A 51824-nucleotide genomic window follows, 5' to 3' on the forward strand; every position below is an offset into this window, starting at 1 on the left:
CTGCGCACCCCTCCCCCTCCCCCTCCCCTACCGCCGGCGGCGCCGCCGGGCCGGCCGACGGGCGCTCCTGGCCCGCCGCGGCCTCTGCGGCCTCGGGTGGCGCGTCGGGAGCCTCGAACCCGATCCTGTGCCAGAACCTCGCCGCCCAGGTGGACAAGGACGCCGCCGCCCTGGCCCAGGCGCAGGCCCAGCTGAGCGCCGTCCAGTCCAGCACCCGGACCCAGGAGCAGAACGACCAGAAGGCCCTGGCTCAGGGGCAGTCCGTGCTCCAGGCGGCGCAGGCCCAGCTCGCCGCCCAGGGCAGCCCGCTCACCCCGGCGACCATCGCCCAGGCGCGCTCCCAACTCGCCACCGCTCAGGCGCAACTGGCCGCCGACGAGCTCGCGCTCCAACAGACCACGATCCTCGCCCCCTCCGACGGCGTCGTCGCGGACATCGCGGGCGCGGTGGGCGACGTCGTCGGCCCCCAGGGCGTGCACGCCTACGCCGGCCCCGCCGCCCAGTCCGGCACGCTGGTGGACCAGCAACCGGGTGTCCAGCTGTTCGTCCCCACCCCCGCGACCGGCGGCGGCTCCGCCTCCGCGGCGGAGAACCCGGGCTACTCGGCCCTGGTCACCGTCTACTCCGGCGCGTTGGAGGTGACCGCCCAACTGCCCGAGTCCCAGATGGCCAGCGCCCATCTGGGCCAGCAGACCAGCCTCTCGGTCTCCGCGTCGGGGAAGACGCTCACCGGCCATATCAGCCAGATCCGGCTCGACCCGGCCCGGGTGCCCGGCGCCACCTACTACGACGTCACCATCGCCATCGACAACGCCCCGCCGGACGTGCTGGCGGGCATGTCCGTCGACGTGACCCTGGAGTGACGGCGCGGCGCTCCACCGCGACTCGCCGCCCGCGCGCCTGCCCGTGTGTCGGCGCACACGTCCGTCCGTCCGCACGGCATGAGGAGGATCGTTGACCGACCACCCCTTGGCCCGTATCCCGGCCGCCCCGCGGTCCTGGCGGCCGGGCGCCGCCGCCGATCCCGTCACCGCGCGCGCCGACAGACCCCTCGCCGCAGCCGGCAAGGGGACCGGCATCGGTCTCGGCACCGGCCCTGCCCCCGGCCCGGCGGACGCGACGGACCTCCTCGGCAGCTGCGCCCCGCTGCGGGGGCTCACCCGGCTGATCCTCGAAGCGGCCCTGGAGGTGGAACTCGACCACCACCTCGGCGCCGAGCGCTCCAGGAACCGGGACGACGTCAACTCCCACAACGGACACCGGCCCAAGACCGTGCTGACCTCGTTCGGACCGGTCGAGGTGCTCATGCCCAGGGACCGGAACGGCAGCTTCTCCCCTGCCATCCTCCCCAAGTACCGGCGCGACCTCACCGGCCGCGAGCCGTTGCTGCTCTCACTCGCCGCCCGCGGGCTCCCCCGCCCCGACTTCGAGTCCCGGCTCGCCGAGCTCTACGGCGACAGCCCGCCGGCGGCGCCCCTGCCTCGCGTCGCCGACCGCATCGCCAGGCGCCTGTCGCTGTGGCAGCGACGCCTGCTCGCGCCCCGCTACCTGGTGCTCTTCGCCGACACCGCCTCGGTGCCGGGCAGCCGCGGGCTCGTCGACCTCGCCCTCGCCGTCACCGGCGACGGAAAGCGCGAACTGCTCGGATTGTGGTGGGCCGGCGGCCGCCGCCCGGGCGATCCCGGCGACACCTCCTGGGACACCGTCTTCCGCGACCTGCGCGGCCGCGGCCTCCAGCACGTCTCCATCGTGGCCGGCGCGGGGGCTGCGACACACGCCGCGGCGCGGAGGGTCTGGCCCCACGCCTCCCTCCACGCGCCGAGCCCCTACGCCCTCCAGCGGCCCCGCCCCCGCGCCGCTCCTCCGGGTCCGACGCCGGGCTGACGACGTGCTGAAGTGCTGCCAGTTCCCCAGCACGTCAGGCCGTGATCAGCCTCAGGCCGAGCTCCGCCGCGTCGAGGGCGAAGAGGTCGCGGTTGCGCTCCGCCCATCGGCCCGAGGAGAGCTCGTCGCGGAGCATCCCGACGGCGCGCCGCTCGGCCTCCGGTCCGACCCTGGTCCACACCGACACCGCGCGGCGCACCTGTTCGTCGAGGTACGCCTCCGGGCGACGCCAGTAGGCCTCGAGCGGCGGCTGCGCGGTGGGCTGCGCCGTCGCGCTCGCGGGTCTGGTCGCGGGCGGGCCTTGCGGTGCAGGCGACGGGCACCCGCCTGATGGCAGGCGCCTGGACGTACTGCTACGACGTCCCCTGGCCCGAGGCCGCGGATCTGGCGGACTCCCCTCGATTGTTCATCTTCGAGGACCTGGGCGGGCTGCTGCTCTACTGGCTCTGTCTGCCGGCCGGCGTCCTCCTCGCGCGGCGGCTCCTGCGCGGCCGCGGCAGCCTGCTGCGGCTCGGCGCATCGCTTCTGGCCCCCTCGGTGCTGCTCGCGGGCGTGCTCACCACGGATCTGATGCTCAACGTCTCCGCCTGGGGCGGGATGTACGAGCAGGCACGCTGCCAGCAGGGCCTGCCGCCGTGGTGGCCCGGATGGCTGCCGGCCCGCCCGGCGGCGAACCCCTGCGGCAGCGGCCCGTGCCTGGGAGCGGGCCCGTGACGTTTCGTGGGCGCAAGGGGGGCAGCAGATGCAACTCATGCCTCCCGTAGGGTGGAACTGAGTACGCGCACTCATGACCGGGCGCGGGTGGTTGCGGCACACTGCCCGTGGGAACCGGGTCGGCTTCGGCATTTCCGCTCACGGAGTGAATGAAGTGACGAAGATGGGGTACACGCGGCCTCGTTCTGTGCCATCCCTCATGGAGGAACCGCCTCGTGCCGGTCGAAGCCGCCCTGCCGTCCGCCGCGGCGTCGGTTCCTGACGGTACGTCCGCGGAGCAGGTGTGCACGAGGACCCCGAACTCGAAGACGTCTGGAGTGTGCATGGACCTGGAATGCCGCGTGGCGGTCACGTTGGTGAGCACGATGCTCACCGACTCGACGGTGGAGTGCAGCCTGCTCTACACCACCGAGGACCCCTACGCCGTGCACATGCGCTTTCCCCCGGTGGACTCCTTCACCAAGCCCGTCGTCTGGTCGTTCTCCCGCGAGCTCCTGAACCTCGGCCTGGACGAGCCCTCCGGCCTCGGGGACGTGCGCCTGCGGCCCTGCGTGGGCGACCGGCTGGTCGTCAGCCTGCGCGGGTCGACCGGCGACGCCACGCTGGCGCTGCGCACCTCCCGGCTGCGGCGCTTCCTGGAGGACTCCGAGCTGCTGGTTCCGAGCGGCTCGGAAGCCGAGTTCATCGACTGGGACCACGTCGCCCATCAGTTGACCAGCCCCACGCCCTGAGCGCCCGGCCGCACGGGAAGCGCCCGCTCAGTGGGTGCCGGCCGTTTCGAAGGCGATCAACACGAGGTCCAGATCGAAGACCGGGACGGCCAAGGTCCACGGCTCACCGTCGGCATGGGCCTCAACGATGCAGTTCATCCAGCTCTTCACCCGCCGCGCGTCGGCCCCGGTCACCTCGTTCACCGAGTCGACCTGGATCGGCACCCGCACGGGGACACCGATCCGCGCCGGCCGGGAGAGGACTCCGCGGTGCCACATCACGGGATTCTCGGCCTTCATGTTCAGGATGAGCGTCCCCGGTGTCAGCCGCGAGTCCAGTCGACGCCAGGCCGACACCGCCATGGGGTCGCCCTCAGCCAGGTACTCGAGGTCCAACGCCGGGTCTGTCGCGGGCAGTCCGCGGGCGACTCTTCTGTTCTGGTCGAAGTTCCGCAGCAGGTCCAGCACCGTTTTGGTGCCCGCTGCCCTACGCGGGCGTACTCGTCTCTCCCCCACCGCATCCTCCAGCTGACGTCCGTCAGGTCCGCGCGCAGGGAGCCTAGTCCTGTTGGTCGCGGGCGCTGAATCAGGTCACTCGCCGTCCGGATCGCGTGCCGCATCGCCTGCCGGGTCCCCTGCCGGATCGCCTGCCGCATCGCGACGGCGCCGGTCGCGGCGACGGCGCAGCAGGGAGCGGCACACCAGCGCGACGGCCACGACCGCGACCGCTCCCAGCAGCCACAGCTGGTAGCGCAGCGCCTGGCGGTACAGCGGGCCGATGTCGGCGCCCGCCGTGTAGCCGAGTGCGGTCCACGTCGCCGTCCAGAGGGCCGCGCCGGCCGCGTTCGCGGTGGTGAAACGGCGACGGGGCAGTTGGTTCACTCCGGCCAGCACCCCGTTGGTCTGCCGCAGCACGTCGATGAAGCGGGCCACCAGCACGATCCACACGCCCCGGCGACGGTAGTAGTCCTCCGCGCGGGCGTAGCGGGCCTCGGTGAGGCGGACGTAGCGGCCGTACCGGTGCACCAGCGCTACACCCTGCCAGCGCCCCAGCACGTACGCGGCCTCCGCGGCGACCACGGCGGCGACCCACGCCACGCAGGCGACCGCCACGACGTTCATCCGCCCCGTCCCCGCGTACACCGCCGCGACGATGAGCATGGTCTGCCCGGGCACCGGCACCAGGATGTTGTCCAGCGCCACCAGCAGCGCGAGCGCGTAGTAGCCGCCCCGGTCCAGCAGCGGCTGGAGGTGCGCCAGCGCCCCCGGCAGCCCCGCTCCGGCGCTCACGACGCCGCCGCCTTCCCCGCGCGCTCCCGCTCGGCGCGCCGACGCGCCCCCGTCGGCATGGGAGTGCCGGTCTCCACGAGCAGCTCCTCCTGGCTTCTCGACCGCCAAGGCTGGACACGTCACCGCTGAGGCTCTACCGCGCATGACGGTCCTCGTACACACCGCGTCTGCCCTCATTCACCGTACCCTCACCCGCCGGCCTGACTGTCCTCCGCCACTCGGCGCGCGCACGCCCGCGATCACCCCCGGGCCTGGGCGGACGCCTGGCGGCCTGAGCGGCCGCTGCCCTCGACGGGCGACGGTGCGGAGCGGCGTCGACGGGACGGCCGCCGCCCCTGGCACAGTGGCCGCATGACGACGCACGACGAGGCGGGAGCCGTCACGCTCCGGCGCGCCGAGTCAGCGGCCCGTCGAGGGATTCCGGAGGTCAGCACGTCGTGGTGACGATCCATCGCCGCACCGACAACCTGCCCGTCGGTGCGCTGCTCGCCTCGGTCGGCGGCTTCCTGGACGCGTTCACGCTCGTGCTCTTCCAGGTGTTCGCCAACCTCCAGTCGGGCAACGTGGTGCTGTTCTGGCTGCAGATGACCTCGTGGCACTGGTGGGCGGCCGCCCTGCGGCTGGTTCCCATCGGCGCGTTCGTCCTGGGCGTGCTCGTGGTCGATCTGCTGGGAACACCCCGGCTCATGCGAGTGGTCCGTCGGCCGCTGCGGCTCGTGGTGACCATCGAGATCGTCCTGCTGGCCGCCGTCGCCACGCTGCCCGCCCATGCTCCGGTCGGCCTCTCGACCGTCACCGTGGCGTTCGTCGCCGCGCTGCAGTTCTCGACGTTCACGACGCTTCACGACGCCCCCTATGCCACCGTCATGACCAGCGGGAACCTCCGGCAGTGGATCGTCGCCACACGCCGGTGGCTGGTCGACCGCGACCGCACCGCGCGGCAGCGTTCGCAGCAGTACGGCGTCATCGTGGGCTCGTTCACCGTCGGGGCCATGATCGGCGTGATCTGCACCCGCTGGCTCGGACAGCCCGCGATCGCGGTGGCCGCCGGGCTGCTCGTGGTCGTCCTCGCGCTGCTGGTCCGGGAGACGCGCCGACTGGAACGGCGCAGCGCCGCGGCGGCCGCGGGCACGGCCTGACCGAGGAGCGACCTCGCGCGCGACGCCCGCCGCCCCGGCCGTCGCCAAGTCCGACCTGGACCTGCGCGCCGACGCGTCCTTTGTCCCGGTCGGCGGCGCCTTCACGTTGACCGCCTCCGGCGTCTCGGACGACTTCGGCGGCGGCACCATGCTGGTCTGCGTCGACCAGCGCACCGGGACGCACACCTGGCGGACGCTGCGCTGCTCCTCCGGTGCCACGCTGAACCTGTCGGAGCGTCCGGAGCGCGCGGGCAGACTCGTGTTCCGCGCCCACCTGCTCGCGGTGACCGCTTCGCGCCGCACCTAGGTCGACCGGACCTCGGCCGTCGTGGCCGTGCAGGTGCGCTGACGGCCCCCTCGAACGCGGCTCCCGAACTCGTGCGCATGCGCTCCGCCGGACGGGGCAGACGGCGGTAGGGCGACACGGTGTCGCGGCCTTGACATGCGAAGAGGTGATCGACGGTGCTGATGGCGCATCCGACGGTGCTGAACGGCCTGATGGAGGAGTACGCGGCCCTGGCGGCGCTCGGCGCCGACCACGGCGACGAGCAGGCCCGCCGCCGCCTCGCCGACGTCAGCTACACCCTGTGCGTGGTCACGGGCACGCGTGACGTCGACAGCGCCCTGGCCGCCGCGCGCCACCGCCTGCCGGGAGCTCGTCCCCTGGACGACTCCCTGCTCGCCCCCGTCCGGTCCTGACCCGAACGGGGTCTGCTGCGGCCCGGTGGCGGATCACCTCAGCCACCGGGCCCACCCACCGGGCGACCAGGAGCCGCCGACGCAGGCGCACGACTCAGCCGGGTGCTCTAAGAGAACTCGGCAGCCCCGCGGTCATCACCACCGTGCCGACAGTCTGCTACCGGATCGCGGACCCGGAGGGCTGAGCGCCGCTCCCCCTCCGGGGTCCGCGTCCGGCACGCGCCCGCGCTCAGCGCACGTTGCTCAGCGCACGTTGCTCAGCGCACGATGTGCACGGTCACCGGGCTGGACTCGCCGTCCACCCAGGTCCGGCCGCCCGACGCGCTCTGGACTCCCTCGATGACTCCGCGCAGCTGCAGCACACCGACGTGACCCGCGCGGACCTGCCCGAACCCGGCCGCCTGCTGCCTCGTCGAGTCGATGGTCCGCCCGCACCACACGGTCTGCCAGGCGCCGCTGGTGCCGTAGCGCTCCTGCACGCAGAAGCGCTGCCAGCCGGTGGCGTCGCTGGCGCCGTTCCCCCGCACGCTGAACCACTGCCCGACGTGCTGGGTGCGCGGCCCGGCCTGGAAGTCGATGCTGCTCTTCGCCGACGCGGTGCCGATCCCGGCCACCGCGGCCGCCCCGGCCACGGTGCCGACGGCGAGCAGCCGGGCGACGTTCTGGAACATTGCGAACCCCCTCAGGTGATCTCGTTGCTGACACCTGCCCCCACGCGACGCCCGGGACCGCCGGTTGCCCGAATCCGGCGAATCCGGCCTTTCGGCGGGGGCCTGCCCACCGAACGGCCGTGCGCACCCCCGACCCTTAGGGCGGCCTGGGCGGCCTCGGCAGGGCCTGACCGGCCGATGACGTCAGGTCTGCCCCGGCGGAGCGGTTGAACAGCCAGGCCAGCAGCGAGCTCTGTCGCCCTCGCACGACGGACACCGAGCATCGGCCGGACGAAGTCGGCTGGCCACTGGACGGGCGTGTGGCCGGCGTCCAGGTCGGCGTGGTGGACCAGGACCTCCAACCACCGCGCGTCCGCGGCGCGGGCGGCGGGCAGTTCCTGTCCGGCGGTCCAGCGCACGACGCGACGCCACGCTTCGGGCGGCATGCTGCGGTACTCGGCCTCGAACGCGGCGGCGCTCCCGCGCAGGTCGGCCAGCAGGTCGGCGGCGCTGCTGCCCCCGCACGCCTCGATCTCTTCGGCGCGGGCGGCGAGGGTCGGGTCCTCAGGTGTCTCCACCCCGGTGCGGGCCCGCACCGGCAGGTGCCGGTCGCCGTCGGCGTTGCGGGTAAGGTGCGTCAGCGCGTGACCACGCGACCAGTCGGCAACAGCGACGGCGCGCACGGCGGCGTGGCCGAGGCGCGCGGCTGTCCGAAGCAGGTCATGGGTCGCGGCGACGACCCCGCGCCAGGGCTGCCGCGGGGTCGAACTCCGTGGTGCCCGCTCTGCTGCGTCGCTTGTCCCTCGGCTCGTATCCTTCCCCGCACGCCGCGGTCCACGCTCGGCCGGGGCGGAGCGAGGGTGGCTCCGCCCCGGGTGTGCTCAGCGGATCAGTGCAGGGCGAACTTCTGCGCAGCGGTGCCGTTGCAGGTCCAGATCTGCAGCCGGGTGCCGTTGGCCGTGTTGCCGCTCGGGTCGTCCAGGCACAGACCCGACTGCGGGTTCAGCAGCGAACCGTCCGACTGCTGCACCCACTTCTGACCGCCCACCCCGTTGCAGTCCCACAGCTCCACCTGCGTGCCCGCCGCCGTGCCGTCGCCGTTGATGTCGAGGCAGCGGCCCAGCGTGCCGAGCGAGCCGTCGGCGTTGTGGGTCCAGTGCTGGTCGACGGCGTAGGACTGGCAGCCCCAGAGGTCCACTCCGGTGCCGTCGACTCCGTTGTCGTCGCCGAGAACGTCGACGCACTGACCGCCGGGGCCGGTGATCGGAGCGCCGCCGGTGACGGAGAACTTCTGGGCGCCGGTGCCGTTGCAGGTCCAGATCTGGAGCCGGGTGCCGTTGGCCGTGTTGCCGCTCGGGTCGTCCAGGCACAGACCCGACTGCGGGTTCAGCAGCGAACCGTCCGACTGCTGCACCCACTTCTGACCGCCCACCCCGTTGCAGTCCCACAGCTCCACCTGCGTGCCCGCCGCCGTGCCGTCGCCGTTGATGTCGAGGCAGCGGCCCAGCGTGCCGAGCGAGCCGTCGGCGTTGTGGGTCCAGTGCTGGTCCTCGGCGTAGGACTGGCAGTTCCACAGCTGGACCGCCGCGCCGTCGACGCCGGTGTCGTCCGCGGCGACGTCGACGCACTGGCCGCCGGGACCGGCGATGGTGCCCTGCGGGCCGTTGGGGACGTTGGTCTCGCCCGCGTAGCCGACGGAGACGATGTTCGCCTGGACGGCGTTCTCGGTGGCGTCGCTCGGGAAGCCGGAGACCATGACGCCCTCGAAGAAGGTGCCCATGTTCCAGTTGCTGTTGTCGCCGCCGGTGCCCAGGATGATGCCGCCCTCCTGGTGCATCGGCATGTAGCCGCCGCGGGTGGGCAGCGAGCCGTTCCACCACGTGGACAGGCCACCCGACTGGGAGTTGCCGCCCTTGAGCGCGTACGTGGTCTGGCCGTCGTTCTTCAGCATCGCGGTGACGTAGGTGCTGTTGTTGCCCGCGTTGGCGGTGTTGGAGCCGTTGTTCCCCTGGAACATGCCGTTCTCCATGTCCGCCTCGACCCAGGGGCCGGAGCCGGTGCACGGCGCGAAGTAGCAGGTCGTGGCGAGGCTGACGGCGTCCATGTGGCCGTTGCCGGTGTCGGCGGGGGTGCTCTCCGCGTTGCCGTAGTCGAAGCAGCAGGCGGAGCCGACGTGCGTGCCGCTGGCCACCATGTAGGCGCCCTCGGCCTGGCCGCCCACGGCGACGCCGGACGCGGCGCCGGTGTAGCGGTAGCCGACGCCGGGTGAGATCCACACACCGTAGACCTTGTGGCCGCCCGCGGTGACCGCGATCTCGCTCGCGTCCGCGCCGCGGTCCGCGCCCATGCCGGAGGTGCCGGACGGGCCGGGGGTCAGGTCGTTGTGTCGGGACGTCTGGTCGTAGATCCGGGTGATCCGGCAGCTGGTACCGGCGCAGAACGCGTCCTGCGCACCGGCGTTGGCATAGCCGCCGGTGGTGAGCAGACCGATGTCGGCGGCCGCGCCGTCGGCGACGCGCGTCACCTGGTAGAGGGGGCCGCCGTAGGAGGAGAACAGCGCGCGGACGGTGCTGTGGGCGGCGACGCAGGGGGTGCCGCCCGCGGCGTACAGGTCGCAGGGCAGCGAGCCTGCCGCGTGCCCGACGGCGGGCAGGCCGACGAGCGCCGCGGGGACGAGCGCGAGCGCGACGACGGCCGAGCGGACGGCGCGGCGCAGCCGCCGGAACGGACCGGACCGGCGGCCGGTGAGCGAACGTGCAGTGGTCATTGAGACTCCGGGGGTGGTGGAGCGAGCAGGGAAAGGGGGACCTTGCTGTTCCGGAACGGAGGATCACCGAGACGGCGGGCGCGGCGGCGCTCGCGCTCCCCTCAGCGACTGCGGGCCGCCGCACACCTGACGGCGAATCACCGGTGACCTTGTATTCTCACGTTGTAGTCGCGGCGCAGGTGCCGGCCTCGCTCCCTCGCGCACGGTCGGCGGAATGAGGGGGTGCAGGCATGACCGTGCCGACCGAAGGCCCGGCGGCCCCACGTCTGAAGGACGTGGCCGAGCTGGCCCAGGTGTCCGTCAAGACCGTCTCCAACGTGGTCAACGGCACGACACCGGTGGCCGAGGCGACGCGGGAGCGCGTCCAGCGCGCCATCGACGCCCTGGGCTACCAGCCCAACATGACGGCCCGTCGGCTGCGCACCGGCCGCAGCGGCGTGATCGCGCTGGCCTTCCCCGAGCTGCCCTCGCCGTACTTCGCGGAGCTCGCGGTCGAGGTGATCGCGGCCGCCCGGCGGGTCGGCATCACGGTGCTGATGGACGACACCGGCGGTGATCCGGCTGCCGAGCTGCGCATCGCCTCGGGCCTGGGCGACCCGATGATCGACGGGGTGATCCTCAGCCCGCTCGGCCTGGACCAGGCGACGCTGCTCTCGCGCTCGCGCGAGATCCCGCTGGTGCTGCTCGGCGAGGCCGACCTCGGCCCGGTCGCGGACCGGGTCCACATCGACAACGTCGCCGGGGCCCGCGAGGTGACGCAGCACCTGATCGACGAGGGACACCGCCGTATCGCGGCGATCGGCTGGCAGGACCCATACCCGCGCGCCACGGCCCAGCAGCGGCTCGCCGGCTTCCGGATGGCTCTGGAGGCGGCGGGACTGACGGTCGACCAGGCGCTGTTGCCGCCGGTGCGCGCCTACTTCCGGCCCGACGGGGCCTCCGCGATGCGGCGGCTGCTGAAGCTGCCGGAGCGCCCCGACGCGGTCTTCTGCTTCAACGACCTGCTGGCGCTCGGCGCGCTGCGGGCCGCGCACGAGGCCGGCCTGCGGGTGCCGGAGGACATCGCGATCGTCGGCTTCGACGACGTGGAGGAGGCCGAGTACGCGATCCCCTCGCTGACCACCGTCGCGCCCGACAAGAGACACATCGCGGAGCTCGCGGTGCGCTGCCTGATGGAGCGGATCGAGCGGCGCTACGACGGTCCGAGCCGCCTGATCACGCCGGGGTTCCGCGTGGTGGTGCGCGAGAGCAGCACCTGCTCGCGCTGACGTGCCGGGTAAGCCTCGCGGTGGGTGGGCCATGGTGTCCTCAGCGGTCGGGGTCGAGCGGCGCGGACAGGTGGGGGAAGCGGAACTCGGTAGTGCTGCGCCGGACCGCGCCCGGACGCAGCACCGGGTCCGGGTAGGAGGGGTGGTTGGGCGCGTCGGGGAGGTGCTGCGTCTCCAGGCACAGCCCCGCGCGTCGCTCGTGGCGCTTGCCGTCCGGGCCGCGCAGGGAGCCGTCGAGGGCGTTGCCGGTGTAGAGCTGAAGGCCCGGCTCGGTCGTCCAGACCTCCATCCGCCGTCCGCTGCGCGGGTCGTGCAGGCGCGCAGCACGGCGCAGCGCGCCCGGTGCGGGCGGCGGCGCGAGGACGAAGCAGTGGTCGTAGCCGCCGGCCGCAACGAGCTGCGCGTCGTCCTCGTCGATGCGTTCCCCCACGGCGCGCGCCTCGCGGAAGTCGAAGGGCGTCCCGGCGGTCGCGGCCGGCGGGCCGAGCGGGATGGAGCCGGCGTCCACGGGGAGGTAGGCGTCGGCGTCGACGGCGAGGCGGTGGCCCAGCACGTCCCCGCGCCCGGCGCCCCCGAGGTGGAAGTACGCGTGGTGGGTGAGGTTGACCGGGGTGGCCCGGTCGGTGCGGGCGGTGAGGTCGAGACGCAGGACGCCGTCGCGGTGGAGGGTGTAGGCGGCGGTGACGTCGAGGGTGCCGGGGAAGCCCATGTCGCCGTCGGGGCTGCGCAGTTCGAGGTGGAGTGCGGCCGCGTCCGGGCCGGGCCGGGGTGTGGCCCGCCACAGCCGCCGGTGGAAGCCGTCGGGGCCGCCGTGCAGGGCGTGGCCCCGGTCGTTCGCCGGCACCCGGTGGGTCCGCCCGTCGAGGGTGAACCGGCCGTGGGCGATGCGGTTGGCGTAGCGTCCGACGAGAGCGCCCAGGTAGGCGGTGTCGGCCCGGTACGCGGCGAGGTCGGCGAGGCCGAGCACGACGCTCGCGGCCCGGCCGGACGCGTCGGGCACCTCCAGTCGGCGCAGGATCCCGCCGTACTCCAGCACCTCGGCGCGCACCCCGGTCCCGGAGTCGAGCGGCCGCCGTCAGACACACACCGACGACGAGCAGCGCGGGGAGGGGGTTCTTGGCGCGCAGGGTGGGGTTCATGCGCCCGATCACATCCTTGACAGCGAGAAGAGAGGGTGAAGGGTACTCGCCAATTTCCAACGATGTAGAGGACCATGAGGCATCGTCGGACCGGCTGTCAAGAACTTTGCGGTACCGCTCGATTGACCGCGCCGCGAGTGCGAGCGAGCCAACTCCCGTCGGGACGGCGGCATTTCAGCAGGTCAGGGCCAAAGCGGAACGATTCCGCTCTGGAACTGATGCAGCGACAGTTCCAGACAGGGTCGCCGGGCGTCCGCTCCCGTGTCCGTGCTCCTGATTCCAACGTTGTGCAGCCGCACTGCCCAGAGCGGGGATTGACGCGCACACAACATTCACATACCTTCATGCCGACCGGTCAAAACTGTCATGTCGGCATTGGCATGTGTCTATTGACATGCCCACACCATCGCAAGGAGAAGGGCAATGGCAGAACAGCCCACGCGCCGCCACCTGGCGCGGACCGCGATCGCGGCCGCCCTCGCCGCCGGCGCGCTCGTCGCCTCCCAGTCCGCGGCAACCGCAGCGCCCGGCCCGCGGGCGGTGACCACCTCGGGCTCGAGCTTGCAGACCGGCCCGGTGAACCTGTACAACCAGTGGACCGGAAGGTGCGCGGACCTGCCCAACTACGGCTCGAACCCGCCGAACACGCTGGTCAGCCAGTTCGACTGCGTCTTCGCCGGATGGGACAACCAGCAGTACACCATCGTGCCGACGCGCACGGTCGACGGGCCGTTCGGCCCCCTGCACCTGGTCGAGTTCGTCAACATCGCGAGCAACCAGTGCCTCGACCTTCCCGGCTACGGCTCCGTCCCGGCCACGACGCAGGTCAGCATCTACCCCTGCGCGGGCGACCCTTCACAGGACAACCAGGAGTGGTACGTCAACGACACCGGGAGCGGCAACGACGAGATCATCAACTACAAGGACAACCTCTGCCTGGACGTCGCGGGCTGGGCGAGCGACAACTCCGACCAGGGCAACGGCAAGCAGCTCACCGTCTACCCCTGCTACTCCCAGGGCTGGGGCAACGGCGGCTACGACGACCACCTGTGGAACCTGCGCAGCTCCTGAGCACGGCACCTCTCGCGACCCTGAACTGAGTTGAGCTGACACAGCGGTCTCCCCGCCGGCCGGGGGCCGGCGGGGAGACCGTGGTCGTGCGGGACGGATCGGGTCCGCGACCGCCTAGCGGTTGCAGACCAGGTGGGCGGGCACCCAGATGCGGGTCCAGGAGCCCGGGTGTCGCTTGCCGTGGGGGTCACGGTAGGCCGGGTGCCACGTGCGCACCCACTGGCCGCGCACCTCATGGCAGCGCTGGTGGCGGTCCCCCGGACCGTGGTGCGGCGTCGCGGACGCCGTTCCCACTGCACCCAGCACCGCTCCGCCGGCCAGCGCCACCGCCGCGGACCCGAGCGCCACAGCCTTCTTCACACGTCCACCGAACATGGCTGAACTCCTCTCAACTGCGTTGTCCCCCCGGCTCTCCACCGAATCGGCCGGGCACAAACAACACTCCCCCACCTCCGCCTCACAGATCCGCCAAATCCCCACACCATGACCAAACCGCGAGAAACCCCCAATCTCCCCGAAATGGTCTGCAAAGACGAAGAAAACACAACGTACGCACAGGAATCATTCCGACGAATAGGCCCTATTTCTCGCCCTGCCTGGCGGGCTCAGGGCTGGAGACCGCCGTCGACGGCCAGGACGTGGCCGGTGATGAAGGAGGCCTCATCGCCGGCCAGGAAGAGCGCGGCGGCGGCGACGTCCTCGGCGGTGCCGAGGCGGCCGAGAGGGGTGCGCTGGGCGACCTCGTCCAGGCTCTCGCGCGGGAACGGCGCGATCATGTCTGTCTCGATCACACCGGGGGCGATCGCGTTGACGCGGATGCCCTGAGCGCCCAACTCCTGGGCGGCGCTGAGGGTCAGTGCCGCGATCGCGCCCTTGGTGGCGGCGTAGGCCGCCATGAACGGCACGCCCGCCGAGGCCGCCAGCGAGGTCAGCAGCACGATGGACCCGGCGCCTCGCGCCGCCATGATCCGCGCGGCCCCCTGGACCACCGCGAAGGTACCCAGCAGGTTGACCTCCACGACGCCGCGCGCGTCCGCCGCCGTGATCTCCTGGAGCACCCCGCCCAGGCCCATCGTCCCGGCGTTGGCGACCACGATGTCCAGGCCAGGGCCGTTCTCGCCCAGCGCGGCCATGAAGGCCGCGACCTGCGCCTGGTCGCCCTGGTCGAGCGCGAGGCCCGTCACCGTGCCGCCCGACTCGGCGGCGACCTCCGCGGCAACGGCCTCCGCCTCCTGCGCGTCCCGGCCGGTCAGCACCACCGCGGCCCCGGCTCCGGCCAGCCGCCGCGCGACCGCGCGGCCGATCCCCCGCGTCCCCCCGGTGACCAGCGCCGTCCGGCCGTCGAGTTCCCTCAGCACTCTCGCCCCCACCCTGCCTGCGTGCGGCGCCCTGCCGCAGTCGCCCCACCCAAGCACGAACGTTCCTGCCATGCCAGGTAGTTGACCGATCCCCGGCGCGCTGCTCGGAGCACGGGAAGGAGCATGGCCCGTCAGCGCGCGCCGTCGTCCCGCGTCCGTCTCCCGGCGTCCGGCGTCCGGCGTCCGGCGTCCGGGCTCAGACGCGCGCGTGGGAGGAGATGTCCGCCGTGAAGTCCTCCACCATCTCGCCGGTGACGGTCCGACGGCACTGGGCGATCGCCGCGAGGTAGTCCGCCGTGCCGGCGCCCGCCGGGGCGGGGTCGGTTCCGGGCGTGGCGAGGTCGCGCTCGAACGCCGCCTGCGCCGCGGTGCGGGCGGCATGCTCGATGTCGGCGGGCGTGAAGAGGTCGCTCGCGGCGACGAGCGCGTCCACGTCCACGGCCGCGCGCTGTTCCGTGAACCGGGACCAGATGGCCTTCCGGGCGACCTCGTCCGGCGTGCCGATCGGGATGACGTAGTCGAAGCGCCCGTGGCGCAGGAAGGCCGGATCCAGCGAGCGGACCGAGTTGGTCGCGCAGACCAGCAGCCGCTCGTCGTGCTCCCGGAAGCCGGGGATCAGCTTCAGCAGTTCGTTGGTGACGCCGTGCATCGCGGACGCGCCCGTGCGGACCGGCGCGATCTCCTCGACCTCGTCGATGAAGACCAGCGCCCTTTCCAGCTCGCCGATGCGGGCGAACGCCTCCCGCAGCCCGGCGGCGAGGCTGCCCTCGTCCGCGAGCCCGGACGGCAGCAGCTCCACGAAGGGCCAGCCCAGGCGGGACGCCATGGCCCGGGCGAAGGTGGTCTTCCCGGTGCCGGGCGGGCCGAACAGTGCGATCGCGCGCGGCGGCCGGACCCCGTGGCGGGCCGCGCGCTCGGGCTCGGCCAGGGGCAGCACCACCCGCCGCTCGATCAGCGTCTTCTCCGCCTCCATCCCGGCTACCTTGTCCCACAGGTCCCCTGGCAGCAACCGGCCGCCGAGCTCCGCCAGCACGTCGGCGGTCCGGCCCGCGGCCGGCTCCGCCTTCTCGAAGTACGCGGCCGCCGGGCGGCGCACGTAACCGGCGTTGTGCAGTCCGTCCCCGAGCAGTTCGTCCTGCGGCAGGACGTAGGCGATGCGGCGCACCCGTGCCTCGACCAGCCGCCGCTCCAGCTCCCGGAGCAGCGCGCTGGCCAGCCCGCGTCCCCGCCACGCCGGATCGATGGCGATGCGCATCACCCAGGCTCGCTCCCCCGCCACCTGGGCGAGGGCCGCCCCGACCGGCACGCCACCGTGCACGGCGACGACGGCGGGCTGTCGGGCCGTCAGCGCGGCGATGCACTCCGCCAGTGAGAACACCGACTCCTGTCCGAGCTCGGCGGTGCTGTCGATCAGGTGGACGACAGCGGCCAAATCGTCCTCGCGATAGTCATGGATCAGCCAGTTCACACCGATTCCCCTCTCCCTGCGCTCCCGGCTTCGGCGATTCCGGCGACCTTAGGCGGGCCGGGAAGAGGGCGTCCCACTCCGGGGCGGACAAGCAGGCGTGGACGAACCGTACGGGCGGGCACTTGCGAAGCAGGCTGGGGCGTAAGCTGGTTGGCGAGGGCCCCGTCATCCCCCGTTGGCGGGGCCTTCGCCGCGCGCGCATAGGCGACGGCGGAGCGGGCAGGTGCCTGAGGGGCCGTCATTCCCGAGCCGCCCGCCCGGGCAAGCGTGCCGATCCGGCGAACCACCCGGCGCGGGCCCGGCCGCCGTCCGCCCGCCGAAGGGCATGGACGGTGGAGTGCCGGTCACCGCTGACGGGCCGACCCTGGCCTGGCCGAGGCCCACCGCCTCAGCACCCCCCGCCAGGCCAGGGACGACCTGCCGCCGCGCTCAGCCGGGCGCAGCGCTCGCCCAGGTCCCCGCGCCCAGGCGGGCGCAGCGGCGCTCAGCCGGGGGCAGCCGCGCTCAGCCGGGCGCAGCGGCGCTCAGCCGGGGGCAGCCGCGCTCAGCCGGGCGCAGCGGCGCTCAGCCGGGCCAGGTTCCGGTCAGGTGTTGTACGGCCGTCGCTCCGGCGCGGTCCACGGTGGCCCTGGCCACGGCGAACACGACACCGTGCAGCTCCGCGGCGGCCAGGATCGCGCTCCAGGACCGGCCGGGTTCGGTCGCCTTCGGCGGCTCCGGTTCGCCGGCCGCCGTCCGCCACACGCGCTTGATCACCGCCCCGGCCACCGTCCCGGCGACGGCACTCAGCAGCAGCCCGACCGGCTTGTAGGTCACCTTCACCACGTCCACGGCGATCTCCTTCCATGAGACGTGAAGCAGTGCGGGGTGGGCGCCCATCGCTCTGGGCGCCCACCCCGCACGGTCGTTCCCTCAGCCGCGCTACCAGCGGTACCAGCGGCCCCGGGACTCACCCGCGCCGCGGAAGAGGAATCCTGCGATCCACAGCACCAGCACCACCAGCGCGACCCACCAAAGGACGTGCACCGCGAAACCGACGCCGCCCAGGATCAGAGCGAGAAGCAGCACCAACAACAAGGGACCCATGTGTATCCCACCTCCTTGAGGCAGCGTGTGCCCCCGAGCCCGGCTCCCATGCGCCGCTCCGGAGCGGATGCCGCACCTCCGGTTCATCCGCATGCACAGCCGCGCTCCGGGGCACGCGCCCGGGGTCCGGCGGATCACCGCCCGGCCGATCACCGCGAGTACAGGGGAGGTCGCGATGGCAGCGAACCGGGTGAAGCGCGCGCTCGGCGCGGTGGACCGCTGGCAGCAGCGCCACACGGTGCCGGGCTTCGGCTTCGGCGTGGTCAAGAAGTTCGGCGACGACCGGGGCGGGCAGCTCGCGGCGCTCATCACCTACTACGGGTTCGCCGCGCTGTTCCCGCTGCTCCTGCTGCTCACCACCGTCCTCGGCTACGCGCTGCGGGGCGATCCGGGGTTGCAGCAACGGGTGCTGAACTCGGCGCTGGCGCACTTCCCGGTCATCGGGGACCAGCTCCGCACGAACATTCACTCCCTGCACGGCAGCGCCCTGGCCGTGGTGATCGGGGCGCTCGGCCTGCTCTACGGCTCGCTCGGCATCGCCCAGACCCTGCAGTTCGCGATGGCGCAGGTCTGGAACATCCCGGACGTCGAGCGCCCGGGCTTCTGGCCGCGCACCGAACGTTCCGTCGCCCTGGTCGCCGTCCTCGGCGTCGGGCTGCTGGTCTCCTCCGCGGCCACGGGCGTGGTGGCCTCCATCGGCGCGGGGCCGGTGATCACCGTCGCGGGGCTGGCCGCTTCGGTGGCCGTCAACACCGGCCTGTACCTGGTCTGCTTCCGGATCCTGACCCCCGCGCAGATCCGCTGGCGCTGCCTGGTCCCGGGGTGCCTGGTCGCCGGACCCGCCTGGACCGTGCTCCAGGGGTTCGGCGGCGTGCTGGTCGCCCACCAGCTGCGGCACGCCACCGCCGTCTACGGTCTGTTCGGCACCGTGCTGGGCCTGTTGTGGTGGATCTACCTCGGTGCACAGTTGACCGTCTACGCCGCCGAGATCAACGTCGTCGCCCGACGCGGTCTGTGGCCCCGCGCCCTGACGCCGCCGCCGCTCACGCCGGCCGACCGACGCGTGCTCGACGACATCGCCGAGCAGGAGGAGCGCCGCCCGGAACAGCACGTCGACAGCCGCTTCACCCCCGCGGACGATGCAGACACGGACGGCGCGGAGGCGACCGGCGCGGAGGCGACCGGCGCGGGCGTGGCGGGGGCCGTCAGCGGCTCGGGCGCCGACCGGCCCGGCGGACCCGGACGGCGCTGAGCAGCAGGGCGAGCGCGAAGACCACGAAGCCGATGACGAGCAGGTAGAGCAGCCCCTTGGCGACCGCACCGATGATTCCGAGCACGATCGCGACGAGGACGAGCAGCAGGACCCAGACCATGACGCTCCCTCTTCTCCGTGGTTCAGCGTTCTGTGGTGGAGGGTGACTCAGCGCCGGGCCAGGCGGCGTTCGCCGCTCGCCCCGGTGGCGTACTCGAGGTCGTAGTGGGCGAAGATCGCGGGCTCCTCCTCGGCGGGCAGGACGCCGTCGGTGTCGATCGCGGGCGAGCCCTTCACCTGGGACTTGGAGAAGGCCACCCTGACATAGCCGGGGCCGACGACCGCGCCGCTCAGCGGCACGAACACCAGGCGGTGCTTGGTAGGCAGGCCGACGGTGACGGTCGCGAAGAACGGCTCGTCCGTGGCCGTGTCGACGTACACCGACTCCAGCGTGCCGATCTTCTTTCCGCCTCCGTCGACGACGTCGTGCTGACGCCACTCCCGGATGTCCGCACTCTCCATGGGATGCCGCCTTTCGGACGGGACAGGTCGCTCGGTCCTCAGTTGCTCGTCAGCGTCGGATGGTCGTCAGAGGCTCTCGTGGCCCTCGAGCTGCTGCCGCAGGCGGCCGAGTATGCGGCTGAGCAGGCGGGAGACGTGCATCTGGGAGCAGCCGATCCGCTCGCCGATCTGGGCCTGGGTGAGGTCGTCGACGAAGCGCAGCTTCAGCAGGCGGCGGTCCGACTCGGGCAGCCCGGGCAGGATCTGGCGAAGCGCGGTCAGGTCGACGATGTTCTCCAGGTCGCGGTCGAGCGCGCCCAGGCGGCGCTGCAGCGGGCCGTCGTCCTCGTCCTGGTCGCCGGCGGGGGCGGAGAGGGTGCCGGCGGTGTAGGCGTCGGCGGCGATCCGGCCCTCGGCGACCTCAGCCTCGGTGACGCCGACCCGGGCGGCGAGCTCCGCGGTGGTGGGGCGGCGGCCCAGCTCCTGCTCCAGCGCGTCGTCGGCCCGCGCGAGCTGGAGCCGGAGCTCCTGCAGGCGGCGCGGCACGTGGACGGACCAGCTGGTGTCGCGGAAGAAGCGCTTGATCTCGCCGGTGATGGTGGGCAGCGCGTAGGTGACGAACTCGACCCCGCGGCCGGTGTCGAACCCGTTGATGGCCTTGATCAGGCCCACGACGCCGACCTGGATCAGGTCCTCGACGGGTTCCTTGTGGTGCGCGAAGCGCTGGGCCGCGGTCCGCACCAGGCTCATGTTGAGTTCGACCAGGGTGTTCCGCACGTAGGAGTACTCGGCGGTGCCCTCCTCCAGCTCGCGCAGCCGGACGAACAGCACGTCGGTGAGGGCGCGGACCTCCAGGACGTCCAGGGTGACCGGGTCGCAGGTGATCGAGGGCAGGTCGGCCTCACCAACGTGCGGAGGCGTGGCGGTGGACCGGCTCCGGTCCTCGTTCCGGCTCCGGACTTCGTTTCGGCTGTGGTCGAGGTACTGCTCGGTCGGCTCAGGAACTCCCGCGATCACGGTGTCTTCCCTCCTCGGAGCGACTGGGTTCGGGTGGTCGGTGCGTGCGTCCGCTGCCGCGTTCACACGGAACTGGGTGTCCCCTGGCGGTGCTCCGCGTCGGCGGCGGACAGGTCGTCGCCGCGGTGCTGGTGGGTGGCGAGCAGAGCCAGCAGGTCGGCGACGGTGGGACCGGCGTCGGCCGGGTGCCGCAGCGGCGTGGCCGCGGTGACCTGGTAGCGGTTCGCGCGCCCGACCCGGGTGTGGGTGAGGTAGCCGCCCTGCTCCAGATCGGTGATGATGCGCTGGACCGCGCGCTCGGTCAACAGGCAGTGGGCCGCGATGTCGCGCACCCGCACCCCGGGATCCCGGGCGATCTGCACCAGGACCCGGGCGTGGTTGGTGAGAAACGTCCAGCTCGATCGGGGGCCCGGCATCTGTTCCATGGAGCCATCATAGGACAGATTTTTCACGTATCACGAAGACCGACACAGATTTCGCGCAAAGGTTGACAGGACGCTCACGCGGGTTCAGGCTGTGCGCAGCCGCCCCTCTCCCGCTCCTCCGGAGCGAGCGTGGTCGCCCTCCGTCAGACGGTGCAGGCGATGACCCGCAACGAACTGGACATCCTCGCGTCCTTCCTGCGCGTCCGCCTGCGGGTGCCCGCGCTCGAGAGCCCCCGGTCCGCCGCTGGGGCCGCCACCGCGGCCAGGCGCCTGCGCGCCCTCGAACAGGCCGTCCACGGCATCGAGGCCTACCTCCAGCTCGCCGCCCACCAGCCCACCCAGCCCAGCCTCCATACCGAGGAACAGGGCGCCCGCGCCCTCTGGCAGACCCTCCTCGACCTCGCCGCACTCTGGCCCGACCACCCCCACCTCCCGCCCTCACCCCCGTCCCCTGCCACCCGGCCGGCCGGCTGAGCGCAGAATGTCCGGCATGAGCATGCGGGGGCGGCTGTACCGCTACATCGGCCCGACCGAGCTGCGCGGCCTCGTACGGCCGGGCGGTGAGGGCTGCCCGCTGGTCACGCCCGGGGACTTCGAGCAGTGGGTCGGCACCCGCTCGGCCGAGGAGCTGGCCGACCCGTTCACCTTCGTCGTCGACGCGGACGGCGTGCTGCGCCTGGCGCCCCGGCGGAGGCCGTTCGCGACGCACTGGCCCGTGCGGGGGTCGCCGGGCCGAGCGCCTTCACCCACGCGGTGGTGTTCCGCCGTTGCCAAGCCTGCCGTCAGCTGAACGTCGTGCGTGAGGACGACTTCGTCTGCGTGTTCTGCGACGCGGACCTGCCGGCGCGGTGGAACGTCGACGCGGAGTGCGGTCCGGCCTCCGGCAGCCCCGCCGTCCGGGAACTCTGCGACTGAACCGGAGCGCCGCGTCGGCGCGCCCTGTCGGTTCTAGCGCCGCGTCCTACCGTCGCGCCAGGAAGCCACCGGCCGGGAGGACGACGGTAGGGCGGACGGGCGCAACCTCCGGGACGGGTAGGTCCTGGCTGGGGTCGGGCGGCCTGGTGCTGACGGCTGCACAGAACCGGCTCGTCGACGCGCACATGGCGCGGATGGCGGCGTCGGAGCCGGCCATCACCGCGACGGTGCGGGCTCTCGTCGACGCGCTCGGGGACGGCCGGCTCGTCGGCCTCGAGTACCGGGTCAAGTCCGAGCACTCGCTCGAGCGGCGCATCGCCCTCAGCCTGCTGCTGCACCCGGTGCTGAGCACCGAGGTGACGCACACCGCGTACGAGCGGCTGCGGCAGCCCGGCCTGGACGACGGCGCAGCCGCCGGACCGCGCCCTGCAGGGCGCGGTCTTCGGACGCGTCCCGGTTCCGCCCGAGGCGCGCGCCATCGTCCTCCCAGCGCGCCCGCCGTGGTCGAACCCCGACGATGCGAACCCGGATGGAGCGAACCTCGACGAAGCGAACCCGCGCGGAAGTTGACGCGCCGTTTCGTCCACCGGTGGGCGCCTGCGGTTCATTGTCGGGCGACCTGCGCGAACCTGCGGACGGGGCACAGGGCTCCGCCAGGCAGGTCATGGCCGGTCCACAGCATGTTTCGCCCGCACGGCGGGTCGGTACGGATCCCCGCAAATGAGGCCAACTCCCCCACGACGCACGCCGTCTCACACGTTCGTATCCCTTCTTCCCCGCGTTCGCGTGCCCTTCGCCCGGCCCCGCCACAGTCCGAAGTGGCCGCCGGTGTCGCAGGGCGGCGGCCATCGGCCGTGCACGAGGAGCCAGTTCATGCGGATACGCTCGATGAGCAGGCGGGCGCTGGTGGTCACCTCCGCCGCGGTCGCGCTCGCGGTCAGTGCCGGGGTGACGTTCGCCGCAGGCGGCTTCGGCGACACCCCGCTGGGCACGAAGAAGGTCGGCCGCCAGGCCGACGGCTCGTATCTGACGCAGACCAACCAGTTCGTCACCCCGGCGGGCGACGTCATCAAGGAGACCGGCCGCCCGTTCGGCCTGGCCCTGCACCCGAACGGGAGGACGGCCGCGGCGCTGAACTCCGGCGGGCTCGCCCCCAACGGCGTCGTCACCGTCTTCGACCTGGTGCACCACAAGGTGCTCCAGCACGTGGGCGCCGGGGCCATCTCCGACGGCGGCATCCTCTACTCCCGTGACGGCAAGCACCTGTGGGCCGCGCAGCCGGGCAACCTGCTGCGCTACGACGTCGCCGCCGACGGGAAGCTGTCCCACGCCGCCAAGGTGACGCTGCCGGGCGCCGGCGGGCGGCAGGCGGTGCCCGCCGGGCTCGCCTGGGCGCCGGACGGGAGCCTGCTGGTCACCCTCAGCGGCGACAACACCCTGGCCGTGCTCAACGCGACGAGCGGCAGGGTGGTCCGGCAGATCCGCGTCGGGAACGCGCCCGACGCCGTCGTGGTCGTCGGCGGCAAGGCCTACGTGAGCAACGAGGGCGGCCGCCCCGCCCGCGCCGGGGACCGGACCGACGACTCCTACGGCACGGCCGTCGTCACCAACGACGACTCCGCCGTCCCGAGCACCGGCACCGTCTCCGAGGTCGACCTCAAGACCGGCGCCCAGGTACGGACGTTCGCCGTCGGACTGGAGCCGAGCGCGCTGCTCGCTGTCGGCTCCGGCGTGCTGGTCGCCAACACCGACGACGACAGCGTCACCGCCATCGACACCGCCAAGCAGCAGGTCGGCCGCACCTTCAGCGCCAACCCCGCGCCGGGCGCGCCGTTCGGGGCGCAGCCCAACGGGTTGACCATGCTGGACGCCACGCATCTCGCGGTCAGCCTCGGCCGCGACAACGCCGTCGCCGTCTACTCCTACCAGGGCCCCTACACGCAGCCGAGTTTCGAGGGCCTGATCCCGACCGGCTCGTTCCCGACCGGGATCGCCAAGGACGCGCCACTGAACCGGCTCGTCGTGGCGAGCGAGCAGGGCCTGGGGTCGGTCGGCCCGGACGCGACCGTCCTGGAGGGAGTCGGCACCAAGCCCGCGACCTCGCACCTGGGATACGACTTCGTCGGCACGGTGCAGAGCGTCGCGCTGCCGAACACCGCGCAGATGGCCGCGTACACCCGGCAGGTATTCGCCGACAACCAGTGGAACGGCCTGCAGCAGCGCAACCTGACCGGGGACGGCAAGGCCGCGCCCGTCGCCCTTCCGCTGCACATCGGTGACCCGTCGACGATCAAGCATGTGTTCTTCATCGTCAAGGAGAACCGCACCTACGACCAGATACTGGGCGACGACCCGCGCGGGAACGGGGACGCGAGCCTGACCCAGTTCGGGAAGAAGGTCACCCCGAACATCCACGCCCTGGTCCAGCAGTTCCCGCTGATCGACAACCTGTACTCCGACGGCACCGACTCCGCCGAGGGCCACCACTGGCTGGACCAGGCGTTCGTCAACAACTACCTGCAGCAGATGTACGGGAACTACACCCGCTCCTACCAGACCGCCGATCCGCTCAGCGACGTGAAGACCGGCTGGATCTGGGACGACGCCGCGGCGCACGGCAAGTCGGTGGTCAACTGGGGCGAGGACGTCGACCGTTACGTCGACGCCGCGGGCGATCTCCCGGCGGCAGGCAGTCGGCCGAAGTGGTCCCACGACGCGCAGGTGCTGGAGGGCAAGGTCGCCGGTCCGCTGGACTACCCGCTCGGCCGGTACACCGCGAAGACGGACATCCCCTCACTGGCGAAGGTCACCCGGCCGGACTTCCCCAACTTCGACCTGAACATCCCCGACCAGTACCGGGCCGACCTGTTCCAGCGGGACTTCGCCGAGTACGTCAAGAACGGGAACCTGCCCGCCCTGGACATGATGTGGCTGATGAACGACCACACCGAGGGCACCAACCCGGGCGGGGTCACGCCGGCGGCGCACGTCGCCGACAACGACCTGGCGCTCGGACGCATCGTCGACACCATCTCGCACAGCCCGTACTGGAAGAACTCCGCGATCTTCGTAATCGAGGACGACTCCCAGGACGGTGTGGACCACGTCGACGGCCACCGCAACGTCGCCATGATCATCAGCCCGTACGCGAAGCGCGGCGCGGTCGTGCACACCTACGACAGCCAGCTGAACTTCATGCGCACCATCGAGCAGATCCTCGGCCTGCCGCCGATGAACCAGGAGGACCTGGCCGCGGAACCGATGTACGACGCGTTCACCGACCAGCCGGACTTCACGCCGTACACCTTCGTGCCGAACCAGGTCTCGTTGACCGCGACCAACCCGAAGCCGGCGCAGGCGGACAACGCGGCGGCGAAGGCGTGGGCGCAGTGGTCGGCCGAACAGGACTACACGCATGAGGACATGATCAACATGCAGCAGGAGAACCGGGACATCTGGTACTCCACCAACGGGTTCACCGAGCCCTACCCCGGCGACCAGTCGGTGCTGCTGCCCGGCCAGGTGCCGGGCGGAGGCGCCACCCCGACCGGCGACAGCGACGGCTGACCGGCCGTTCGGCCCTCGTTCGGCATCCCTTGCCGTCCCTTGCTATCCGTCGCCGTCCTTCGCCGTCCCTTGCCATCCTTCGCACCTGGACGGTCACAGCTCGTCCATACCGCCGAGCAGGCCGTCCAGGGAGGGGCTCTCGGTCAGCGGTTGCTCGGACCAGATGACCTTGCCCTCCGGCGTGTACCGCGTGCCCCAACGGTGGGCCAGCCGGGCCACGAGGAAGATGCCACGACCGCCCTCGTCGGTGGTCGCGGCCCAACGCAGGTGCGGGGCGGTGCTGCTGGCGTCGGAGACCTCGCAGACCAGGCCGGTGTCGCGCAGCAGCCGCACCCTGACCGGCGCCGCGCCATAGCGGATGGCGTTGGTGATCAGCTCGCTGAGGATGAGCTCGGTGCTGAAGGAGATCTCGTCCAACCCCCACTCCGCCAGCTGCTTCACGCAGGCGTTGCGCACCGGCCCGACGGCGGCGGGGTCGCTGGGCACCTCCCACTCGGCCACCTGCTCGGGCGGCAGCAGGTCGGTACGGGCCACGAGCAGCACCACGTCGTCCCGCGCCTGCCCCGTCGCGCCGGGCGTCCCGAGGAGGGCCGCGCAGGTCTCCTCGGGGCCGCGCGGCCGGCGGCTCTCGAGGGTCCGCCGCAGGCCCTGCAGGCCGTGGTCGATGTCCTGGCCGCGGGTCTCGACCAGTCCGTCGCTGAACAGCAGGAGCTGGGAGCCCGGCTCCAGGGGGATCTCGGTGGTCTCGAACGGGTGCCCGCCTACGCCGAGCGGCGGGGAGACGGCGACCTCCGGGTAGTCCAGCGTCCCGTCCGGGCGCAGCACGGCCGGGCCGAGGTGCCCGGCACGGGAGAGCGTGCACACCCCGAGGACCGGGTCGTAGACCGCGTAGACGCAGGTCGATCCGGTGATGTTGACGTCGGTGGACTCCTCGTCGAGCTGGGACACCAGCTCGTCCACCCGGCCCAGCACCTCGTCCGGCGGCAGGTCCAGGGCGGAGAAGGTCCGGATCGCGGTGCGCAGGCGCCCCATCGCGACGGCCGCGTTGATGCCGTGCCCGACCACGTCGCCCACGACGAGTGCGCTGCGGAAGCCCGGCAGCGGGATGACGTCGAACCAGTCGCCGCCGACGCCGGCGCTGGCCGGCAGGTAGCGGTGGGCGACGTCGAGCCCGGTCCGCACCGGCAGGCTCTGCGGCAGCAGGCTGCGCTGCAGCGCGACGGCGGTGCCGTGCTCGCGTGTGTAGCGGCGGGCGTTGTCGAGGGAGACGGCGGCGCGTGCGGCCAGGTCCTGGGCAAGCAGCAGGTCGTCGGCGTCGAACGGCGCGCTTCCGGCGGACCGCCGGAACTCGACCAGCCCCAGCAGCCCGCCCCGCATCCGCAACGGCGCGGTCACCGTGCCGTGGTGGGCGTCGGGCACAGCGGCATCACTCGTGGCCGCCCGCGCCTGCGGACTCCCCGCCGCCACCGTCACCGCCGCCCCGACGGGCGCCCCGCGCCCCGCGCACTCGACCCGCGACCGCCCCGGCCCTGAGCCCCCGGCCACCGACCAGCCGGGCACGCCAAGCCCGGCAGCACCGCCATCCCGCCCGACCCCGCCGAGATCGCCGCCACCGGCCACCGGCCGCCCCCCTCCCAGGGACTCAGCCGCGGACCCGCCGAGATCGCCGTCGGCGGGCCCGGGCCCGCCGGGCTCGGCGCCCATGTCCCCGGGCCCGTAGGACAACCCCGGCACGGCACCTCCCGAGCCGCCGCCGGCCGCCGGGCGAACCGGCCCCAAAGTGCCACGCGCGGCGAGCCCGGCAGCACGGTCGCTCCGTCCCGTTCCGCCGCGGCCGCCGCGTTCACCCGGCTGTGTCCCGGAATCCACGCTCGCGGACTCGGTCCCGTTCCCCGGGGGAGGCGGGGTGGGGGCTGGGCTTTCGAGGAAGGTGGTGCGGCGCAGGAGGCGGGTGGCGGCGCCGAGGTCCTGTGGGGGTTCCTCGCCGTGGGTGACGGCGTCGACGAGGTCGACCGTGACGGAGTCGGCGAAGCCGCCGCCGACGGCGACCTCGGCGAGTTCGTCGCAGGTCCGCGTCATGTCCAGGGTGCGGCCGATGCGCATGCCCGCCTCGTAGAGCAGCTGCCGCCGCTGCCCCGCGGCCTCGATCCTGCCGGTGAGGTCGTGCAGCTCGGTGGTGTCGCGCAGGGTCACCACACAGCCGGGCAGGCCGCCGTACGGCGCCGTCGGGCGCTTGTTCACCGCGAGGAGCCGGTCGCCGGCCTGGTGGATGCCGTCGGTGATCTCCTCGCTCTCGGGCGAGGTCAGCAGCGCGGTCGTCGCGGGGTCGAGCCCGAGCGCGGCCACCGGCCGCTGCTCGGCGTCGGCCGGCAGTTCGAGCAGGCGGCGGGCCTCGTCGTTGACCATGATGAGGCGGCCGTCGCCGCCGATGATCAGCACGCCCTCGCGCACCGCGTGCAGCACCGCGTCGTGGTGCTCGTACATCCGGGCCAGCTCGGTCGGGCCGAGGCCGCGCGTCTGACGTTGCAGCCGGCGGGAGGCGAGGGCCGTGCCCGCCGCGGCCAGCAGTACCGCGAGCGCCGCGCCGCCCAGCAGCACCGGCAGGTGGGTGTCCACGAGCGCGTTGACCCGCCCGACGGTGATGTTCACGACGACCGCGCCGAGCGGCTTGTGCGTGGCGTCGAAGACGGGGACCGCGGTCGCGATGGAGTCGAAGCCCGGCTGGGAGAGTTGGAACGTCACCGTCTGCCCGGCCAGCAGCTTGGGCAGCACGTTCTGGACCACGGAGGACGGCGGCCGGTAGGGGCGGCCGACGTAGTCGGGGTAGGGGGACGTCAGCTGCACGGAGGCGGTGTTGAACACCACGACGGAGTCGACGCCGGTCGCCTGCCGCACGGCCTCCGCGCGCGGCTCCAGCAGCGCGGACGCGTGCGGGCTCTGCAGCTCCTGGGCCAGGCCGGGCGCGCTGGCGAAGGACTCGGCGACTCCGCGGGTGACCCGGCGGGCGTCGCTGGCCGTGCTGGAGCGGCCCTGGAGCACCATCGCCGTCACTCCGGCGACGACCAGCAGCAGCACGATGAGCAGTTCGGTCAGGAACATCCGCCCGGCGAGGGTCCGCACGGAGAACATCCTGCGCACGCCGCACGTCTGCCGCTCGGACAGCGCACCGCGGCCACGGTGCGTGGAAGCCCCGCGGTGACGTCTCTGCACAAAACATCCTTAACCTGCGCTGCTGTGACCGCGCAAGTAGCAGATCGTAATCGTTCGCGCAGGCCAGGCGGTTCTTCGCAAACGGCCGCCCGTCATCGGCCGCCTGCCCGCCGTTGACCGGTTGTTGCCTGGACGCTTCCCGCGGCCGCCGACAATGGCGGTGGCCGGGCTGCGAAGCGGCTCCGCGCGCCGGTGCGGCATGATCGCTACGGGCGGGAGACTCCTCGCGCCCGGCTGACGCTGCCACCGCGACGATCGCCCGAGGACGCCCCACCCGATGTTCACTCCGTCCAGCCCCGCGCCGAACCCCTGGCTGCAGACCGTCGTCCCGCGCCCGGCCGCCCGGCTGCGCCTGCTCTGCTTCCACCCGGCGGGCTCGGGAACGAGCTTCTACCGCCCCTGGGCCGGCCGGCTGCCCGCGGACATCGAGGTCTCCGCCGTCAGCCTGCCCGGCCGCGAGGCCCGCTACCGCGAGCCGCTGCAGTCGGACTACTCCGTGCTGCTCTCCTCCCTCTACGCGGCGCTGCGGCCTACCCTCGCCGCGGACCGCCGCCCCTACGCCCTGTTCGGGCACAGCATGGGCGCGCTGCTCGCCTACGGCGTCGCGCTGACGGCGGCGCGCCTCGGGGACCCGGGACCCGAGCGCCTGCTGCTGAGCGGCATGGGCGGCCCGGGGACCGTGCCGCCCAAGCCGGGTCGCCCGAAGTGGAGCGACGAGGCCCTGGTGGCCGACCTGCGCGAGATGGGCGGCACGCCCGAGGAGGTCCTCGCGGAGCCGGAGCTGCTCCACTGGATCCTTCCGGTCCTGCGGGCCGACTACTCGGTGTGCGACACCTTCCGCGCGGCCCCGCCCTCGGGGCCGCTGCTCACCTGCCCGCTCACGCTCATGGGCGGCGCGGACGACCACGCCACCCCGCCCGAACTCGCCCGCTGGGCCGAGGTGACCGCCGGTCCGGCGACCCAGTACACCTTCCCCGGCGGCCACTTCTACCTCACCGAGGAGTCCCCCGACGCCGTCCTCGCGACGCTCACGACCGAACTCACGGCGCAGGTCCGCCGCTACTGACCCTGGCGTTTCGAGTCGACAGGCCCGTCTGTACTACGCGGCCTGGCTCGTCGGCGGCGTCAGCACACAGGTCGTTCCCTGGCCGCCGCTCGGGTCACTGGCCTGTCCGGCCTGACACGGTCAACGTTCGCTCGCGCCCGCGAACGGGCCCCCGGGGCCGAAGGCGTGGCGGGCGAAGTTGGCGGCGATACGCCGGTGGCCGGCGGGGTCGGGGTGGATCTCGTCGGGGAGCGGGAACTCCCGGTAGTCGGCGGGGCCGTAGACGAGGAGGCCGTCAAGGTGGTGCAGGTTCGGGTCGTCGCCCGCGCGGTCGGCGACGATCCGGGCCAGCTCCTCGCGGATGACGGTCAGGGTGAGCCGCCCCGCCGCGCGCTCCGCCGGGTCGCCGGTGGCCTTGAACCGCAGGGTTCCTGAGCTGAAGTCAGGCGCGAGCGGGCCGGGGGTGTCCTCCTGGACGGGGCAGAGCAGCGGCGAGACCACCAGGAACGGCGTCGTCGGATGGCCCTCGCGGATGGTGTCGAGGAAGCCGTGGACGGCGGGGCCGAACGCGCGCAGGCGCATGGCGTCGGCGTTGACGATGTTGATGCCGATCTTGACGCTGATCAGGTCGGCCGGGGTGTCGCGCAGGGTGCGGGCGGTGAAGGGGTCCAGCAGCGCGCTGCCGCCGAAGCCGAGGTTGACCAGGTCGACGCCGCCCTCGGCGGCGGCGAGGGCGGGCCACGTCGTGGTCGGACTGGCGGCGTTGGAGCCGTGGCTGATGGAGCTGCCGTGGTGCAGCCAGCGCCTGCGACCGCCGTCGGGGGCGGGGAGGATCGGCGCGTCCGCGCGCAGGGCGATCAGCTCCGTGGTCTCGTTGTGCGGCAGCCAGATCTCGACCTGCTTGTCCTGCGGCGGGAGGCCGGTGAACCGGGCGGTGCCGGACGGGCCTTCCCGCAGTTCGCCCGAGCCGGTCGACATGTCGATGATGCGGACGTTGCCGCCGGGGACGCCGGTCTGCGCCGCCAGGCGGCCGTCGACCAGCAGGTCGTAGACGCCGTCGGCGGGGGCGGGCAGGCCGAGGTAGGCGCGCTTGGTGGGCAGCGTGTCGAGCTCGACGAGGGTGGCGCGGGTGCGGAAGACCAGCCGCACGCCGGAGGGTTGGGCCTCGACCAGCGCGAACTGCTCGTCGGGGAGCTGTCGTCGGGCCGGGGCGGGCAGCCGGTGCGGCAGCAGGCCGCCTCGTGCGGTGCGCTCGACGTCGAGGTGGCCGCGGAGCAGGTCCTCGGTGACGGGGGTGGTGATCAGGGCATGGGCGTCGTCGTGCATGGCTCGCGCTCTCGTCGGCGGTCGTCGGGTCGATCGGAGTCGTGGGTGTGGCGGAGCGTGGCGCGGCGTTGCGCCGTGTGGCACTGCGTGGCTGGACGTGGCTGTGCGTGGCCTCGCGTGGCGTCCCGCGGCAAGGTGAGAAGCCGTCAGGTAGTCGGCCCCCCGCCGCCCGCGCGGGCGCGCAGCAGGGTGTCGAGGGAGTCGATGGTCCACTCCCAGGAGTCCTGCGCGTCGACGGGGGTGTGGCTGAAGCCGCCCGCCGCCTCGAGGCTGACGAAGCCGTGGAAGACGCCGCCCAGCATCCGCACAGCGTGCGTCTCGGCGGGCTCGTCGAGGTCGTAGGCGCGCAGGAGCGCCCGCGTCATCTGGGCATGCCGCACACCGGCGCTGGCCGCAGCCGTCTGCGGGTCGAGCCGGAAGCGGGCGGCGTCGTAGCGGCCGGGATGCGATCGGGCGTAGTCGCGGTAGGCGTCGGCGAAGGCGCCCAGGGCGTCGCGTCCGGCGCGGCCGGCGACGGCGTCGCCGACCCGGTCGGCGAGCTCCTCCAGAGCGAGCAGCGCGATGCGGGTCTTGAGCTCGTGCGAGCTCTTCAGATGCGAGTAGAGGCTGGCGACCTTCACGTCGAAGCGCCGGGCCAGCGCCGAGAGGGTCACCTGCTCGAAACCCGACCTCGTCGGCCAGTTCGGCGCCCGCGACAGCGAGACGCTCCGCGCTCAGTCCCACACGTGCCATAGCTTCAGCCTCTCTCCATCAAGCTATGGCCAGTATGCATTTGCCTATAGGTATTAGCAACTGGCCAAAGGGAGATCGGGAAGATCAGGCATGGCTCGGAAGCTCCGGGCGGGCGGCGCTGAACTGGATCACCACCGGGCGGCCGCGCCCGCCCATCGGGCGCGCCTGCGAATGGCGCATCACCAGACCCCGGTTGGCCGCGCTGTGCAGGACGAACCGCAGCCAGTCGGCGTCGGCGCCGATCAGCGCGGCGATCTGGGGCGCGCTGAAGCGCCGGTCCGGCTCGGCCGCCAACACCTCCAGCGCCCGGTCCAGATGACGCCCCGGCCGACCGCGCCGCCCCGCCTCCGGCCTGGACGGCCCCGCTCCGCCCGGCTGCCGCGCCGCGCCCGCCGGGCGCCCGCCGGTCTGGTGCACCAGCGAGACACGCGGCCGCGGGATGCCCAGCCCCGGCACGGGCGGGTCCTCGGCCGTGTCGAGGCCCGACGCCTCTCCGTCGAGGAGGGCCTGGAGGCGGCCGCGCGCCTCCTCGATCCCTCTCAGCTCCCGTACGACCTCCTGCAGCAGAGCCAGCCGACGCTGCTCCGCGCGCACGCGCTCCTCGAAGATGGGCAGGCAGTCGGTCGGGTCCGCCACCAGGTCGGCCGGCGTCAGGTCCGCGATCACGCCGTGACCGTATTGCCCGCCCCGCGCAGAACACCACCGACGCCCGGCAGCGCCACCCGAAGGAAGGACTTTCAGGACGTCCGGGCCACCTGATGCGGCTGGCCGAGGTATGGGAAGACCGTCAGCAGGTCGGTGTGCGGCGGGATGTGGTCGTCGGTCACCTTTCCGTTCGAGATCATCGCGAGCCGGGCCGAGGTGACGTCGTCGATCAGGGTCCTGCCGTTCGGGTAGGCGGCGGGGCGGGTGCGGTCGTAGCGCAGCACGTCGGGCAGCACGGTGCGCAGCGCCTGCTCGGCCTCGTCCGCGCCGTAGCCCCCGGTGTGGACCAGCACGGCCGTCCATGCCTCGCGGTAGGCGTCCCAGTCCTCCGCCGGCTCGCCCGCGTTGTACGCCTCCTTGACGTCCTCGGCATTGAAGTACGCGGTCAGCGAGGGGTGCGCGCCGCGGTCGACCGAGACCAGCCGGTCTCCCTCGCGCACGCTGACGCGCCCCCACACGCCGATCGGCCCGGAGCCCAGCTCGTCGTCGTCGACCTCCAGGACGATGCCGAACACGTTCTTGTCGATGCCGAAGTCGCGCCCGGTCCACTGGAAGCCGTTGACGATGCCGTCGAGGTCGGCGAAGAACGGGTCGCTGCGCAGCCCGGCGAAGAAACGGTAGCCGCCGCTCTGCACCACGCTCGGCACCCGCCCGAGCGCGACCGCCACGTTCGACATGACGGCCTGGCCGTTGGCCTCGTGCCGCTGCGCGTCCTCGCCGTGCGCCCGCTGGACGGTGACGGTCTGGTGGCCGTTGCGCGGCGGCGAGAAGACGAAGCTGTAGGCGAGGTCGGCCCGGTTGTCGCCGTCGGTGTCGACGTTGATCCGGTACACGGCGTCCGGATGGAAGGCCTCGCCCTGGGTGGGGGCGAACGGGTTGACGTTCAGGATCAGGACGGTGCGTCCGGGGTCGACCGAGGGGAAGACGAACAGGTCGGTCATGTCGAGCCGCGCGTCGCCCTTCGGCGAACGCAGGTCGGGGCCGCTGAGGTGGTGGGACACGGTCTCTCCTCGTCGTCGGGACCCCCGATCCGGCGCTCCGGAACGCCTGTCGCGATGCTGCCATCCGTCACGCGAAACGACGCGGCGGTGGACGGCGAGTCACGATTGGATCACCCGATCGCCGGGCCCCGACGGGCCGGAACGCCAACTTCCTGACGGTGCGGAGGAGTTCTGCGAACGGCATCCGCCATGCACTCGTCACAAGCGTCCCACCAGGCAAAAGTCCATCCCTGAGGGCTCCCCAGCGACACCTCGGGCGGCGTACGCTGCTCGGCCATGAACCCCGTGCTCGCCTCCGCCGTCGCACCCGTCACCACGGCGCACCCGACCGACCCGATCCACTGGCGCAACCACAACCTGCCCATCACCGAGCCGGTGCCGGTTCCCTGCCGGGCCCGGATCGACGACGAGGTGATCAGCATCGACAGCTGCCGGGGCAACGGTCCCTATGTCGTCCACCTGACCGAGCCGCTGAAGCAGGCTCACCCCGTGGGTTCGCCCCTGGAGGTCCTGGAGGACATCTCCGGATGATCCGGGCACGGACCGTCGGCGGCCCGCGCCCTCCCCTACGTTGTGATCATGACGGAGGAGACGGCGGAGCACACGTCGAAGGTCCATCGGCCCGAACGCCCGCGCGGGCGCGGCCGGCACGCCAAGCGTCGCGGCGGTGAGCAGGCAGGCGGCGCGGCGGTCGCGCGGTCCTCGGCGCTGCTCGCGCTCGGCACGGTGATGTCCCGCTCCACCGGCATGGTGCGGCTGGTGCTGCAGGGCGCCGCGCTGGGCGTCACGGCCGACGCGGGCGCCTACAACACCGCGAACACCGTGCCGACCAGCCTCTACACGCTGATGATCGGCGGAGCGCTCAACTCGGTGCTGGTCCCGCAGCTGGTGCGGGCGCGCGACGAGCACGCGGACGGCGGGCGCGCCCACGAGCAGCGCCTGCTGACGATGGTGCTGAGCGTGCTGGCCGTCGGCACCGCGCTGGCGCTGGTGTTCGCGCCGCAGATCGTCGCGCTCCTGACGCCGCCGGGCCCCCACGGCACGAGCGGCGACTACGCGCTGACGCTCGCCTTCGCCTGGTTCCTGCTGCCGCAGGTGTTCTTCTACGGCCTGTTCTTCATGCTCGGTCAGCTGCTGAACGCCCGCGGCCGGTTCGGCGCGATGGGCTGGGCGCCGGTGCTCAACAACGTCGTGCTGATCGGCATGTTCGGCCTGTACATCGTCCTGGCCGGCCGGGGCGGACACCTCACCTCCCTGGAGGTCGTGCTGCTCGGGACGGCGACGACCGCCGGGATCGCGCTGCAGGCGCTGTGCCTGCTGCCCGCGCTACTGCGGACGGGCTTCTCCTTTCGGCCGCGCTTCGACTGGCGCGGCACGGGCCTGGGGCGCAGCATCGCCGCCGCGCGGTGGACCCTGCTGTTCGTGCTCGTCAACCAGGTCGCGCTGGCGGTGGTGACCCGCTACGCGAACGCGGTCGACGCCGTGGCGCGGCAGGCCGACGCCGGCAACACCCCGTACTTCTTCGCGCAGAACATCTGGATGCTGCCGCAGTCGGTGGTCACCGTGTCCCTGGTGACCGCGCTGCTGCCCCGGATGAGCCGGGCCGTCTCCGAGCACCGCCTCGACGACGCGCGCGCGGACCTGTCGCGGGCCCTGCGGACGACGGGCGTGGCGATCGTCCCCGCCGCGTTCTTCTTCCTGGCGTTCGGGCCGCAGATAGCCGTCCTGCTCTTCTCGCACGGACCGGACGGTCCAGCCGCCGCACAGCCGCTCGGCGAGATGCTGCAGGCGTTCGCCCTGGGCCTGATCCCGTTCTCGGCCCAGTACCTGCTGCTGCGCGGTTTCTACGCCTTCGAGGACACCAGGACGCCCTTCTGGACCGCGGTGTGGATCTCGCTGCTCGACATCGCGCTGGCCACCGCCTGCCACCTGTGGCTGCCGACGCGGCAGGTCGCGATCGGGATGGCGGGCGCCTACGCGCTCTCCTACCTGGTCGGCCTGGTGATCACCGCGCACCGCCTGCGGCGTCGCCTGGAACGCCGCCTGGACGGGCGCCGGCTGGTGCGCACCTACGGCAAGCTCGTCACCGCGGCCGCCTCCGCGGGATTCGCCGGCTGGGCCGCCGCCCGCGCACTGGGCGGATTCCCCGCACCCGCCGGAGCACCCACGGCGACGGCGCTGTCGGCGCTGACCGTCGGCGGCCTGGTCATGCTCGGCGCTTTCGTCCTCGCCTGCCGTGCCCTCGGCGTCGACGAGCTGCGCGCCGTACTCGCCCGCCTGCCCGGTCGGCGGTAGGGCCTGACCCCCAAGGCGGGCCCTCGCGGGAGCGCTCGGGTGGTCAGGACTGCGGCGGGGCGGGCTCCTTGCGCCAGATGCGGACCTCGGTGCCGGGCCGGCGCTCGGAGAACCGGCCCGCCGGGGAGGCCTGCGCCAGGAGCGCGCGCAGCTCCGCCTCGAACGCGGCGCGCCGCGCGCCGAAGAGGTGCGGGGCCGAGGAGGAGAGCGAGAACACCTGGGCGACCACGTCGTCGTGGTCTCGCTCCAGCGCCTGTCCGCCCGCGACGACGAGGCGCTGCGGACCGGCGAAGCAGGCCCGGCCGAGGACCTCGGCCTCGCCGCCGGGCGTGCCATGCGGCAGGGTGCCGCGGCCGGCGCGCCGGACCGGACCGAGGTAGCGGCGCACGAGGGCGTCGACGGCGGCGTAGGGCACGGGCGGGAACGGGAGTGCGTCCGCGCCGGACGTCGCCGCCGCAGGTTTCGTCTTGAGGTCCGTCTTCGGCTGCGTCTTCACGTCGGCGACGTGCACGAAGGCCCCGCCGGGTCGCAGCAGCCGGAGCATGGCCGCCGCGACGCGCTCCTGGTCCATCCAGTGGAACGACTGGCCGAACGTCACGACGGTGAAGGCGCCGAGGCCCGAGGGGAGCTCCTCCGCGCGGGCCAGAATCCACCGCGTCCGGTCGTTCAGGCCCGTCTCGGCGGCGACCCGCTCCGCCTCGGCGAGCATCCCCGGGTCCGGGTCCACGCCGACGACGTCGGCGAAGAGAGGGGCGAGGTCCAGCGCCAGGGTGCCGGGCCCGCAGCCGACGTCGAGGAGGCGACCCCGGCCGTCGAGGGCCAGCGCGTCGCGGAGCGCCTCCGCCAGACCCGGCGCGTACGGGAGGCGGCCACGCCGGTAGTACGGCGCCGCGCCCGCGAACAGCGTCTCGTCCCACTGCCAGTCGCCGATGGTCATGGCTGAACCCCCGATCCGGTCACCGCCCGATGTTCGCAGACCCGGCGCGGCTCAGCGCCGGTGGACCCAGCCGGGGGTCCAGGTGCCGGGGGCGTCGACGGCGGGCGGCGAGGCGGCCAGGTACGCGCGGAGGGTGGTCAGCGCGGGGTGGGGGTTGTCGCGGTGCCACAGCAGCGAGTGCGGGTAGACGGGCGTCGGGTCGGTGACCGGGATGCGGCGCAGGCCGTGGCCGGTCGGCCAGACGAGGCGGGAGGTCTCGCCCATGAAGGTGGCCAGCGCCGGGGTGTCCGCGACGGTGTCCAGCAGGGCGTCGGAGCCGAAGTTGGGGCCGGTCGCCTCGATGGTGAGGCCGAACTCGGCGACGAGGTCGTCGTAGTAGGCGGCCCACTCGGTACCGGGGACGATGCCGGGCATCCAGATCCGGTGGCCGACAAGCTGGGCCAAGGTCACCGAGCGGGCGGAGGCCAGCGCGTGCCCGGGGCCGGTGAGGAGCTGCAGCGGCTCATCGAGCACTCGGACCGACTCGATGTCGTCGGGCAGCGGCGCGCCCGGCATGGCCACGGCGCGGAAGGACGCGTCGATGGCCCCGGACCGCAGGGCGCCCACGGCGGTCTCGACGTCGAAGAGCATCACCACGTCGAGGTCGACGTCAGGGTGCGCCCGGTGGAAGGCGCGCATCAGGCCCGACTGCGCGCTGCGCGAGGCGATCACGTCGACGCGCAGCGGTCGGCGGGCCGCGTGCACGGACGCGACGGCCCGCTCGGCGACCCGCAGCAGCTCGCGGGCGTGCGGCAGGAAGGCCTGCCCGTCGATGGTCAGCTGCGCGCCGCGCGCCGTGCGGGTGAACAGGCGCACGTCCAGGCTGCGTTCGAGCGCGGCGATGCGCTTGGAGACGGCCTGCTGGCTGACCGCCAGCTCGGCGGCGGCGTCCTGGAACCGGCCCGCGTCGGCGGCGACGACGAAGGTCCGAACCGCGTCGAGATCCATGGCCGCCACCCTACGGGCACAACCGATGGTTGTGGCCAGGTGGTCCTGTGGTTGTTTGCCCCGCAGGTAGGCCCCGCAGGTAGGGTGCTCGCTTTGATGCTCTCGGTCGCGGATCGGTTGTGCAGGGCGAAGGACGAGGGGCGGCGGGCGTGCGGGACGGTCGAGCGGGCGGCGAAAGGAACGACCGAGGGAACAGCCACAGGAACGGCCGGGGGAACGGGCGTCGGCTCGGGCGGCGGTTCGGATGGCTGTGGGGAGCCTACGGGACCAGCGCCCTCGGCACCTGGCTGGCCTTCGGCGCGTTCCCGCTGATCGCGATCCGGGTGCTGCACGCCGGGTCGGCGGAGGTCGCGGCGCTGTCGTCCGCCGGTGCGGCCGTGGGCGCGGCGGTGGCCGTGCCGCTCGGGCCGTGGGTGGAGTTCCGCCGCAAGCGGCCGGTGCTGGTCGCGATGGACCTGGCGCGCTTCGTGGCGCTGCTGACGATCCCGGTCGCGTTCGCGCTCGGCGCGCTCTCCTTCCTCCAACTGCTGGCGGTCTCGGTGGTCGTGGCGGCGGCCGACATCACCTTCCGGTCCGCCTCCGGCGCGTTCCTCAAGACTCTGGTGCCGGCCGAGGACCTGCTCGTGGCGAACGCCCGGTTCGAGTCCACGGCCTGGACGACCACGATCCTCGGGCCGCCGCTGGGCGGCGCCCTGATCGGGCTCCTCGGTCCGGTGGCGACGGTCGTGGCGGACGCGCTCAGCTACCTGCTCTCGGCGCTGGGCATCCACGCCGCCCGCGGACCCGAGGCCGAGCCGGTGCCGGAGCGACGCGACGCCGCGCGCATGCGGGCGGGCGACCTGCTCGACGGCTGGCGGTACATCCTGGGCAACCAGGCTCTGCGCGCGCTCTTCTTCAACACGGCCGTCTTCAACGGCCTGGTGATGGCCGCCGAGCCGCTGCTGGCCGTGCTGATGCTCGGTCGGCTCGGCTTCGCGCCGTGGCAGTACGGCCTCGCCTTCGCCGCGCCGTCGATCGGCGGGCTGCTCGGCGCACGGCTGGCCCGTCCGCTGGCCACCCGGTTCGGGCAGCGTCAGGTGCTGCTCGTCTCCGGGGCGCTGCGGGCCCTGTGGCCGGTCGGCCTGGCCTTCGTCGGGCCGGGGACGGGCGGGCTGCTGACGGTCATCGGCGTCGAGCTCGGGCTGATCTTCTGCTGCGGCGTCTTCAACCCCCTCTACGCCACCTACCGCCTCGAGCGGACCGCGAACGACCGCGTCGCGCGGACGCTGAACGCCTGGACGGTGACGACCAAGGCGTCGACGGCCGCGCTGACGGCGGTGTGGGGCGTGCTGGGCGCGGTGCTCGGGCTGCGCCCGGCGCTGGCGCTGGCCGGTGTGCTGCTGCTGGCGACCCCGCTGCTGCTGCCCCGCCGCGCGGCCGTCACGCTCACCGCGCCGGAGCCGGAGCCGGCTCCGAGCGGCGCCTGAGGTCGTCGGCAGATCGACCGGCCAGTCAACTTGACCGGCAGTGAACGAACGGACACACCGTCGGGTTCACACCGCCGGTCCCCGGCCGGGACGGAAGACGGGCTCGCGGCTACGAAGCACGACGGGACCGGAGGTGGGCGCCCTTCGCCGCCCCTTCCGCGTACAGCTCGGAGATCAGCGCGACGGCCTCGGCCGTGGCCGGGTGGGGGTCGCGGCGCGGCCAGACGACGTGGACGGGGACGGGCGCGGTTCCGCGCAGCGGCCGGAAGGCGATGCCCTCACGGCGGTACTGCGTCGCGGTGCTCTCCGGGGTGATGCCGATACAGCGGCCGGCGGTGATGGCGGCGAGCCAGTCGTCGATGTCCTGGGTGTAGGTCAGGGTCGGGCGCTCGCCCGTGGGCCAGAGCTCGGGCGTGGTGGTGCCGGTGCGGCGGTCGACGACGACCGTGCGGGTGCGGGTCTCGTCGAGGCCGACGGACCGGCGCCTGGCCCACGCATCGTCCGAGGCGACGGCCACCACCCGCCGTTCGAGCCCGACGACCGTGCTGGCGAAGCGCTGCCCGTCGACGGGCCCGCGCACGATCGCCAGGTCGCACACGCCCTCGGCCAACCCGCCGGTGGAGGTGTTGGTGCGAACAAGCCGCAGCTCGACCTCCGGTTGCGCGGCGGCCCAGCGGCGCTGGAACGCGGAGGTGTGGTGGCCCATCGCGGACCAGGCGTGGCCGATCCGCAGCGTGGTGTGGCCGGTGGCGAGCTCGCGCGTCAGGGTGTCGACCTCGGCGAGCAGGTGCCGGGCCCGGCCCAGGACGTGGGTTCCCGACGGCGTCAGGGAGATGCTGTGGCTGGTGCGGTGCAGCAGCCGGACGCCGAGAGCGGCCTCCAGCCCGGCCAGGGTGCGCGAGACGGCGGCCTGCGAGACGCCGAGCTCCAGCGCGGCGTCGGTGAAACTGCCGGTGTCGACGATGGCCACCAGGCAACGCAGCTGTTTCAGCTCGACGTCCATACGCTCAGCGTATAGCTGAAGGCGTGCATGCATTTTGCGCATCTACCGCGGCGGCCCATGCTGCGCGTATGGCGACCTCTTCAACGTCCGACGCCCAGGCGTCCCTTGACCGGGCGACCGAGGGAGGGCGGTTGGCCACGGCCCCGGTCTCCGGCATCGTCATGATGGTCGGCAGCGCCCTGTCCAACCAGCTCGGGGCGGCCACCGGCGCGCTCGCGTTCCCGGCGATCGGGCCCGCCGGGGTGGTCGCGGTGCGGCAGTGGGTGGCCGCCGTGGTGCTGCTGGCCGCGGGACGGCCGCACGTGCGGCGGTTCACCTGGCGACAGTGGTGGCCGGTGCTGCTGCTGGCGCTGGTCTTCGCGACGATGAACCTGACGCTCTACACGGCCGTCGACCGCGTCGGCCTCGGTCTGGCGGTGACCCTGGAGTTCCTCGGGCCGCTCACGGTCGCCCTGACCGCCTCCCGCCGCCGCGCCGATCTGGTCTGCGCGCTGGCGGCCAGCGCGGGGGTGGTGTGCCTGCTGCGTCCCAAGCCGACCACGGACTACCTGGGCCTCGTCCTGGGTCTGGCCGCGGCGGCCTGCTGGGCCGCGTACATCCTGCTCAACCGGGTGATCGGCGCGCGCATCCCGGGCGCCGAGGGCCCGGGCGCGGCGGCCGCGATCTCCGGCCTGCTCTACGTGCCCGTCGGGGTGCTGGTCTTCATCCGCCACCCGCTCACGACCGAGGCGCTGGCCTGCGCGGCGGCGGCCGGGGTGCTCTCGTCGGCGGTGCCGTTCCTCGTCGACATGCTGACGCTGCGCAAGGTCAACACGCAGTTCTTCGGCGTCTTCATGAGCGTCCACCCGGTGATGGCGGCCCTCGTCGGCTGGGTCGTCCTCGGCCAGCGTCTGCCGCCGGCCGACTGGCTCGCGATCGCCGCCATCGTCGCCGCGAACGCCGCCAGCACCCTCACCGCCTCCCGGCGCCGGGCCGCCCGCCCGGACGACCGCTCGGGCGACAGGCCCTGAGCGCCTCGGCGTCACGCGAAGGAGGCGTCGCCCTCCCAGGTCACCGTGACCACCTCGGGCAGAAGGGAATTGATCACGACGCGGCCGACGTCCCGCTTGAACGTCTCGACCAGCTCGGCCACCTCGCCCGGCGGGAACCTGCTCGTCAGGGCGGCCACGAGGGCGTCCTGGGAGACGCCCGCCTGCCCGGCGAGGATCCGCGTGTTGTCGCTGCGGCTGTTCCAGCCGGCGCCTGCGTTGCTGCGCCCGACGTGGATGGACTCGTCCGCGGTGAGGGCGGAGGCGCCCGCCTGGTGGATCAGGTTCTGGCTCGCGGCCCGACGCGCCGTCAGGTGGAAGAGCCCGCCGTGGATCTTCACCGACGAGGAGCCGCTGGTCCTGTCGTGGACCTCGCCGCCGGTCGTGAGCATCACGTTGAGGTGGACGGCCAGCCGGGCGGTGGTGTCGCCGTCCCGCACCTCGACCTCCACCGGCCGGGAGATGAGGTTGTTGCCGCCGTTGTTGCGGCACTCGGGACCGAAGCCGAATCCGGCCAGGGTGCGGTTCTTTCCCACGATGAGGTCGAGCAGCCGGTTGCCGTCCACCCGGGCGGGGGCTGTCTGCGAGGTCCTGGCCCGCTGGACGGCCGTCGCACCCGGCGCTCCGTGCCCTCCCCGCCCGAGCGCACGGTTCACGGCGGCGTTGCCGGCGGTGCGTTGAAGCGCGAGGAGGCGGGCGGCCGAGGAGGTGTCCGCGGAGCCGTCGACCGCGGGGCGCACGGGCGCCGCCCGGTCCGCCGCGCCCCGGGTGTCCGCCGCGGAGGTCCTGCCGGGGTCGTGCGCACGCATGGGAAGCCTCTCCGGATAGCCGTCCTCCTCTTCTTACCGTCGCGGGCACCCGCCAGGACACGTCCTCAAGGGCAGACCACCGTGCCCGAAGGTGCAGAGCCTCGCTTTATTTTACAAGTGAAACACTTGCTAAGCTTGTCGCATGCCCCAGAACCCCGTCCTCCCGCTGCGCGGCTCGCTGCGGCTGCGGCCCGCCGTCGGGCCGTGGCACCGGCCCGCGTTCAGCGTGGCCGTCGCCACCGGGCTCCCGAACCTCCTGCTGCTCGCGATCGGACGGCTCGACCTCGTGCCGTACACCTCCGCGGGAACGATGTGCGCGCTGTTCGCCCACGCGCTCCCCTACCGGGAGCGGGCGCGGACGCTGGCGTGGGTGGTCGCGGGGATGACGGCGAGCGTCGCGGTCGCGCTGACGGCCGCGTCGCTCACCCGCTCGGTGCTGGCGCTGGTGGCCCTGGCCTCGCTCATGGCCGGGCTGCAGAAGCTGATCTGCGACGCGACGCGGCTCGGACCGCCCGGGAACGTCATCTTCACCTTCGTGACCGCGTCGGCGTTCTTCCTGCCGCAGCGGCTGGACGCGGTGCCCGCGCACCTGGCGCTGGTCGGCGTGGGCGGGCTCGTCGCGTGGCTGGTCTGCCTGGCGCCGGCGCTGGTGCGGTCCCACGGTCCGGCGCTGACGCTCGCCCGGCCCCGGCCGCCGCGACCGCTGCGGATGCACCTGCCGCTCGCCTTCCGCGTGGCGCTGGGCTGCGCGCTGGCCGGAGGGGCGTCGCTGGCGGCCGGGGTCGGCCACCCCTACTGGGCCGTGGTGACGGCCGCCGCCGTCCACCGCGCCAACACCAGCGTCTCCTTCCAACGCGCCCTGCAGCGCACCGTGGGCAGCCTGCTCGGTCTGCTGGTCTTCTCCGTCGCCGTGCCGCTCACCCACCTCCCGCGGGCGGGCGCGCTGCTGGCGCTGCTGTTCGTCGCGGCCTGCCAGGTGGGTGCGGAAGCGACCATCACCCGCAACTACTGGCTCGGGCAGGTCTTCGTGACCCCGATGGCGCTGCTGCTGGTCAGCCTCGGCAGCGCCGAGCCGGTGGGCACGCTCGTCGGCGACCGCTGGCTGGACACGGTGTTCGGGGCTGCGCTCGGGATGGCGGGCGCGTTCCTGGTCACCAACCGCCGCGCGGGGGAGCGCCTGACGGCGGCGCTGCACCAGGCACGGGCCGCCCAGCGCCTGGCGCGCACTGACCCGGTCGGCGCCGACGCGCGCGCCCGGCTCGCCGACGCACTCCACGAGCTGCGAGAATCCGCCGACGGCCATGCGGGAGAGTGGTGGCAGCGGCCGGTTCCGCTGCAGGAGGTGGCACAGGTGGAGCAGGAGGGGCACCGGATGCTGGCCCTGTTGACGGAGCGGCAGGCTGCGCATGTCTGAGCAGCGGCCGCGCGAGGGCGGCGAGCGGCCCGAGGCGCCTGAGGCGCGGGCGGACATCGTCACCGGCATCATGCGCCAGTGGCGGCAGGTCCACCCGGATCTGGACCTGGAGCCGATCGGCGTGATCGGCCGGATCAACCGCTGCGCCGCGCTGCTGCAACAGGCCGCGGACGCGCAACTGCGGCCCCAGCAACTCACCCGCGCCGAGTTCGACCTGCTCGGCACGCTGCGCCGGTCCGCCCGGCCGCTCACGGCCGGGGAGCTCGCCCGGGAGACCTTCGCCTCCGGCGCGGCCGTCACCAAGCGGCTGCGGCGGCTGGAGGAGCACGGCCTGGTCGAGCGGCGCACCGACGCGCGCGACCGCCGCGTCGCGCGGTTGACCCTCACCGACGCGGGCCGCGCACTCGCCGACCGCACCCTGCCGGAGCAGCTGGACCGCGAGCACGCACTGCTGTCCGGTCTGCCGCCCGAGCACCGCGCGGAGCTGGCCGAACGCCTGGGCGAACTGCTACTGCATCTGGAGGGCAGCATCCCGCACGCTCCCCACGCCGCAGGCTGATCTCCGAGATTTTTCCGCCGACCTCGTCGAGGATGTCGAAAACGCCGGGCGTGCTTCTACCTACCCGTGAGCGCCCCCGCCGGGGGCGGGTACGACGAGCGAGGAGCGGAACGATGAAGTACATGCTGCTGATGCAGTTCAGCGAGAAGAACGTCGACTTCCCCAAGATCGACGAGTGGAGGCCGGAGGAGATCCAGGCCCACATCCGCTTCATGACGGAGACCAACACCGCCCTGTCCGAGGCGGGAGAGCTGGTCGACGCCCAGGGCCTGGCGATGCCGGAGACCGCGAAGATCGTCCGCTCTCACAGCGGCGGCGCGCCGGTGGTGACCGAGGGCCCGTTCGCGGAGTCGAAGGAGTGGGTGGCCGGCTGGTGGATCGTGGACTGCGAGACCGAGGGGCGCGCGGTCGAGATCGCCGCGCAGGTCTCCGCCGCTCCCGGCCCCGGCGGACAGCCGCTGAACATGCCGATCGAGGTGCGCCAGGTCATGTCCGGCCCGCCCGCCGAGCTGTGACCGAGCCCGGACGAGCCCGGACGAAGCCCTGGTGACCGCGCTCGAACGCGACGTCGAGGACCTGCTGCGCACGCTCGCGCCGCAGGTCGTCGGCGTGCTCACGCGCCGCTTCGGCGACTTCTCCGCCGCCGAGGACGCGGTCCAGGAGGCCCTGCTCGACGCCGCGTCGCAGTGGCCCGTCGAGGGGGTACCGCGCAGTCCGCGCGGCTGGCTGCTCCAGGTCGCGGGCCGCCGGATGACGGAGCAGGTGCGCAGCGAGCAGGCCCGGCGTCGGCGCGAGGAGCTGGTGGCCGGGCAGGTCCCGGCCGACCGGCGCTCGGCGCCCGGCGCGGACGCGGACGCGGCGGACGGCAGCGGCCGGGACGACACGCTGACGCTGCTCTTCCTCTGCTGCCACCCGGTGCTCTCCCCCGCCTCGGCGATCGCGCTCACGCTGCGCTCCGTCGGCGGTCTGACGACCGGTGAGATCGCCCGCGCCTTCCTGGTGCCCGAGGCCACCATGGGCCAGCGGATCAGCCGGGCCAAGCAGCGGATCAAGTCCTCCGGCGTCCCGTTCCGGATGCCGGACCCGGCCGAGTGGCCGGCCCGGCTGGACGCGGTCCTGCACGTGCTCTACCTGATCTTCAACGAGGGCTACGCCAGCAGCGGCGGCCCCGAGCTGCGCCGCGTCGAGCTCTCCCGGGAGGCGATCCGGCTCGCCCGAGCCGTGCGCGCGCAGCTGCCGGGCGACCCCGAGGTCGCCGGGCTGCTCGCGCTGATGCTGCTGACCGAGGCGCGCGGGCCCGCCCGCACCGGCCCGGAGGGCGAGCTCGTCCCGCTCGCCGAGCAGGACCGCGCCCGTTGGGACGCGGACGCGATCGCCGAAGGCGTGGCGCTGATCACCGCGGCCCTGCCGCGCGGACCGGTCGGCCCGTACCAGGTGCAGGCGGCGATCGCGGCCGTCCACGACGAGGCGCCGACGGCCGCCGAGACGGACTGGCCGCAGATCCTCGCCCTGTACGGGGTGCTCGCCCGGCTCTCCGACAACCCGCTGATCACGCTCAACCGCGCGGTGGCGCTCGGCATGGTCGAGGGCCCGGCCGCCGGGCTCGCGCTGCTCGCCGATCCCCCGCCCGCGCTCGCCGGTCACCACCGGCTCCACGCGGTCCGCGCCCACCTGCACGAGCTTGCGGGCGACCACGAGGCCGCCGTCGCCGACTACCGCGCCGCCGCGCACCGCACCGCGAGCCTGCCCGAGCGCCACCACCTCACCCTCCGCGCCGCCCGCCTGGCCGCCGGCAACGCCGGGGACGCGCGGACCGCGCCGCCGAGCGGACGAGGGGATCCCTGACGCCCCTGGCCTGGCGAGGCGTCACCGCTGCCGGCGCACGGTCGCCTTGCCGCCCGTCACCAGGCCGGCCGCAGGCACGTCCTCGGCCACGACCGCCCCGGCGGCGACCACGGCGTCACGGCCGACGCCGACGCCGGGCGGGCCGACCCTCACGGGCTCGTCGAGCCGGATGCCGTCGCCTACGCCGGGGGGCGGCGACGGCGGCGGAGTCGCGTCGGGCGGCCGCTCTGTCGACGGCTTGCCGGAGCCGCGGGAGAGGGCGGTCAGGAACACCAGCGAGGCCAGCAGCAGCGGGATCTCGGTGACCAGTTCCCAGGCCTCCACGTGCCGGTCGTGGAGATCCGCGACGACCGGCTCCGGGCCCGTCTCCCCCTGGATCTCCTTCCCACCGCGCGGCGCGCTCCGGCTCCGAGGCCAGGTGGTCACGCTCGCCACGAAGCGCTCGCGCGGACCCCCGGTGCGCGGTGACACACCGGAGGCGATCGTGGTGGCACCGCCTGTCGCGCCGACTGACCCTGCCCGCCGGGTGCCGGTCGGCGGCGGGCAGGGGCCGGTGGGCTCAGATGTCCAGCGCGACGTCGTAGTTGCGCAGCCACGTGTCGAGGGCCAGCACGACCTCGGCGGCGTTGCGCAGGTCCGGGCCGGGTGCGGTGGCGACCGCGTCGGCGGTGGCGCCGAGGTCCAGCAGGTCGCGCACGGGGGCGTCGCCGTCCGCGAGGAGCGCGCGCAGGTCGCCGCGGAGGACCTCGGCGTAGCCGGGGTCCTGGGTGGAGGGGTAGGGGCTCTTGACGCGCTCGGCGACCACGTCCGGCAGGACGTCGCGGGTGGCGGCGCGCAGCAGGGACTTCTCCCTTCCGTCGAAGGTCTTCATCGCCCAGGGGGCGTTGAAGACGTACTCGACCAGCCGGTGGTCGCAGAACGGGACGCGGACCTCGAGGCCGGTCGCCATCGAGGCGCGGTCCTTGCGGTCGAGCAGCGTCTGGACGAAGCGGGTCAGGTGCAGGTGGCTGATCTCGCGCATCCGGCGCTCGTGGCCGCTCTCCCCCGCCAGGCGCGGCACCTCGGCGATGGCCTCGCGGTAGCGGGCCTGCTGGTAGCCGACCACGTCGACCTTCCCGAGCAGGCCGGGGGCCAGCAGCGCGTCCCGGCCGACGGTGGTGCCCTCGGCGGCGAAGCCGCGCTCGATGGCCCACAGCCACGGGAAGGAGTCGGCGGCGACCGCGGCGGGGTCGTGGAACCAGGAGTAGCCGCCGAAGATCTCGTCCGCGGACTCGCCGGACAGCGCGACGGTGCTCTGCTCGCGGATCGCCCGGAACAGCAGGTAGAGGGAGGTGTCGCCCTCCCCCAGCCCGATGGGCAGGTCGCGGGCGAGCAGGACGGCGTCGCGGTGCTCGCGGTGGGTGAGGTCGGCCGTGTCCAGCACGATGTCGCGGTGGTCGGCGGCGACGTGCTCGGCGAGGGCGTGGGCGTAGGGGCCGTCGGGTGTGGCACGCAGCGCGTCGGGGCGGAAGTTCTCGGTCTGGCCGACGAAGTCGACGGCGAAGGAGCGCACCGGGCCGTGTCCGGCCGCGCGCAGCGCCTTCGCCGCCAGTGCGGTGACGGCGGAGGAGTCCAGGCCGCCGGAGAGCAGCGTGCACAGCGGCACGTCGGCGATGAGCTGGCGCTCGACGATGTCGTCGAGCAGCTCGCGCACGTGGCGGATCGTGGTGTCGAGGTCGTCGTTGTGCTCCTTGGCCTCAAGGGCCCAGTAACGGCGCTCGGTCAGGCCGCCGCGGCGTACCCGCAGGGTGTGGCCGGGGCGCAGTTCGTGCATGCCGCGGTAGACGGCGTGGCCGGGGGTCTTCACGAAGGCCAGCAGCTCGGCGAGGCCCTCGCGGTCGACGACGGCGCGGGCGAGGGGGTGGGCCAGGATCGCCTTGGGTTCGGAGCCGAACAGCAGGCCGTCGGCGGTCGGGTAGTAGTAGAGGGGCTTGATGCCCATCCGGTCGCGCACCAGCAGCAGCTCCTCGCTGCGCGGGTCCCACAGCGCGAAGGCGTACATGCCGTTGAGGCGGCTGGTGAAGTCCTCGCCCCACTCGAGGTAGGCGTGCAGGGCCACCTCGGTGTCGCTGGCTGTGGTGAAGGCGTGGCCGCGGGCGACGAGCTCGGCGCGCAGCTCGCGGTAGTTGTAGATCTCGCCGCTGTAGGTGGTGGCGAGCAGGGTGCGGCCGTCGTGGGTGACGGTCATCGGCTGGGCGCCGCCCTCGAGGTCGATGACGGCGAGGCGGCGGTGGCCGAGGGCGGCGTGGGTGTCCAGCCAGACGCCGCCGGCGTCGGGGCCGCGGTCGGTCATGGTGGCGTTCATCGCGGCGAGGACGGCGTGCTCGGTGGTCAGGTCCCGGTCGTAGGAGACCCATCCCGTGATCCCGCACATGTGGCGTGGTGCCTTTCTGCGAGGGTCGGCGCGGCGCCCCGGGTGGGCGGGGCGTGGCCGGTCCGCTGCGGCCCGCCGACATGATCACGCTAAGCAAGTTGGATGTAGGGCGCAATCATTACCTCGCCTTAAAGTCATGTTCGGGCCAACACCTCCCAACGGGTTTGACCAGCGCGTACGCCTCCCACTGCCGGGTTCCCCTGGCGGGTCGGGGCGGAACCGACCGTTCGACCGCCACCGATCTGACCCGAACCCGACGGGTCGTGCACACTCGATCGCCCGCGCGACACGCCGGGAAAACAGGAGGCCGGCCGCCGGTTCCTCAAGTGAGGCGAAAGTGAAACATGTCACGGTCCTGACCGGTCGGTATGCCCGCGTCCGACGGGTAGGTTCCTGCGACCAAGGGGGAAGGAGTCCCTACGACACTCCGTTTCCCCCGATCGCGGATCCCCCGTCACACCCTCCCCTGACGAGAGAACACGAGACATGTCTGCTCAAGAACCCGCGCACCACCCACCCCAGCGCATCGGCGTCGTCGCCGAGTCCGCCTCCGGGGAGACGCGCGTCGCCGCCACCCCGGCGACCGTGCGCCAGCTGCTGGGCCTCGGATACGAGGTCGTCGTCGAGTCCGGCGCGGGATCGGCCTCCGGCTTCACCGACGAGGCCTACCTCGACGCCGGCGCGGGAATCGCGGGCAGCGGCGAGGCCTGGGAAGCGGACGTGGTCCTGAAGGTCAACGCCCCCACCGAGCCGGAGATCGCCCGGCTGCGCGAGGGCGCGACCCTCGCCTGTCTGCTGGCCCCCGCGCAGAAGCCCGAGCTGCTCCAGGCGCTCGCCGCCGCCGGGGTGACCGCCCTCTCCCTCGACGCGGTGCCCCGCATCTCGCGGGCGCAGTCGATGGACGTGCTCTCCTCCATGGCGAACATCGCCGGGTACCGGGCCGTCATCGAGGCGGCTCACGTCTTCGGCCGGTTCTTCACCGGCCAGGTCACCGCGGCCGGCAAGGTCCCCCCGGCGAAGGTCCTCGTCGCCGGGGCGGGCGTGGCCGGTCTCGCGGCGATCGGCGCGGCCTCCTCGCTCGGCGCGATCGTGCGCGCCACCGACCCGCGCCCCGAGGTCGCCGACCAGGTGAAGTCGCTGGGCGGCGAGTACCTGCCGGTCAACGTCGTGCAGGAGCAGAGCACCGACGGCTACGCCAAGGCCACCTCCGCCGACTACGACCGCGCCGCGGCCGAGCTCTACCACGAGCAGGCCAAGGACGTGGACATCGTGGTCACCACCGCGCTCATCCCGGGCCGCCCCGCCCCGCGCCTGCTGACGGCCGCGGACGTGGCCGCGATGAAGCCCGGCAGCGTCGTGGTCGACATGGCCGCCGCGATGGGCGGCAACGTCGAGGGCACGGTCGCGGGCCGGGCCGTGGTGACCGACAACGGCGTCACCATCATCGGCTACACCGACCTCGCCTCCCGGCTGCCGGCCCAGGCCTCGCAGCTGTTCGGCACCAACCTGGTCAACCTGGTCAAGCTGCTGACGCCCGGCAAGGACGGGCAGCTGACGATCGACTTCGAGGACGTCGTCCAGCGGGCCGTCACCGTCGCCCAGGCCGGCGAGGTCACCTGGCCGCCGCCGCCCGTCTCGGTCTCGGCCGCGCCCGCCGCGCAGCCCGCGCCGGCGGCGGCCAAGCCGGAGCCCAAGCAGCCGAAGCTCACACCCGCGGGCCGCTTCTCGCTGATCGGCGCCGGAATGTTGGCGATGTTCCTGCTGGTGGCCTTCGCCCCCGCGCAACTCGCCGAGAACTTCACGGTGTTCGCGCTCGCGGTGGTCATCGGCTACTACGTGATCGGCAAGGTGCACCACGCGCTGCACACGCCGCTGATGTCGGTGACCAACGCGATCTCCGGGATCGTCGTGATCGGCGCCCTGCTGCAGATCGGGCACGAGAGCTGGATCGTCACCACGCTGTCCTGCGTGGCGATCCTGCTGACGAGCGTCAACATCTTCGGAGGTTTCGCCGTCACCCGCCGCATGCTGTCCATGTTCTCGAAAGGCTGAGCCGAGATGACCTCCATGACGGCCTCCCACGCCGCCGACCTGGTCGCCGCGCTGCTGTTCATCCTCAGCCTGGCCGGCCTGTCCCAGCACCGCACCTCCCGCGCCGGCGTCGTCTACGGCATCGCCGGGATGGCGCTCGCGCTCGTCGCCACCATCGTGGTGGCCTCGCAGAGCATCACCGCAGGCGCGATCGCGCTGATCCTGGCCGCGATGGCGATCGGCGCCGTGATCGGCCTGTGGCGGGCGCGCAGCGTCGAGATGACGCAGATGCCCGAGCTGATCGCCGTCCTGCACAGCTTCGTCGGCCTCGCCGCAGTGCTGGTGGGCTGGAACAGCTACCTCGAGGTGGAGTCGCACGGCACGGCGCAGACGCGCATCGCCTCCGACCTGCTGGGCATCCACCACGCCGAGGTGTTCATCGGCATCTTCATCGGCGCGGTCACCTTCACCGGCTCGATCGTGGCGTTCCTGAAGCTGTCGGCGCGGATCAACTCCCGTCCGCTGATGCTGCCGGGCAAGAACTTCCTGAACCTGGGCGCGCTGGCCGCGTTCGTCGGGCTGACCGTCTGGTTCACCGTCAGCCCGAACCTGGCGCTGATGATCGTGGTGACCGTGCTGGCGCTGGCGCTGGGCTGGCACCTGGTCGCCTCGATCGGCGGCGGCGACATGCCCGTCGTGGTGTCGATGCTGAACAGCTACTCGGGTTGGGCGGCGGCCGCGGCCGGCTTCCTGCTCGACAACAACCTGCTCATCGTCACCGGCGCGCTGGTCGGCTCCTCCGGCGCCTACCTCTCCTACATCATGTGCAAGGCGATGAACCGTTCCTTCATCTCGGTCATCGCGGGCGGCTTCGGCATCGAGGCTCCGTCCAGCACCGAGGAGGAGCACGGCGAGCACCGCGAGGTGCGCGCCGAGGAGGCGGCGGAGCTGCTGGCCACCGCCCGCTCGGTGATCATCACTCCCGGCTACGGCATGGCCGTCGCCCAGGCACAGCACCCCGTGGCGGAGCTGACGCGTCAGCTGCGCGAGCGGGGCGTCGAGGTCCGCTTCGGCGTCCACCCCGTCGCCGGCCGTCTGCCCGGCCACATGAACGTGCTGCTGGCCGAGGCGAAGGTGCCCTACGACATCGTCCTGGAGATGGACGAGATCAACGAGGACTTCGCCGAGACCTCGGTCGTGCTGGTCATCGGCGCGAACGACACCGTCAACCCGGCCGCGGCCGAGGACCCGGGCAGCCCGATCGCCGGCATGCCGGTGCTGCGGGTCTGGGAGGCGGAGAACGTCATCGTCTTCAAGCGCTCCATGGCCTCCGGCTACGCCGGCGTGCAGAACCCGCTGTTCTTCCGTGAGAACAGCAGCATGCTCTTCGGCGACGCGAAGGCGAGCGTCGACGCCATCCTGCTGGCCCTCAGCGGCGACGGGCGCCAACCGGCCGCCCCGGCCCCGCGCCAGACCGTCGCGGGGTAGCACCCGCAACGTCCGTGCCACCTCGTGGGTCACGACCGCCGTCCGGCGGTCGTGACCCACGATTTTGACATTCCTTTACAACCCGGGGCCGGGGCCGGTCGTCTCTCCTGCCGCTCGACGCTCACCGCGCGACACCGTCGTCCGGATGAGCCCAGTCGTTCGGACACGAGGGAGACGCACGACCATGCGCAACAGCAGTAAGGCCCTGAAGGCCGCCGCCACCGGCGCCGCCTCGGTGGCGCTCGGGGCCTCGGCCCTGGCGTTCGCGCCGGTCGCCGACGCGGCCACGCAGACGACCACCACCCCGATGTGCACCACCGCCCAGCTGACCGGCGCGCTCGGCGGCGAGGACGCGGGCGCCGGACAGCTCTACTACGACGTGGTGCTCACCAACCACGGCGCCACCAGCTGCGACCTCGACGGCTACCCCGGGGTGTCGGTGCTCGACTCCCACGGCAACCAGGTCGGCGCGCCCGCCACCCACGACCCGCGCTCCTTCAGCGCCGTCGTGCTGGCCCCGCACGCCTCCGCGCACACCACGATCCACACCGGCAACCGGATGACCAACGACCCGGGCGAGTGCCGACCCGCCACCGCCTCGCTGCGCGTC

The 51824-nt window shown here is 73.1% G+C and carries 47 protein-coding genes and 5 pseudogenes; 25 read left to right on the plus strand and 27 right to left on the minus strand.

All coding sequences use genetic code 11. The features are described from left to right. Both TR48_RS43540 and TR48_RS23805 read left to right on the plus strand, forming a co-directional pair. Nucleotides 1-863, plus strand: an 863-nt coding sequence (locus TR48_RS43540) for an HlyD family secretion protein (protein WP_201777148.1), incomplete at its 5' end; no start/stop codon positions are given. A gap of 91 nt (nucleotides 864-954) precedes the next feature. Beyond that, nucleotides 955-1884: an IS256 family transposase gene (locus TR48_RS23805; protein WP_052442939.1), complete on the plus strand. Its 930-nt coding sequence runs from the start codon at nucleotides 955-957 to the stop codon at nucleotides 1882-1884. A 34-nt stretch (nucleotides 1885-1918) separates the two neighbouring features. Here TR48_RS23805 and TR48_RS40775 read toward each other — a convergent pair. Next, nucleotides 1919-2125: pseudogene (locus TR48_RS40775) on the minus strand (MerR family transcriptional regulator); the annotation flags it as partial. A gap of 89 nt (nucleotides 2126-2214) precedes the next feature. On the opposite strand from TR48_RS40775, the gene TR48_RS23810 reads away from it, so the two are divergent. Both TR48_RS23810 and TR48_RS23815 read left to right on the plus strand, forming a co-directional pair. Beyond that, nucleotides 2215-2598: a hypothetical protein gene (locus tag TR48_RS23810; RefSeq protein WP_152628142.1), complete on the plus strand. Its 384-nt coding sequence runs from the start codon at nucleotides 2215-2217 to the stop codon at nucleotides 2596-2598. A 323-nt stretch (nucleotides 2599-2921) separates the two neighbouring features. Further along, complete coding sequence (locus TR48_RS23815) at nucleotides 2922-3329, plus strand: SsgA family sporulation/cell division regulator (protein ID WP_042370712.1); 408 nt, start codon at nucleotides 2922-2924, stop codon at nucleotides 3327-3329. Nucleotides 3330-3356: 27 nt separating this feature from the next. Here TR48_RS23815 and TR48_RS23820 read toward each other — a convergent pair whose 3' ends face one another. Together TR48_RS23820 and TR48_RS23825 are read right to left on the minus strand one after the other, a co-directional pair. Beyond that, on the minus strand, nucleotides 3357-3704 hold the full coding sequence (locus TR48_RS23820; protein ID WP_236652296.1) for a hypothetical protein: 348 nt from the start codon (nucleotides 3702-3704) through the stop codon (nucleotides 3357-3359). Nucleotides 3705-3899: 195 nt separating this feature from the next. Next, entirely contained in the window at nucleotides 3900-4598 is a 699-nt protein-coding gene (locus tag TR48_RS23825) for a DedA family protein (protein ID WP_042370717.1), read from the minus strand. 437 nt (nucleotides 4599-5035) lie between these two features. Here TR48_RS23825 and TR48_RS23830 point away from each other — a divergent pair, with 437 nt between their 5' ends. From TR48_RS23830 to TR48_RS23840, 3 genes are all read left to right on the plus strand, one after another. Further along, nucleotides 5036-5737 carry a YoaK family protein gene (locus TR48_RS23830; protein ID WP_042370719.1) on the plus strand — a complete coding sequence of 234 codons (702 nt, stop codon included), beginning with the start codon at nucleotides 5036-5038 and terminating at the stop codon, nucleotides 5735-5737. Between the two features lie 106 nt (nucleotides 5738-5843). Continuing rightward, nucleotides 5844-6044, plus strand: coding sequence for a hypothetical protein (locus tag TR48_RS23835; protein ID WP_042370721.1), 201 nt, complete (start codon nucleotides 5844-5846; stop codon nucleotides 6042-6044). A gap of 155 nt (nucleotides 6045-6199) precedes the next feature. After that, nucleotides 6200-6436: a DUF5133 domain-containing protein gene (locus TR48_RS23840; RefSeq protein ID WP_042370723.1), complete on the plus strand. Its 237-nt coding sequence runs from the start codon at nucleotides 6200-6202 to the stop codon at nucleotides 6434-6436. A 257-nt stretch (nucleotides 6437-6693) separates the two neighbouring features. Here the strand turns inward: TR48_RS23840 and TR48_RS23845 are convergent, their stop codons facing one another. The 3 genes and pseudogenes from TR48_RS23845 to TR48_RS23855 all read right to left on the minus strand — a co-directional run bounded on the left by TR48_RS23845 (nucleotide 6694) and on the right by TR48_RS23855 (nucleotide 9853). Further along, the gene (locus TR48_RS23845; protein WP_042370725.1) at nucleotides 6694-7107 is read right to left on the minus strand and encodes a hypothetical protein; all 414 of its coding nucleotides are present in this window, start codon (nucleotides 7105-7107) and stop codon (nucleotides 6694-6696) included. 11 nt (nucleotides 7108-7118) lie between these two features. Beyond that, nucleotides 7119-7808: pseudogene (locus TR48_RS39195) on the minus strand (maleylpyruvate isomerase N-terminal domain-containing protein); the annotation flags it as partial. Between the two features lie 167 nt (nucleotides 7809-7975). After that, complete coding sequence (locus TR48_RS23855; protein WP_042370727.1) at nucleotides 7976-9853, minus strand: arabinofuranosidase catalytic domain-containing protein; 1878 nt, start codon at nucleotides 9851-9853, stop codon at nucleotides 7976-7978. A 230-nt stretch (nucleotides 9854-10083) separates the two neighbouring features. Between TR48_RS23855 and TR48_RS23860 the strand changes: the two genes are divergently transcribed. Further along, nucleotides 10084-11121, plus strand: coding sequence for a LacI family DNA-binding transcriptional regulator (locus TR48_RS23860; RefSeq protein WP_042370729.1), 1038 nt, complete (start codon nucleotides 10084-10086; stop codon nucleotides 11119-11121). Nucleotides 11122-11161: 40 nt separating this feature from the next. Here the strand turns inward: TR48_RS23860 and TR48_RS23865 are convergent. Beyond that, nucleotides 11162-12187: pseudogene (locus tag TR48_RS23865) on the minus strand (aldose epimerase family protein); the annotation flags it as partial. A gap of 496 nt (nucleotides 12188-12683) precedes the next feature. On the opposite strand from TR48_RS23865, the gene TR48_RS23870 reads away from it, so the two are divergent. Beyond that, nucleotides 12684-13331 (plus strand): RICIN domain-containing protein, encoded by a 648-nt coding sequence (locus TR48_RS23870; protein WP_042370732.1) that lies wholly within the window; start codon nucleotides 12684-12686, stop codon nucleotides 13329-13331. A gap of 114 nt (nucleotides 13332-13445) precedes the next feature. Here the strand turns inward: TR48_RS23870 and TR48_RS23875 are convergent, their stop codons facing one another. The 5 genes from TR48_RS23875 to TR48_RS23895 all read right to left on the minus strand — a co-directional run bounded on the left by TR48_RS23875 (nucleotide 13446) and on the right by TR48_RS23895 (nucleotide 17243). Then, nucleotides 13446-13706 (minus strand): hypothetical protein, encoded by a 261-nt coding sequence (locus TR48_RS23875; protein ID WP_042370734.1) that lies wholly within the window; start codon nucleotides 13704-13706, stop codon nucleotides 13446-13448. Between the two features lie 230 nt (nucleotides 13707-13936). Beyond that, nucleotides 13937-14689: an SDR family NAD(P)-dependent oxidoreductase gene (locus tag TR48_RS23880; protein WP_236652297.1), complete on the minus strand. Its 753-nt coding sequence runs from the start codon at nucleotides 14687-14689 to the stop codon at nucleotides 13937-13939. A 196-nt stretch (nucleotides 14690-14885) separates the two neighbouring features. Further along, the gene (locus TR48_RS23885) at nucleotides 14886-16157 is read right to left on the minus strand and encodes an ATP-binding protein (RefSeq protein ID WP_042370736.1); all 1272 of its coding nucleotides are present in this window, start codon (nucleotides 16155-16157) and stop codon (nucleotides 14886-14888) included. Nucleotides 16158-16721: 564 nt separating this feature from the next. Next, nucleotides 16722-16988 (minus strand): DUF4235 domain-containing protein, encoded by a 267-nt coding sequence (locus tag TR48_RS23890; protein WP_201777149.1) that lies wholly within the window; start codon nucleotides 16986-16988, stop codon nucleotides 16722-16724. Nucleotides 16989-17078: 90 nt separating this feature from the next. Next, nucleotides 17079-17243 (minus strand): hypothetical protein, encoded by a 165-nt coding sequence (locus tag TR48_RS23895; protein ID WP_042370738.1) that lies wholly within the window; start codon nucleotides 17241-17243, stop codon nucleotides 17079-17081. A 175-nt stretch (nucleotides 17244-17418) separates the two neighbouring features. Between TR48_RS23895 and TR48_RS23900 the strand changes: the two genes are divergently transcribed. Continuing rightward, nucleotides 17419-18495 (plus strand): YihY/virulence factor BrkB family protein, encoded by a 1077-nt coding sequence (locus tag TR48_RS23900; RefSeq protein ID WP_161789895.1) that lies wholly within the window; start codon nucleotides 17419-17421, stop codon nucleotides 18493-18495. On the opposite strand, the gene TR48_RS44485 is transcribed toward TR48_RS23900, so the two are convergent. From TR48_RS44485 to TR48_RS23915, 4 genes are all read right to left on the minus strand, one after another. Next, nucleotides 18449-18616 carry a hypothetical protein gene (locus tag TR48_RS44485; protein WP_170183558.1) on the minus strand — a complete coding sequence of 56 codons (168 nt, stop codon included), beginning with the start codon at nucleotides 18614-18616 and terminating at the stop codon, nucleotides 18449-18451. The genes TR48_RS23900 and TR48_RS44485 overlap by 47 nt on opposite strands. A gap of 47 nt (nucleotides 18617-18663) precedes the next feature. Further along, the gene (locus TR48_RS23905; protein ID WP_042370739.1) at nucleotides 18664-19017 is read right to left on the minus strand and encodes a PRC-barrel domain-containing protein; all 354 of its coding nucleotides are present in this window, start codon (nucleotides 19015-19017) and stop codon (nucleotides 18664-18666) included. 66 nt (nucleotides 19018-19083) lie between these two features. After that, entirely contained in the window at nucleotides 19084-20010 is a 927-nt protein-coding gene (locus tag TR48_RS23910) for a SigB/SigF/SigG family RNA polymerase sigma factor (protein ID WP_084729691.1), read from the minus strand. A gap of 65 nt (nucleotides 20011-20075) precedes the next feature. Then, on the minus strand, nucleotides 20076-20438 hold the full coding sequence (locus TR48_RS23915) for a helix-turn-helix transcriptional regulator (protein ID WP_042370741.1): 363 nt from the start codon (nucleotides 20436-20438) through the stop codon (nucleotides 20076-20078). A gap of 159 nt (nucleotides 20439-20597) precedes the next feature. On the opposite strand from TR48_RS23915, the gene TR48_RS23920 reads away from it, so the two are divergent. The 3 genes from TR48_RS23920 to TR48_RS23935 all read left to right on the plus strand — a co-directional run bounded on the left by TR48_RS23920 (nucleotide 20598) and on the right by TR48_RS23935 (nucleotide 24920). After that, complete coding sequence (locus tag TR48_RS23920) at nucleotides 20598-20912, plus strand: hypothetical protein (RefSeq protein WP_152628144.1); 315 nt, start codon at nucleotides 20598-20600, stop codon at nucleotides 20910-20912. Between the two features lie 16 nt (nucleotides 20913-20928). Beyond that, nucleotides 20929-21228: a hypothetical protein gene (locus TR48_RS23925; RefSeq protein ID WP_369405606.1), complete on the plus strand. Its 300-nt coding sequence runs from the start codon at nucleotides 20929-20931 to the stop codon at nucleotides 21226-21228. A 998-nt stretch (nucleotides 21229-22226) separates the two neighbouring features. After that, the gene (locus tag TR48_RS23935) at nucleotides 22227-24920 is read left to right on the plus strand and encodes a bifunctional YncE family protein/alkaline phosphatase family protein (protein WP_042370748.1); all 2694 of its coding nucleotides are present in this window, start codon (nucleotides 22227-22229) and stop codon (nucleotides 24918-24920) included. Nucleotides 24921-25013: 93 nt separating this feature from the next. Here TR48_RS23935 and TR48_RS39200 read toward each other — a convergent pair whose 3' ends face one another. After that, on the minus strand, nucleotides 25014-28040 hold the full coding sequence (locus TR48_RS39200; protein WP_161789896.1) for a SpoIIE family protein phosphatase: 3027 nt from the start codon (nucleotides 28038-28040) through the stop codon (nucleotides 25014-25016). Between the two features lie 367 nt (nucleotides 28041-28407). On the opposite strand from TR48_RS39200, the gene TR48_RS23950 reads away from it, so the two are divergent. Beyond that, nucleotides 28408-29196: a thioesterase II family protein gene (locus tag TR48_RS23950; RefSeq protein WP_052442944.1), complete on the plus strand. Its 789-nt coding sequence runs from the start codon at nucleotides 28408-28410 to the stop codon at nucleotides 29194-29196. 120 nt (nucleotides 29197-29316) lie between these two features. Here TR48_RS23950 and TR48_RS23955 read toward each other — a convergent pair whose 3' ends face one another. The 4 genes and pseudogenes from TR48_RS23955 to TR48_RS23970 all read right to left on the minus strand — a co-directional run bounded on the left by TR48_RS23955 (nucleotide 29317) and on the right by TR48_RS23970 (nucleotide 32939). Beyond that, nucleotides 29317-30501 carry a GDSL-type esterase/lipase family protein gene (locus tag TR48_RS23955; protein WP_042370750.1) on the minus strand — a complete coding sequence of 395 codons (1185 nt, stop codon included), beginning with the start codon at nucleotides 30499-30501 and terminating at the stop codon, nucleotides 29317-29319. Nucleotides 30502-30647: 146 nt separating this feature from the next. After that, nucleotides 30648-31233, minus strand: a pseudogene (locus TR48_RS23960) (TetR/AcrR family transcriptional regulator). 84 nt (nucleotides 31234-31317) lie between these two features. After that, nucleotides 31318-31899, minus strand: a complete 582-nt coding sequence (locus TR48_RS23965) for a hypothetical protein (protein ID WP_042370752.1) — start codon at nucleotides 31897-31899, stop codon at nucleotides 31318-31320. Between the two features lie 71 nt (nucleotides 31900-31970). Further along, nucleotides 31971-32939, minus strand: a complete 969-nt coding sequence (locus TR48_RS23970; RefSeq protein WP_042370755.1) for a DUF4331 family protein — start codon at nucleotides 32937-32939, stop codon at nucleotides 31971-31973. A gap of 276 nt (nucleotides 32940-33215) precedes the next feature. On the opposite strand from TR48_RS23970, the gene TR48_RS23975 reads away from it, so the two are divergent. Both TR48_RS23975 and murJ read left to right on the plus strand, forming a co-directional pair. After that, nucleotides 33216-33470: a hypothetical protein gene (locus TR48_RS23975; protein WP_152628145.1), complete on the plus strand. Its 255-nt coding sequence runs from the start codon at nucleotides 33216-33218 to the stop codon at nucleotides 33468-33470. 48 nt (nucleotides 33471-33518) lie between these two features. Further along, nucleotides 33519-35234: a murein biosynthesis integral membrane protein MurJ gene (gene murJ / locus TR48_RS23980; protein WP_042370812.1), complete on the plus strand. Its 1716-nt coding sequence runs from the start codon at nucleotides 33519-33521 to the stop codon at nucleotides 35232-35234. Nucleotides 35235-35277: 43 nt separating this feature from the next. On the opposite strand, the gene TR48_RS23985 is transcribed toward murJ, so the two are convergent. Further along, on the minus strand, nucleotides 35278-36171 hold the full coding sequence (locus TR48_RS23985; protein WP_042370759.1) for a class I SAM-dependent methyltransferase: 894 nt from the start codon (nucleotides 36169-36171) through the stop codon (nucleotides 35278-35280). A 51-nt stretch (nucleotides 36172-36222) separates the two neighbouring features. Beyond that, nucleotides 36223-37158, minus strand: coding sequence for a LysR family transcriptional regulator (locus TR48_RS23990; RefSeq protein ID WP_042370813.1), 936 nt, complete (start codon nucleotides 37156-37158; stop codon nucleotides 36223-36225). Nucleotides 37159-37406: 248 nt separating this feature from the next. Here TR48_RS23990 and TR48_RS23995 point away from each other — a divergent pair, with 248 nt between their 5' ends. After that, a complete protein-coding gene (locus TR48_RS23995) occupies nucleotides 37407-38624 on the plus strand; it encodes an MFS transporter (RefSeq protein ID WP_236652300.1) in 1218 nt (405 codons plus the stop codon). 109 nt (nucleotides 38625-38733) lie between these two features. On the opposite strand, the gene TR48_RS24000 is transcribed toward TR48_RS23995, so the two are convergent. Next, a complete protein-coding gene (locus TR48_RS24000) occupies nucleotides 38734-39627 on the minus strand; it encodes a LysR family transcriptional regulator (RefSeq protein WP_042370762.1) in 894 nt (297 codons plus the stop codon). 164 nt (nucleotides 39628-39791) lie between these two features. Here TR48_RS24000 and TR48_RS24005 point away from each other — a divergent pair, with 164 nt between their 5' ends. Next, nucleotides 39792-40637, plus strand: coding sequence for an EamA family transporter (locus TR48_RS24005; protein ID WP_042370815.1), 846 nt, complete (start codon nucleotides 39792-39794; stop codon nucleotides 40635-40637). Nucleotides 40638-40648: 11 nt separating this feature from the next. Here TR48_RS24005 and TR48_RS24010 read toward each other — a convergent pair whose 3' ends face one another. Then, nucleotides 40649-41464, minus strand: coding sequence for a hypothetical protein (locus tag TR48_RS24010; RefSeq protein ID WP_042370764.1), 816 nt, complete (start codon nucleotides 41462-41464; stop codon nucleotides 40649-40651). A 142-nt stretch (nucleotides 41465-41606) separates the two neighbouring features. Here TR48_RS24010 and TR48_RS24015 point away from each other — a divergent pair, with 142 nt between their 5' ends. The 4 genes from TR48_RS24015 to TR48_RS24030 all read left to right on the plus strand — a co-directional run bounded on the left by TR48_RS24015 (nucleotide 41607) and on the right by TR48_RS24030 (nucleotide 45282). Next, nucleotides 41607-42878: an FUSC family protein gene (locus TR48_RS24015; RefSeq protein ID WP_042370766.1), complete on the plus strand. Its 1272-nt coding sequence runs from the start codon at nucleotides 41607-41609 to the stop codon at nucleotides 42876-42878. Continuing rightward, nucleotides 42871-43437, plus strand: coding sequence for a MarR family winged helix-turn-helix transcriptional regulator (locus tag TR48_RS24020; RefSeq protein ID WP_042370767.1), 567 nt, complete (start codon nucleotides 42871-42873; stop codon nucleotides 43435-43437). Before TR48_RS24015 ends, TR48_RS24020 begins: the two co-directional genes overlap by 8 nt. A 113-nt stretch (nucleotides 43438-43550) precedes the next feature. Beyond that, complete coding sequence (locus tag TR48_RS24025; RefSeq protein ID WP_042370770.1) at nucleotides 43551-43952, plus strand: YciI family protein; 402 nt, start codon at nucleotides 43551-43553, stop codon at nucleotides 43950-43952. A gap of 31 nt (nucleotides 43953-43983) precedes the next feature. After that, on the plus strand, nucleotides 43984-45282 hold the full coding sequence (locus TR48_RS24030; protein ID WP_042370772.1) for an RNA polymerase sigma factor: 1299 nt from the start codon (nucleotides 43984-43986) through the stop codon (nucleotides 45280-45282). 21 nt (nucleotides 45283-45303) lie between these two features. Here TR48_RS24030 and TR48_RS40780 read toward each other — a convergent pair. Next, nucleotides 45304-45420: pseudogene (locus TR48_RS40780) on the minus strand (sugar O-acetyltransferase); the annotation flags it as partial. 421 nt (nucleotides 45421-45841) lie between these two features. Beyond that, complete coding sequence (gene asnB / locus TR48_RS24040) at nucleotides 45842-47695, minus strand: asparagine synthase (glutamine-hydrolyzing) (RefSeq protein ID WP_042370776.1); 1854 nt, start codon at nucleotides 47693-47695, stop codon at nucleotides 45842-45844. A 486-nt stretch (nucleotides 47696-48181) separates the two neighbouring features. Here asnB and TR48_RS24045 point away from each other — a divergent pair, with 486 nt between their 5' ends. The 3 genes from TR48_RS24045 to TR48_RS39205 all read left to right on the plus strand — a co-directional run. Then, on the plus strand, nucleotides 48182-49747 hold the full coding sequence (locus TR48_RS24045; protein ID WP_042370779.1) for a Re/Si-specific NAD(P)(+) transhydrogenase subunit alpha: 1566 nt from the start codon (nucleotides 48182-48184) through the stop codon (nucleotides 49745-49747). Between the two features lie 6 nt (nucleotides 49748-49753). Next, entirely contained in the window at nucleotides 49754-51214 is a 1461-nt protein-coding gene (gene pntB, locus TR48_RS24050; RefSeq protein ID WP_042370781.1) for a Re/Si-specific NAD(P)(+) transhydrogenase subunit beta, read from the plus strand. Between the two features lie 184 nt (nucleotides 51215-51398). Then, on the plus strand, nucleotides 51399-51824 hold a 426-nt coding region (locus tag TR48_RS39205), incomplete at its 3' end, for a DUF4232 domain-containing protein (protein WP_161789897.1).

The organism is Streptacidiphilus neutrinimicus (assembly GCF_000787815.1).
GTDB lineage: Bacteria > Actinomycetota > Actinomycetes > Streptomycetales > Streptomycetaceae > Streptacidiphilus > Streptacidiphilus neutrinimicus.

Bases quoted from the DNA above. Each gene is read 5' to 3' on its own strand.
- TR48_RS23810 (WP_152628142.1), top strand. From the start codon at position 2,215: ATGGCAGGCGCCTGGACGTACTGCTACGACGTCCCCTGGCCCGAGGCC.
- TR48_RS23815 (WP_042370712.1), top strand. From the start codon at position 2,922: ATGGACCTGGAATGCCGCGTGGCGGTCACGTTGGTGAGCACGATGCTC.
- TR48_RS23845 (WP_042370725.1), bottom strand. From the start codon at position 7,107: ATGTTCCAGAACGTCGCCCGGCTGCTCGCCGTCGGCACCGTGGCCGGG.
- TR48_RS23855 (WP_042370727.1), bottom strand. From the start codon at position 9,853: ATGACCACTGCACGTTCGCTCACCGGCCGCCGGTCCGGTCCGTTCCGG.
- TR48_RS23860 (WP_042370729.1), top strand. From the start codon at position 10,084: ATGACCGTGCCGACCGAAGGCCCGGCGGCCCCACGTCTGAAGGACGTG.
- TR48_RS23870 (WP_042370732.1), top strand. From the start codon at position 12,684: ATGGCAGAACAGCCCACGCGCCGCCACCTGGCGCGGACCGCGATCGCG.
- TR48_RS23875 (WP_042370734.1), bottom strand. From the start codon at position 13,706: ATGTTCGGTGGACGTGTGAAGAAGGCTGTGGCGCTCGGGTCCGCGGCG.
- TR48_RS23895 (WP_042370738.1), bottom strand. From the start codon at position 17,243: ATGGGTCCCTTGTTGTTGGTGCTGCTTCTCGCTCTGATCCTGGGCGGC.
- TR48_RS23900 (WP_161789895.1), top strand. From the start codon at position 17,419: ATGGCAGCGAACCGGGTGAAGCGCGCGCTCGGCGCGGTGGACCGCTGG.
- TR48_RS44485 (WP_170183558.1), bottom strand. From the start codon at position 18,616: ATGGTCTGGGTCCTGCTGCTCGTCCTCGTCGCGATCGTGCTCGGAATC.
- TR48_RS23905 (WP_042370739.1), bottom strand. From the start codon at position 19,017: ATGGAGAGTGCGGACATCCGGGAGTGGCGTCAGCACGACGTCGTCGAC.
- TR48_RS23915 (WP_042370741.1), bottom strand. From the start codon at position 20,438: ATGGAACAGATGCCGGGCCCCCGATCGAGCTGGACGTTTCTCACCAAC.
- TR48_RS23920 (WP_152628144.1), top strand. From the start codon at position 20,598: ATGACCCGCAACGAACTGGACATCCTCGCGTCCTTCCTGCGCGTCCGC.
- TR48_RS23925 (WP_369405606.1), top strand. From the start codon at position 20,929: ATGAGCATGCGGGGGCGGCTGTACCGCTACATCGGCCCGACCGAGCTG.
- TR48_RS23935 (WP_042370748.1), top strand. From the start codon at position 22,227: ATGCGGATACGCTCGATGAGCAGGCGGGCGCTGGTGGTCACCTCCGCC.
- TR48_RS23950 (WP_052442944.1), top strand. From the start codon at position 28,408: ATGTTCACTCCGTCCAGCCCCGCGCCGAACCCCTGGCTGCAGACCGTC.
- TR48_RS23955 (WP_042370750.1), bottom strand. From the start codon at position 30,501: ATGCACGACGACGCCCATGCCCTGATCACCACCCCCGTCACCGAGGAC.
- TR48_RS23975 (WP_152628145.1), top strand. From the start codon at position 33,216: ATGAACCCCGTGCTCGCCTCCGCCGTCGCACCCGTCACCACGGCGCAC.
- murJ (WP_042370812.1), top strand. From the start codon at position 33,519: ATGACGGAGGAGACGGCGGAGCACACGTCGAAGGTCCATCGGCCCGAA.
- TR48_RS23985 (WP_042370759.1), bottom strand. From the start codon at position 36,171: ATGACCATCGGCGACTGGCAGTGGGACGAGACGCTGTTCGCGGGCGCG.
- TR48_RS23990 (WP_042370813.1), bottom strand. From the start codon at position 37,158: ATGGATCTCGACGCGGTTCGGACCTTCGTCGTCGCCGCCGACGCGGGC.
- TR48_RS24000 (WP_042370762.1), bottom strand. From the start codon at position 39,627: ATGGACGTCGAGCTGAAACAGCTGCGTTGCCTGGTGGCCATCGTCGAC.
- TR48_RS24005 (WP_042370815.1), top strand. From the start codon at position 39,792: ATGGTCGGCAGCGCCCTGTCCAACCAGCTCGGGGCGGCCACCGGCGCG.
- TR48_RS24010 (WP_042370764.1), bottom strand. From the start codon at position 41,464: ATGCGTGCGCACGACCCCGGCAGGACCTCCGCGGCGGACACCCGGGGC.
- TR48_RS24015 (WP_042370766.1), top strand. From the start codon at position 41,607: ATGCCCCAGAACCCCGTCCTCCCGCTGCGCGGCTCGCTGCGGCTGCGG.
- TR48_RS24020 (WP_042370767.1), top strand. From the start codon at position 42,871: ATGTCTGAGCAGCGGCCGCGCGAGGGCGGCGAGCGGCCCGAGGCGCCT.
- TR48_RS24025 (WP_042370770.1), top strand. From the start codon at position 43,551: ATGAAGTACATGCTGCTGATGCAGTTCAGCGAGAAGAACGTCGACTTC.
- asnB (WP_042370776.1), bottom strand. From the start codon at position 47,695: ATGTGCGGGATCACGGGATGGGTCTCCTACGACCGGGACCTGACCACC.
- TR48_RS24045 (WP_042370779.1), top strand. From the start codon at position 48,182: ATGTCTGCTCAAGAACCCGCGCACCACCCACCCCAGCGCATCGGCGTC.
- pntB (WP_042370781.1), top strand. From the start codon at position 49,754: ATGACCTCCATGACGGCCTCCCACGCCGCCGACCTGGTCGCCGCGCTG.